Source organism: Myxococcus virescens (genome assembly GCF_900101905.1).
Classification (GTDB): domain Bacteria; phylum Myxococcota; class Myxococcia; order Myxococcales; family Myxococcaceae; genus Myxococcus; species Myxococcus virescens.
In genome coordinates, this window is the sequence record NZ_FNAJ01000006.1 from 429,692 (window position 1) to 485,227 (window position 55,536).

Consider the following 55,536-nt stretch of genomic DNA (forward strand, 5'->3'; position numbering starts at 1 on the left):
CGCCCGCTCCGGCCTCCAGGGAGGTGCGCCTGTCCACCCGGTGCCCCCAGGCCTCCCGCAGCGTGACGATGGTGTTGTTCGCCCCGGTGGAGAAGCGCGCGGAGTTGAAGGCCACGGAGGTGGTGATGGCGCTCAGGGGTGACAGCGCATGGCTGAGGGACACGTCCGCGCGCGGGCCATACTGCATGGGCACCGCTTCGCGGGCGGGCCCGTCCAGGCCGCCGCTGATGGAGAAGCCGCCGGAGCCGGTGAGGTTCCACCGCCGCCCCAGCCAGCCGGTGTCCGCCGTCAGCGTCGTCGCGGAGGAGAGGAAGTAGACGGTGTCCGCCTGGGGCAGGGGCTGCAGGGGCCCGCCGCTTCCGGGCGGAGGCAGCGGTCCGTCAGGGGTGCCCGGTGTGCCGCCGGGCAGGGAGCCCAGGTCCGTGGTGAGGAGGTTGACGCTGCCCAGCACCAGCTCCTCCGACAGGCGCAGGGACAAGCCGCGCTCGGGGCGCCACAGGCCGGCCAGGCGGCCCATGTGCTGGATTTCGGTGCGCGCGCGGGCGGTGACTTCGCGCAGGCTGATGCGCGGGGCGTACTCCACCTGGAGCGCGGTGTTGCCCTCGCGAATCTCCAGGCCCAGGAGCGGAGTGACGTCGGTGTCACCGGCGACACGGGGGGCCTCGGGGGCGGGGTCCTCGTTGGAGCGCAGGCGCGAGTCGACGCGCGCGGCCGTGGCGTAGCTGACGGAGGCGGAGGACACCTCCAGCAACGCGACGGTGAGGACCGTCCCCAGCACGGGTTATTCCACCACCACCACGTCACCGGGGCGCAGGCGGAAGGTGGGCGCGCGCCCCTCGGCGTGGATGAGGTCGTCGTAGCGGAAGCGGATGCGCTCGGGCGCGGCGCCCTCTTCCTGGCGCATGACGAAGATGCGGTCCTTGTGGGCGTACTCGGTGAAGCCGCCCGCGCCGGCCAGGGCCTGCAGCAGGCTGGCGCCCGGGTCGATTTCCAGCGGACCGATGCGGTTGACCTCACCCACCATGGTCACCTTGATGGGGCGCGCCATCTCCAGCGCGACGGTGACGACGGGGTGGTTGATGTAGTCCTTCAGCCGCGTCTGGATTTGCTGCGACAGCATGGCCGGCGTGTGGCCGGCGGCCTCCACGTCGTCCAGGAAGAGCAGGCTGATGCGGCCGTCCTCGCGCACGCGGGCCTGCGTGGTGAGCGACTCCTGGTTCCACACGCGGATGTTGAGCAGGTCGCCCGCGGCGATGCGGTACGCCGAGTCCACCGGGGGCGGCTTCTCCTGGTAGTCATCCACCCAGGTGTACTTGCCCAGGCCCCGGCAGGCGGGCGCCAGCAGCAGCAGCGCGGCGCAGGCGGCGAACGAGCGCCAGGGGTGGCGCGGGGCGGAAGGCAGCTGGCGGTGCGTGGACGGCATGAGCGGCGGAACTCTCCTCACGGGGTGGGCGCGGCCTCGGGCGCGGGGTTTCCACGGCGGCGGGCGATGCGCACCACCTGGAGCACCTCGCCGGGGCGCACCGCGCCGGTGGCCAGCACCGCGACGATGTACAGCACGGCCTCCACGGTGATGCGCACCCATGGGTTCAGGGATGCCAGCAGCGTCTGGTCCAGCACGGCGATGGCCGCGCAGATGACGGCCGTCTTGGCCATCATGGACACCAGGCGCGCGTCGAAGGCCGCCTTGCCCATGCGCCCCAGCAGGCTGATGGTGACGCAGATTTCCATGAGCAGCATGGACAGCGCCGTGCCCGCCGCGCCGCCGCCGTTGCCCAGCGCCGAAAGCATCAGCGGAATCAGCAGCAGGTTGAGGAGGGGGATCAGCACCACGCTGCCAATGACGCTGGTGATGGTCACCCACCACTCGCGGTTCGTCATGGTCAGCCACAGGCCGGCGTTCATCGTCACGAAGGCCAGCACGAACAGCGGCGACATCAGCCGCAGCGGCATGGCGGATTCGGAGAACGCGCCGCCCATCAGCCCCACCCACAGCGGAGCGCCCAGGACGATGAGCATCATCATGGGCACGGTGACGGCCAGCGTGCCCTCCAGCGAGCGGCGCGTCAGGTTCGTCAGCTCCGCCTCGGAGCGCTCGGCCGCGCGGGACGCCAGCGGCATCAGCACCCAGCCGAACACCGGGTTGAGGAAGAAGGTGAGGCCCGCGATGTTCCACGCCGCGCCGTACCAGCCCACCTCTTCGTGGCTGGAGACCATGCCCAGAATCATCACGTCCAGGCGCCCGTTGGCCGCCAGCGCCGCGCCGGTGATGAAGAAGGGCAGGCTGGCCTTGAGCACCTTCAGCGTGGCCGGCACGTCCACCTTGAAGGTGAGCCCCATGTGCTCGCGGGCCAGGTACCAGCCCACGCCCAGCTTCACGGCTTCCGACGCCACCAGCGGCACCGCCAGCCACGGCAGCGGCAGGCCCGCCACGGCGACGGCCAGCAGGCCGCCGCCCCACACCAGCTTGGTGACGATGTTGGAGACGGACAGCCCCGCCACCTTGCCCTTGGCGTGGAGCAGCGCGGCCACGGAGGCGTTGATGATGATGAGCGATTGGGCCAGCGCGAAGACGTAGACGAGCTGGCGCACCTCGGCCGGCTCATCGAAGTGGGCCATCACCAGCGCCATGGCGCCCATCAGCACCGCGGTGAGGCCCAGCCGCAGCAGCAGCGTGCTGCCGAAGAAGTCGCTGGCGTGCTCGGGCCGGCGCGACACCTCCTTGCGGATGTACATCTCCAGGCCCAGGTGGGTGGCGATGAAGAAGACGGCGGAGAAGCTGTCGGCGTAGTTGAAGCGCCCGAAGCTCTCCGGTCCCAGGTGGGCCGGCAGCAGGAAGCGCACGCCCATGGCGATGGCGTACGTGGCCAGCAGCGAGCCGCCGAGTTGGAGCCCGTTGCGCACCGCGCCCATCGCTTCATGCGAGCGCTCGCGCTCGCCCGCGTCCTGCGAAATGGAATGGCTGGGACTGTTCACGGTGGGAGCGTGCGGACCCGGCGCCGGCCAGGACTGCCCGGGTGCATAGAAAACGAGCGGGGGCGGCACGTCAATGCCGCCCCCGCAAAGGTTGGGTTGCCTGAAGGCTTGCTAGCTGGCGCCGCGGCCCGTGAGCACCACCGGCACCGTCTGCAGCAGCAGGCGCAGGTCGCTCGTCAGGCTCCAGTGGTCGATGTACTGCATGTCCAGGTACATCCACTCCTCGAAGGAGATCTGGTTCCGTCCTGACACCTGCCAGATGCAGGTGAGTCCAGGACGCACCGACAGGCGGCGGCGCTGCCACGTCTCGTACTTGGCCACCTCGGTGGGCACCGGCGGGCGCGGCCCGACGATGCTCATCTCCCCGCGCAGCACGTTGATGAACTGGGGCAGCTCATCGATGGAGAACTTGCGGATGAAGCGGCCGATGCCGGTGATGCGCGGGTCGTGCTTCATCTTGAAGACGGGGCCCGTCTGCTCGTTGAGCGCGGCCAGCTTCTCCTTCAGCTCCTCGGCGTTCACCACCATGGAGCGGAACTTCAGCATGTAGAAGGGCTTGCCGTTCTGCCCCACGCGCAGCTGCTTGAAGAAGATGGGGCCCTTGGAGGTGAACTTCACCGCCAGCGCCACCATGCCCAACAGCGGCAGCAGCGCCCACAGCGCCGCCGCGGACACGCAGATGTCGAACAGGCGCTTCATCGCCATCTGGTGCGGCTTGGGGCTCACCGCCGCGAAGTGCAGGAAGCCGTCCGCCACCGCGCGGCGCTCCACCGGGCGGGCGCGGTCCAGGCGGAAGCTGTGCGCGGGCAGCGCGAAGGGCACGCCGAAGCGCTCGGCCAGCTTGATGGCCGCCTGCATGGACTCGCCCTGCTTCAGCGTGTTGCCGGCGATGTACACCTCATCCACCGCGGTGTTGCGGAGGATGTGCTCCAGGTCGTCCACCGAACCCATGACCGGGCCGGGCAGCTCTCCCACGGAGCCGTTGTCGTCGTGGAAGCGCACGTAGCCCAGAATCTGCCGGCGGCCCCGGTTGGCCAGGTCCTCACCGGTGTAGCGGCCCATGGCGCCCGTGCCCACGATGAGCACCGCGTCCATGGGGCGCTCCTGCGAGGCCACCGGGCGGAAGACGAACAGGCGCAGGAGCAGCGTCACCGGCCAGAAGATGAACAGCAGCGGGCCCACCACCGGCGACGTCACCACCTCCGGCATCGCCACGCTGCCCAGCGTCAGCACCGTCACCACCGCCAGCGTCGTCACCGACACCAGCGCCACGTGGTCCAGCTTGCTGCGCTCGGCGAAGCGCGAGTCGTACAGGCACAGCGCGGTGCCCGTCACGATCCACACCACCCACGCCGCGAGCACCAGCCCAGACACCTTCCAACCGGACTCCGCCGACAGCTCGCCGCTCAGCCACGCCGAGCCCACCAGCACCGACGACAGCAGCACGAGGTCCACCGTGAGGTTCAGCTTCGCCGCGAACCCTGGGGCCAGCTTGGGCGGCCCCTGCACCTCTTCAATTGCTTGTCCCTGAGCGTTGGCCGACCCAGGAGCACCGACCACCGCCGCACTTGCCGTTGCGCCGCTCATCGTGTCCACCCCCCTCTGCTCACTTTCGTGCAGTTGAAGCAGAGGTCGCCGTTGAGGCTAGAAATGTTCAAGTCGGAAGGAAACCTGTTTTGCCTGATATCGCGGCGAGGTGCAACCCCTGCCGCGTCACTAAGACGTGACCGCATGTGAAATCTTGCGACCGCCCTACCCAGGTTCGAGTTCACCGAGCGTCACCAACACATCGTGATTCACCGCGGCTGCCCGCGTTTCCTTCGTCACGGTTTCTTTGCATTTACGGTGCCGCTCTGACGCGAAGGCACGGATGATGCCAGTCGCCGGGTGGTCCCTGGAAGGGCTCCAGGAGTTTCAAGGGGTTACACCTGCGACAGGCGTTCGAGCCCAGTGTAGACGTTGAAGCGCTCGTTCCGGGCGAACGCGGCCAGCGTCATGCCCGAACGCAGGGCCAGATCCACTGCGAGGGAGCTGGCGGCGGAGACGCCCGCGACGATGGGAATGCGGGCCATGGCGGCTTTCTGGACGATCTCAAAGCTGACGCGTCCACTGACGGCGAGCACCGCGGGCTGACGCGTCAGCGGGAGGCGGGGGGCCCGGGGACCCCGCACGGTGCCGGCCAGCACCAGCGTCCCGACCACCTTGTCCACGGCGTTGTGGCGGCCCACGTCCTCATGGGCGGCCAGGAGGTGGCCGTCGGCGTCGAGCACGGCGGCGGCGTGGACGCCTCCGGTGCGGGCGAAGTTGCGCTGCACGTCGCGCAGGCGCTCGGTGGCGCGGGCCACGGCGTCGGGGGGGAGCACCGGGCCGGGCGGCAGGGCCGGGCACACGGCGAGCAGGTCATCCACGCTGCGCCGGCCACACACGCCGCAGGCGGAGGTGGTGAGGGTGCCCCGGCGGGCGGTGCTCACGCGCTCCACGTCGAGGAAGGCGCCGGCGGCGGGGGTGACTTCGATGACGTTGCCGAAGCCCTCCTCGCCTGGCCGTCCGCAGTGTGCCAGCCCGCCCAGGTCGTCCACGCTCTGGAGGATGCCCTCGGCGAAGAGGAAGCCGGTGGCCAGCTCGCGGTCATGTCCTGGCGTGCGCATGGTGGTGGCCACCGAGTCTCCGCTGACGCGAATCTCCAGAGGCTCCTCCACCGCGATGTCGTCCTCCTGGGCCGGGAGCAGCGTGGCGCCGTTCCACCGCTGGACGAAGCGGCGCGTGACGCCGCGGGACTCCACGAGGGGCAGGGGGGGGGGGCGGCTCGGGCGCAGGTGGGCCAGGATGAGGTCCGCCACGGCGCGCACGTCGTCGGGGTGCAGCACGCGCAGGCCGGGTGGGAAGTCCGTGGGGAGTGCGGGCTCGAAGGAGAGCACCGCGAGGACCTCCGGGCGTGAGGGCGCCAGCGGCGGGCCCAGACCCTCCCGCCATACCTCCAGCTTGGGGAGGGGGCCGTCCTTCCAGCCTTCGACGAGCACCAGGTCCACGGCGCCCGCGGAGCGCTCGAGCAGCGATGGAAGCGCGTCGGAGAGCGCGGTGGCCGTCGTGAGCTGGACGCCCGTGGGCGTGGCGAAGCCGGTGAGCACGGCGCCCGCGTCCTGGTAGCGGGCGGTGTCGCTGCCGGGCCGGTGCAGCGGATGGGCGTCGGAGGAGTGCTTCACCACGGCCACGCGCAGGCCTCGCGCGGCGAGCTCGGGAACGAGCCGGGTGAGCAGCGTCGTCTTGCCGGCGCCGGACCAGCTCACCACGCTGAGCGCGGGCACGCGGCTCATGCCAGTGCGCCCACGGGGGTGAAGGTGGGCCGGTCGAAGAGCTCGACGTCGACGAGGTCGTCTTCGGCGAAGTCCGCGCGGCCGGGTGGGAGGAGGGCCCAGCCCTCGCCGTGGACGTTCTGGAGGATCTGCCCGGCGCCCTGGGGGCGGAGCACGGCGCGCGGCGCGAGGCCGTCCCGGGCTTCCAGGGTGGTGGTGATGAGGTAGGTGAGGCCCGCCTGCTTGCGGCGTGCTTCGGAGAGGTGGGCGCGGACGCGGCGGCGCGTCTCCAACACACCTTGGTGCTTGAGAAGGAGCGGGCGCGCGAACTGGTCGAACGCCACGGTGGCCGCGCCGGGATTGCCGGGCAGCACGACGACGGAGGTGTCACCCAGCCGGGCCACAGCCACGGGCTTGCCGGGCTTGAGCGCGACGCCGTCCACGAAGAAGCGGGCGCCGAGCGCGGCGAGCACGCGTTTCACCAGGTCCTTGTCACCCACGGAGGCGCCTCCGGTGGTGATGAGGACATCCACCTGCGGGGCCAGTCGGGTGAGCGCATCGCGCAGGGCGCCCTCGTCATCGCGGGCGCGGGCGAGCTGGCGGACCTCCGCGCCGGCCTCGCGGGCGAGTGCGGCCACGAGGACGAGGTTGCTCTCGTACACCTGGTGGGGCAGGGCCGGCGTGCCAGGAGGGACGAGCTCATCACCGGTGGCGAGCACGGCGATGCGCGGCGCGGGGCGCACCCAGACGTCCGTGGTGCCCATGGACGCGAGCACGCCGAGCACGGCGGCGCCCACGCGCTGGCCCGCGTCGAAGAGGGGGGTGCCGGTGAGGACTTCCTCTCCGGTGCGGCGGATGTCGTTGCCGGGCGGCACGGTGATGAAGACGTCCACGCAGGCGCCGTCCTCGGTGGCGCGAGTGGCCTCCTGTCGGACGACGGCGTCGGCGCCGGGGGGCAGGGGCGCGCCGGTGAAGACGCGCGCGGCTTCTCCGGGCCGGAGGGGCGTGGAGGGGAGGGTGCCGGCGAAGACCGTGCTGGTGACGCGCAGGCGCGCGGGCCGGTCGCGGGAGGCGCCCTGGGTCTCCTCGGCGTGCACGGCCCAGCCGTCCATGGCGGAGTTGTCACAGCCGGGCAGCGAGCGGGAGGCCGTGACGGGGGTGGCGAGGAACCGGCCCTGGGCATCGAGGAGCGGCACGCGCTCAGGCGCCGCCGGGGCGATGGCGTCGAGCGCGGCCTTCCGGGCGGAGTCGAGGGGCGTGAGGGGCATGGAAACGCCGCAGCCTATGTCGTGGAGCGCCCGCTGTGTCCACGAGGGCAAGGGCCACTTCGTCTGGGGGCGTGCGTGGGCGGACAGATAGAGTGGCCGCGGCAGGCGCGCGAACGGGGCACGAGCATGGAGCGGATCCGCACGGAGTTCCCGGAGGTGACGCTGGCCATCCTCGCGGGAGGGCAGAGCCGGCGCCTGTCGGGTGTGCCCAAGGGGCTGTTGGAAGTGGAGGGGCGCACGGTGCTGGAGCGGCTCCTGGCGCTGGCCCCGTGCTTCGAGGACGTCTTGCTGGTGGCGAACGTGCCCGGGCCCTACGCGCGCTTCGGGTTGCGCACGGTGGCGGACGTGGTGCCAGGCAAGGGTGCGCCTGGCGGTGTCCATGCGGCGCTGGTGGCCGCGCGCACCCCCTGGGTGGTGGCGGTGGCGTGCGACATGCCGTTCATCACGACGGAGGTCCTGCGGGTGATGCTGGGCGCGCGGGATGACGGCGTGGACGCGGTGTGCTTCGAGGCGCGGGGCAGGCTGGAGCCGTTGCTCGCGGCGTACCGGTCGGCGTTGGCACCAGCGTGGGGGACGACACTGGCGACGGATCCGTCGATGCGGGAGTTGGTGTCCGGAGTGCGCACGCGGCTGTTGTCCGAGGCCGTGCTGCGCGCGGTGGATCCGTCACTCCGGTCCCTGGCGAACGTGAACACCCCCGAGGACCTGGCGCGCTACGGTGTGGCGCTGCCGTCGTGGCGGGGGTGAGGGTTCAAGGCATGTGGGGGTAGCGCTCCACGCGTCCCTCTGGGGAGACGGCATACAGCTCGAACCAGTCGTATTCCAGCGTCACACCTGGGCCGAACTCCGGGCACTTGTCGACCCGGCGGTTGACCCGGACGAAGTACCACCCGGACTGGTAGCCCACGACGAACTCCAGGGCGCGAGGTGAGAAGGCACACGATTTCGTGGAGGTCTTCGGAAAGCGCTTCATGACCTCTTGAAGCGCTGCGTGAGCGGCCAGGACCGCCGGACCATCCAACGTTCCAAGAGGCTCCAGCTCCGTTTCAGGCCAGGGGATGGCGGTCGGCTGGGTGGGCACAGTGCCTGCGTCGGCGCGCGATGGAGCGAGATGGGGACGGGGTGAAGTCGTCCCCACGTCCGCTCCTGCATCACCGGCGAGTCCGGGAAGGGCTCCCCCGTCCGCGAGCAATGAGACGAGTACGATGAGGTAGTGGGGGTTCAGCATGTGGCACCTTGGGCCCTGCTATTGGCGTAGCGCTGGAGTGCAGTCAGGCGGGACTCCTTGGGGCCGGAACGTGCTGGGCCGCCCAGGTTGGCAGTTCGCATGAAACCGCCAGTGCTTTCCTCCCTCATCCCATTGGTAGACCTGCCCCTGCTGATTCCATTTGTAGAAGAGAGGCGCGTCGCGCTGCCCCGTGGCGAGCCAACCCCACGCTGGAATCAGCTGGCCTCTCGAGTCACGAGCCAGCTTCCCCGAGGGCGTGGTTCCATATGCGACCATGATCCAAACACCCTCGCCGGATTTCGCAAGAGGCCAGACCGAGAGATCCTGACTACTGATTCCGGAGCCACAGGGATGGTTGTGCGCGTACCCAAAGATGGGCAGTTCTCGTCCGAAATCCGCATCATCGACCCCACCCCACGGTGGCTGGCAGGTCCCGGATGCGTTCGCCACGTTTCGAAGCGGCCAGGACACCCTCCAGTCCTCCGGCGTTCGGTAGAGGGCAACGCAATACTCTGCGGCATCCGGACGAGGGCGGCCCGTGCTTGCATCGCATGCGCCGGCGCTGCCAGGGAGCGCCATCAACGCAGTGAGGGTGGGGATGACCAGGTCGTCTGGAACGTTGGCCGAATCCGAGAACACCGCAGGCACCTGAGGCCAGGGCCCTGGCGCCACGGGAAACGCGTCCTCGCCTCCGAGCTTGGGCACCTCCTCATGCGTGTAGTGGCTGCGCCCGCTCGAACACGCGATGCCTAGCGCCATCAGGAGCAGGCAGCCCTCGCGGTAGCCGTGCTTCATGGTGCCTCCCCCAGCAATGCCCTTCGACGTCGAATCGCGCCAACGTACTACGCTCCGAGAGCAAGCAACCAGGCAGCCCCCCTGCGTCACCATGACTCATGGACCACGGCGTCCGGGAGTGGGAAACAGGCGGGGGAGAACCTCATGCTGAAGACCCCTCTTGGACGTTTCCGTGCCGTGGCCCTCGCGGAGGGCCTGTCCGTCATCGCGCTCTTCTTCATCGCCATGCCCTTGAAGTACGCGGCGGGCATGCCGCAGGCCGTGAAGTTCACCGGCTGGGTCCACGGCCTGCTCTTCGTGCTCTACCTCTTCGCGCTCATGGAGGCGGCCATCACCTACCGCTGGTCCTTCGTGCGCGTGGTGGGCGGCGTCTTCGCGTCGCTGCTCCCCTTCGGCACCTTCGTCTTCGAAGCGCGCCTGCGCCGTGAAGCGGCCGAGCCGGCCGCCGAGCCCGCGCCCTGAGCCACGTCGCGCACCGGACGTGACAGGTGGGGCGCTCCGCTCCGAGGCCGCCCGGAGTTCGCGCGGGCGGCCAAGCTGTGCCAGCATCCCGCGCGTTCTCCGACGGGAGGTCAGCATGGAGCGCGGCAAGTGGGACACGCCAGAGGATGTGGAGCGCGAGCTGAGCTCGCGGCTCGCGCTCGTGGAAGCGTCCGAGGGCATTCGTGGCATGCACTTCGCGGCCGTCCTCGACACCGTGCGCTTCCTCGGCGGTGAGCAGGCGGTGGCTCCCATCCAGCAGGGCGGTGACTACCCCGCCGACCTGGACACCACCGAGCTCTACCCCGTCCCGCCGTTCATGCGCGTGTTCTTCTCCGCGGCCCGGCTGCTGGCACCGCAGCTCGGCGGTGTCGAGGAGGCCATGCGGCAGCTCGGCGTCCAGGGCACGCTGGCCTTCATCAACTCCATGTTCGGTGCCGAGGTCCGGCAGCAGGTGGGCGGCGAGCCCAAGCGCCTCGTGGAGATGCTCCCCGAGGCCTACCGCATGGCCATCAACTTCGGAGAGCTGCAGGTGGCGTGGACGGGCCCGCGCTCGGGCCGCATCCACATGCGCCGCATCTTCACCCCCGTGGCCTACAACGAGGGCATGCTCGAAGGCGCGCTGCTGGCCGTGGGCGCCCAGGACATCCAGGTGCGCGGCGGACAGACGTCCCTGCTGGACAGCGAGTACACGCTGTCCTGGGACTCGTGACCTGCTGCGTGTCGCGGATGCGGCGGGCCGCGGTGCGGGCCGCGGTTTCTCGCCTCGCGAGAATGGGCCGCTGCCAGTGCTGGCCCGTACACATCTGCTGGACGAATCGTGGTGAGCCCTCTGTCACGCGGCTGATCCACGCATGACATCGACGCGACTGTTCACAACCATGACGAAATAAATGATGTTCCGCCGCGCCCATTGGCTAGAAGTGGGCGCCGAGCGCCCGGACATGTGCGCCGGGCCTACGCAACGGAGGGACGTCTCATGAAGGCAAACAACTGGAAGAACCTGGCCGCAGTGGCGGGCGTCATGGTGTCGGTGAGCGCCGGCGCTCAGGAGTCGTCGGGGAGCTTCGGTTCGGAGGGGCAGTTCGTCATCAGCACGGATGCCTCCGCGAGCCTGGGTTACTCCACGCAGGGCAGCGGCGTCGGCTACATCTTCCTGGAGCCCGGCGCGGACTACTTCCTCAAGAAGAACCTGTCCGTCGGTAGCGGCCTCCAGGTCCGCGCGCTCTTCGGCAGCGGTGACACGATTGCCGCCTTCGGCCTGAACGCGCGCGTCGGTTACAACATCCCGCTCTCCGACCGCATCTCCGTGTGGCCCAAGGGCCAGGTGTCGCTGTACATCGGCGACGACATCCTGCCCTTCGCCAACTCGGCGCTCCCCGCCGACGTGACGGTCATCCTGGAAGGCTACGCGCCCTTCCTCTTCCACGTGACGCCGCACTTCTTCGTGGGCGGTGGCCCGCGCCTGGCTTTCGGCCTGGGCAATGACGTGGAGGTGAACTTCAGCGTCGCCTCCACCATCGGCGGCTACTTCTAGTCTCCGCTCCGCCGCGTCCCTCGAGGACGTGGACGTGCGTGGGGTGCATCACGGGCCTCGGACGAGGTGGGACGCTGCGCCCACCGCGTGCCGGGGCCCGCTTCATTTCCAGCCAAGGGCCCGGGCCGTCGCCGCCGTCAGTGGCTCCGCTGCTGAACGGGGCCGCCCTCTCGCGACAGGTTCAGCGCGGTGCCCACCAGCGCGAGGTGGCTGAAGGCCTGCGGGAAGTTGCCCACCATCTTGTGGGCCACCGGGTCGTATTCCTCGGACAGCAGGCCCACGTCGTTGCACAGGCCCAGCAGGCGCTCGAACAGCGCGCGCGCCTCGTCCTTGCGGCCCATCAGCGCCAGCGCGTCCGCCAGCCAGAAGCTGCACGCCAGGAAGACGCCTTCGCCCGGAGGGAGGCCGTCCCGCGTCTCGTGCGTGTGGTAGCGGCGCACCAGCCCGTCGTGGCACAGCTCGCGGCGGACGGCCTCCACGGTGCCGCGCACGCGGACGTCGTCGGGCGGGAGGAAGCCCACCATGGGAATCAACAGCAGGCTGGCGTCCAGGGCCTGGCTGCCAAAGGCCTGGGTGAAGGTGTTGCGGCGCGCGTCGTAGCCCCGCGCGCAGATGTCCGCGTGCATCTGCGCCCGCAGCGCCTTCCAGTGCTCCACCTGCGCGCCGCGCATGCCGCGCAGGTCCGCCGTCTTCACCATCCGGTCCATGGCCACCCAGGCCATGACCTTGGAGTGGGTGAACTGCTGTCGCCCGCCGCGCACCTCCCAGATGCCCTCGTCGGGCTGGTCCCAGTGGCGCTCCACGAAGCGCAGCAGGTGCACGCTCACGTCCCAGGCCTCGGCGTCCGAGCAGACGCCGTGACGGAGCGCGTGGTAGAGGCAGTCGGCAATCTCGCCGAAGACGTCCAACTGGAACTGGCCCACGGCGGCGTTGCCGATGCGCACCGGGCGCGAGCTCGCGAAGCCCGGCAGCCACGGCAGCTCCAGCTCGGTGACGCGGCGCTCTCCGGCCACGCCGTAGAGGATTTGGAGCTCGTCGGGCTCTCCAGCCACCGCGCGCAGCAGCCAGTCCCGCCAGGCCTGGGCTTCCTGGGTGTAGCCGGCGTCCAGCAGGGTCAGCAGCGTCAGCGTGGCATCCCGCAGCCAGCAGTAACGGTAGTCCCAGTTGCGCACGCCGCCCATCCGCTCCGGCAGGGACGTGGTGGGCGCGGCGACCACGCCGCCGGTGGGGGAGTAGGTGAGCGCCTTGAGGGTGATGAGCGAGCGCAGCACCTGCGCGCGCCAGGGGCTCTCATGGATGCAGCGGCGCGCCCAGGCGCGCCACCACCGCTCCGTGTCCGCGCGCGTGAGGAAGGGGTCCGGCGGCTGCCGGGGCGGAGGCAGGTGCGAAGGGTGCCAGGACAGGACGAAGGCCAGGCGCTGCCCTTCCGGCACGGCGAAGTCCGCGAGCACATGGCTGTGCTCCAGACGCAGCGGCAGCTCCGTGGACAGGTAGAGCGCATCCGGGCCGGCCTTGGTGCTGACGCCTCCCGGAATCAGGCGGGCCCAGGGCGTGCGGTCGCCGTAGCCGAAGCAGGGGGCGAACTCCAGGTGGAGCGGCACCTGTCCGGTGCGGGCCTCCACGATGCGAATCAACTGCGGCGTGTCCGCGCGCAGCGGCATGAAGTCGCACAGGCGCACGGTGCCAGCGTCGGTGTGGAACTCCGTCTCCAGGACCAGCGTGTCGCGCACGTAGCGGCGGTGGACGCGCCGCACGGGCACGGTGGGGGTGATGCGCCAGAAGCCATGCCGCGGCTCACCCAGCAGCGCCGCGAAGCACGCGTCTGAGTCGAAGCGCGGCCAGCACAGCCAGTCGATGGCGCCGTCATTCGCCACCAGCGCGGCGCTGTGCGTGTCTCCAATGAGGGCATGGGCTTCGATGGGCAGCGCCATGCGGGAAAGCTAGGGACGCCTCCCGCGGCGTGTCCCTCCAGGAGCACCCGGAGCGGCGGGCCGTCCACGGGCCCCGCGGATGGCGGAGGAGGGGGCAGCCGCCCGCTCGCGACGCATCCACGCCATGCGACAAGACATGGGGCATGAACAGGGAATGCCGCGGCGCGCGAACCGCCCTCGGTATGGGGTTGCCCGGACATGACTGTCCATGCGGGCCGGCCATTCTCGGTTGGCGTTGGTCCTCCGCGCGGGGTTCCCCAGGGTGTGCGCGGTCTGGTGTTTCATCCGCATGTTTCACCCGCATGCGGGCCTCGCGGCGGCCCCGCACCTCCGGCGGGGAGGCGCGTACTGCTTCCTACCCACGTGCCAGGTTGCGCAGAAGGAAGGCCAGGTTGGCGGGGCGCTCGGCCAGTCGGCGCATGAAGTACGGGTACCAGTGCCGTCCGTACGGCACGTAGATGCGTACCGGGTGACCCTCCCTCACGAGTCGCTCCTGCAAGTCCCTGCGGATGCCGTACAGCATCTGGAACTCGAAGGCGCCGCGCGGCAGTCCGCGCTTCGCCGCGTGGTCCAGTGCCGCTTCAATCATCCGTTCATCGTGCGTGGCGATGCCATGATACATGCCGCTGTCCAGCAGCACCCGCATGGTGCGAACGAAGCTGGCATCCACGTCCCGCTTGTCTGGGAAGGCCACGTCGGGCTTCTCCAGATAGGCACCCTTGCAGAGACGGATGCGGATGCGCTGTGCGCACAGTTCCTTCGCGTCCTGCTCCGTGCGCCGCAAGGCGCTTTGCAACACGGCGCCGACATGGGGCTCGCCGAACTCCGCGCGCAGCTGTCGCACGATGTCCAGCGTCACCTGCGTCACCGAGCTGTCCTCCATGTCGATGCGCACGAAGGAGTCGTGGGCCGCGGCCTCGGCCACCACCGTGCGCGCGTTCTCCAGGGCCAGGGCTTCATCGAACAGCAGCCCGCACTGGGTGAGCTTCAGCGACACGTTGGCCCGCACGCCCACCACGTCGATGCGGGCCAGCAGCCGCTGGTACTGGCGCACCTCCTCCCGCGTCTCCTCGGGCGTCTGGACGGCCTCGTTGAGGTGGTCGAACGACGCCATGAGCCCGCGCGCGGACAGCGCCTTCACGGCGTCCACGGCCTCCTCCAGCGTCTCTCCGGCGATGAAGCGCGAGGCCAGCCGCCGGAAGGGGCGCAGGCGCATGGCGGCGCTCTCCAGTCCAGGGCGTCGGGCCAGGAACAGCAGGGCGGAGCGGGGCAGGTGGGTGGCGTCGGTGGTCATGGTGTGGGTGGCGGCTCAGTGCAGGTGCTGCCGGAGGAAGTCCCCGGCCAGCGTGTTGAAGGCATCGGGGTGGCTCATGTAGGGCAGGTGGCTGGCGCCCCGGATGAGCGCCAGCCGGGCTCCGGGGATGTGCCGGGCCACGTCGCGGGCGGCGCGCGGCGGCACCAGCACGTCCTGGCCGCCCTGGATGACGAGCGTGGGCACCTGGAGCTCATGGAGCCGGGGCATCAGGTCCGTGGCCAGGATGTCCCGCAGCCGGCGCAGCAGCTCCACCGGGGACAAGCGCCGGGCCTCGCGCACGATTTCGGCCCGGCCCTCCGGCGGCAACCGCTGGCCTCCCAGCACCCGGGCCACGGTGGGCGCCAGCAGGTACGCCAGGGGCCGGGGGGCGCGCACCAGGGTGGACAGCGTCAGGGCCAGCCGGCGGATGCGGTGCACGCTGGCCACCGGTGACACCAGCACCAGCGCCTTCACCCGCTCCGGGTGGGCCAGGGCATAGGCCATGGCCAGCAGGCTGCCGTAGGACGACCCCAGCAGGGCGAAGCGCCCCGGCAGCAGGGCCTCCGCGTGGTCCAGCACCGCCAGGTTCCACAAGAGCGGGGTGTGGGTGGCGGGGGTGCGCAGGGGCGGCGTCCAGAGCAGCAGCCTCAGCGCGCCCGTCAGTGGCTCCATGGGCGCGAAGGAACGGCCACTGGCCCCCAGCCCCGGAAGACACACCACGGTGCGTGACGCGTCCGTGTTGCCCTCTGGAAAGGTGAACAGGCGTACCGGTGTGCCTCGCACGGGACGGCGTTCACAAGACAGGTGGGCATAGCCCTGCTGGATGTCGTCCACCTTCGGGACGAGCGGCGGGCCGTGGGGATGTCCCCCCGGGCGGGATGACAGGGCTTCACGCATGGGAATGCCTCGTCAGGAGCCCCCGCACGCTGGCGGCCACGGTGTCCCGGAAGGCCCGGAGGCGGGATTCACTGGCATCCGGAGGCGGCGGGGCGTGAGGCGTCCCCAGGTGGAAGGTGAGCCGCACGGGCCAGGGCAGGGGCCCCATGCCCATCACCAACGGCATCCGGTATTTGTCATCGTTCGTCAGGCGCACGCGCAGGCGTTCCTCGCCCGGGGGCCACCGGAAGGTGTCATCCACCCCCTGGCCGGCGAAGGGCACCACCGGCACGCCGGCGCGGGCCGCCAGCCGCGCGAAGCCCAGCGACTGCTCCCAGCGCAGCCGGTAGCGCCCGTGGCTGTGCTTGAAGGTCTCCCACGCGCCCCCCGGATAGCAGACGACCAGTGAGCCCGCCCGAAGCGCCGTCATGGCGTTCTCCCGCGTCCCCTCCACGCCGCCCAGCCATGGCAACACCGTGCGGATCAACGGGATGCGGAAGAATCCCCGTTCCGTCAGGCCCAATGGATAGCGGCCGGTGCCCTGGTGGATCAGATGAAAGAAGGCAGGTGTCTCGTAACCCCAGACGCCGTGGTTCCCCACCAGCAGCACCGGGCCTTTCAATGGCAGGTGCTCGCAGCCCAGCAGCCGCGCCCGGTGGTACAGGGCCGACAGCGCCGCGCCCTGCTCGGCGAGGCGGAAGACGGCCCGGCGCAGGCTGGCGAGCGGGGCATCCATGATGGAAAAACATGGGGATGCGTGGCGGCCCCAGCAGGCGGCGCCCCCCTCCTGGCCGCCGGGCAGCCGGGCGCTCTTGAGGCGGCGGTGGCCCCGACAGTGGGGGTTCGTAGGAGTTTGAGTAATGCCAGCTCGCAGGCATGCTCAGGTTGTCTGCTTCCAGGTGCATGCCGAACGTTCCGGCATGGGCAGCCCGTTCGACATCCTCATCGACCAGCATCGGGAACTGGAAGAGCGTCTCGAGCGTCTGGCATCGGGTGGGGAACCCGATGAGCTGAGGGGATTGACGGCGGAGCTGCTGGCATTGCTGAGGCTTCACTCACGACTGGAGGAGCGTTGCCTCTACCCGGTGATGGCAGGGGTGGAGGGCCGCGAGTCTTGTCGTGAGCAGACGGAAGACCATCTCACGATGCGTGAGCTGATGGCTGAGCTGGAAGAGCTGCCCTCGGGCCATTCCGAGTGGCAGGCGCGTCTGTTGACACTGGAAGACCTGGCGGTGGCTCATTTCCAAGAAGAGGAGAATGCACGACTGCCCCAGCTCATGACTGCCCTGGATTCCCTGTCGTTGGACGACCTGCGGCGTGATTTATCGGCCACTTGGGACGAGCTGCTGTCACGCCCCCAGGTGTCCCAGGTGGCGGGGGAGGCCCCCCTGCTGGAGTCCCTGCACTGGGACGGCTAGGCCACGGCTGCCGCCGGGAAACAGGTGAGACCTGCGACAACGGGGCGAATGGTCCGTTGCTCAGTCACAACTTTTATCTCTTCCTTTAGACAAAACCATTTTTGGAAGGTAAGGGTATGGGCAGCATCACAAGCATCGAGCATCAGCCCCCCCTAGTACTGCATTACTCTTGTCGTTCCCCAGGTGAGGATTCAACGAATGTCCGTGGATAAAGCGTTTCGCGACATGATCCGCAATGAAATCGAGGTCCAGCTCAAGCCGCTGCGTGACGTGGTCGCGCGGCTGGAGGAGGGCACGGCGGACTTGGACGCGCTCCGCAACGTGGCCGAGCGCCTGGCCCCGCTGGCCGAGGTCGTCGGGCCCCTGTTCGGCGCCCAGATTCCCGCGGCCGCCAAGGCCGGCCGTCGCGGCCCGGGTCGCCCTCCCGCGGCGCGCAGCTCCGTGACGGCGGCCCCCGCGGCCGTGGGTGGCAAGCGTCGTGGCCGCAAGCCGGCGGCGGCGGGTGCTGACGGCTCGCGCGCGTGCGCCATCATCGGCTGCGGCAAGCCCAGCCGCACCAAGGGCTACTGCGCGGCCCACTACCAGAAGCTCCGCATGCTGGAGAAGACCAACCGCCGCCCGAGCGACTGGAAGGACTACGCCGACCCGGACAGCGTGGACGACATCAAGCTGCCGCGTGGACGCGCCGCGTCCAAGGCGTTGGCGGCTGCCGCTCAGGCTGGGCACGCAGGCTAGCCAGCGGCACGCTGCCCCGGCCCGGGCAGAGAGTGACCGCGCCCCCGTCGTTCCGCTCTGTTGCTGGGAGAGGAATCGGGGTCCGCCCATGCGGGAGAGACTTGCCCGTGGGGGCTTGCACGAGCATGAATGCCCGGGCCCATGAACAAACGCGATTTGGAGCCTGGAATCATCACCGACCTGGCCGGAAGGACCACGTACGGTGATTATCTGCAGCTCGACCGGCTCTTGTCGGCGCAGGTGACGCGCTCGCAGCCGCCTCACCACGACGAGCTGTTGTTCATCATCCAGCATCAGACGAGCGAGCTGTGGATGAAGCTGCTCATCCACGAGCTGGGCGCCTGCATCCGTTACGTGCAGGCGGACCGGCTGGAGCCGTCGTTCAAGATTTTCGCGCGCGTGGCGCACATCCAACGGATGCTCTTCGAACAGTGGAGCGTGTTGGAGACGCTCACGCCGAACGAGTACCTGGAGTTCCGCGACACGCTGGGCAGCTCCTCTGGCTTCCAGAGCTTCCAGTACCGTGCGGTGGAGTTCCTGCTGGGCAACAAGGACGCGCAGGCGTTGATGCCCTTCCGCCACGTCCCCGCCATCCACGGCGAGTTGGAGCGGCTGTTCGAATCCCCCAGCCTGTATGACGAGTTCCTGCGCCACCTGTCGCGCATGGGACATCCGGTGCCGCAGAGCCACGTGCAGCGTGACTGGCGCAAGCCCTACGAGAAGAGCCCGGAGGTGGTGGAGGTGTTCCGGCGCATCTACCAGGACGCCGAGGCGCACTGGGATGCGTATGAGATGTGCGAGAAGCTGGTGGACACCGAGGAGCGTTTCCAGCTCTGGCGCTACCGCCACATGATGACGGTGATGCGCATCATCGGCTTCAAGCAGGGCACGGGCGGCTCCTCGGGCGTGGGCTTCCTGCGCAAGGCGTTGGACCTGCGCTTCTTCCCGGAGCTGTGGGACGTGCGCACGGAGCTGACGCCGCCGCCTCCGCGCCACCGGCCCTGAACGTTCGCTCGGCTGAAGACAGTCCAGCGCCTCCCGGGGCCGTCCATTCCGGTACGGCGCCGCGGAGGGAATGACGACTGTCTGGCATGCCAGGGTGGCCGGCCACGGATTGTCATGGGCGCGGGTTAGGCTTCACGCACCATGGACGCTGCCGAACCGCTGCTCTTCGACAAGGCGTACGTCCTCTGCTACCGCACCTTCGACATCGCGGAGGAGCTGGACCTGGAGCGCGCGCGCCGGGTGCTCACGGAGGACTCGCGCCGGCTCAAGCTGTCACGGGAGAACAGTCAGTACATCCAGCTGCCCAACCCACCGCTGGCCTATGAGCTGGGCCGCCGGCCCCTGGCACTGCGGGACGGTCCCGTCACGGTGGATGTCACCGCGCGCCTGTTCGACCATGGCGCCGTGTCCATCATCCTCCAGGTGCCGGTCGTTCCGGGCACCTCGTTGAAAGCGCTCACGCGCATGGCGGACGAGCTCTATGACAGCCAGGCGCTGGAGGACCTGGCGTTGGAGTTGGTGGAAGGTGTGCGCCGCACCATCGCCCCCGCCGCGCAGGCGCCGCACCTGTGGGAGCAGAACGAGAGCTACACCGTCATCTTCGCCGAGCACATCCGTGGCAATCCCACCGCGGATGAGCTGGTGACGCGCGCGGACCTGGCCCGGCTGCTCCTGGGCGAAAGCGGCACGGTGCCGCTGTCTCCGCGTGAGAGCGAATCCGTGCTCCAGTCGCGCTTCAGCTACACCATCCAAGACCTGGTCGTCATCGACTGGAACAGTGCCTTCGTCTACGAGCCGTCCGGCTCGCGAGACATCCCCGACCTGCTGGAAATCGCCAACGCGCAGTTGTTGGAGTTCCGCTACTACGACGAGCGGTTGGACGCGCACATCACCCGCATCCACGAGAAGGTGCAGGCCGCGCGGCATGGGTGGGCCACGTTGTTCCGCAGCCCCTACCGCAGCCTGGCCCGGCAGACGCTCTCCACGCTGGTGGACCTCAACGAGTTCATCGAGCGCGTGGAGAACAGCCTCAAAATCATCGGCGACTTCTACCTGGCCAAGGTCTACGAGAGCGCCGTGCGCCGCATGCGCATCCCGGCGTGGCAGGCCGCCGTCACCCGCAAGCAGCAGTTGCTGGCCCAGACGTATGGCCTGCTCAAGGGCGACGTGGACATCGACCGCTCCCACACGTTGGAGGCCGTCATCGTCCTGCTCATCGTGCTGGAAATCTTCTTCGCCTTCTTCCGCGTCTTCGAGCACTGAGGCACCCGAGGGGAATCCCGTACTTCAGGGCAACGCGCTGTGCGGTATCCACGCTTCGTCTGGCATGGGAGAATGAGGTTTCGAGGCAGGGAGCCATGCGTCCGTGCCGGGGGGAGTGGGGCATGAATGTGCCCGGAAAAAACGTGGGAGCCGCGGTGGACCGCATGTCGCGGGCCCTGGAGCGGCTGTCCGCAGCACCGCCGGTGGTGGCGGTGCTGGAGGAATTGCTTTGCCAGGCGTCCGCCACGCTGGGGGCTTCAGGTGCCTTCCTGTGCTGGTGGGGCGGGACGGGCGACTTGAGCACGCTCACCACGCACGGCGTGGACGCGGAGGCGGCCACCCTCTGCGCGCAGCGGCTGCTGGCCCAGGCGCCGGGGCCGGGTGAGCCGCGCCTGCCCCGGGTGGTGGAGGACGTGTCGCGAGACGCGCTGCTGGCCTCCGAGCCGGATGCCCTGCTGCGCCTGGGGGCCACGGCCTTGCTGTCCCAGCCGCTCTTCTTCGCCTCCGGCCTGGGCGCCGCCGGTGTGCTGGGCGTGCTCTTCCGCGAGGCGTGGCGGCCACGGGAGGAGGACCTGCGGCGCTTCGGCCTCTCGGTGAAGCTGGCGGCGCTGGCGCTGGAGCGCGAGCGCATGGCGGAGACGCTGCGCCAGTCCGTGCTGTCCGCGCGAGCGGAGGTGGAGGAGTCGGAGGTGCTGCGGCTGCGCCGCTTCCAGGCGGTGACGGAGGCCTTGGGTGGCGCGCTGTCCTCGGACGAGGTGGCGCGCGTGGTGCTGGAGCAGGGGCTCCCCGCGGTGGGCGCGGGCGTGGGCCTGGTGCACCTGGTGGAGCCGGACGGGACGCTGGCGTTGAAGGCCGGGCTGGGGGTGTCCCACGCGCAGCGGGAGGCGCTCCGGGTGCCGCCCTGGCGAAGCGGTGGTGTGCCGGGGCACGGCGCGGGGGCACCCGTGCGGCTGGAGACGCCCGCCGCTGCGCGAGACGGGGTGTCCGTGCAGGGGGCGCCGGTGTGGCTGGAGACGCCCGCCGAGGTGCGGGACGTGGTGCCCACGTTGGGGGCACTGCGCGCGCTGGTGCTGCTGCCCTTGCAGGTGGAAGGGCATGCCTTTGGCACGTTGTGCCTCGGCTTCTCGGAGGCGCGGCGCTTCTCGGTGCTGGAGCGGGCGTCCATCACCGGCCTGGGGCACGCGTGTGGCCAGGCGCTGGAGCGCGCGCGGCTGTACGCGCGGGAGCGCACCGCGCGGCTTCAGGCGGAGGCGGCGGGACAGCGCTTGCGGCTCCTGGCGGACGCGAGCGCGCTCGTGTCGGCGTCGCTGGACTGGGAGGAGACGGTGGCGGGCGTGGCGCGGCTGGCGCTGGGGCACTTCGCGGATGGCTGCGCGGTGGATTCGTACGAGGACGGCGTGGTGCGGCGGCTGGCCGTGCTCTATGAGAATCCGCAATCGGCGCCGCGCGGGTTGGAGCTCCTGCGCTTCGCTCCGCAGGAAGGCAGCCCCACGTTGCTGGCGGAGGTGCTCGCCTCGGGGCGTCCGTGGATGATGGCGCGCCCCACCGCGGAGCCCGGGGACACCCGTACGGCGGCGGCGCGGCTGTACGCGGCCGCGCGCGAGCTGGGCGTGGGCTCGCTCATCCTGACGCCGCTGGTGGCGCGGCAGCGCACGCTGGGGGTGCTCACCTTCATGCGGAGCGAGACATCCGCGCCCTTCGACATCCCGGACCTGTCCCTGGCCGAGGAGCTGGCGGGGCGCGCGGCGCTGGCCATCGACAACGCGGACCTGTTCCGCAAGGCGCGCGCGGCGGAGGAGGAGAGCCGGCGCGGGGCGGCGCGGCTCCACGTCCTGGTGCAGGTCAGCCACCTCATCGCGGAGGCGGGGTTGGACCTGTCCATGGTGCTGGAGGTGCTGGTGCGCAAGGTGTCGGAGGCGCTCGGTGACGCGTGCGTGCTCCAACTGCTCTCCGAGGACACGACGCGCTTGGAGCTGGTGACGGTGCACCATCCCAACGCGGAGGCCCGCGCGGTGCTGGACGCATCCATGCGGCGCTGCCCGGGGCGGGTGGGAGAAGGGCTGTCGGGCCGGGTGGCGGCGACGGGGAAGCCGCTCTTCGTCCCGCGCCTTCAGGCCGAAGACCTGCGCGATGAGCGCGTGCCGGAGGGCATGCCCTTCCTCCAGCACTACGGGCCCCACAGCGTCATCGTCGTCCCGCTGGGCGTGCGCGGCCGGGTGCTGGGCACGCTGGGGGTGATGCGCGAGGCGCAGGGCCGCGAGTATTCGGTGGAGGAGCGCGCGCTGCTGGAGAGCCTGGCGGCGCGCGCGGCGTTGGCCATTGAAGACGCGCGGCGATACGGCGCGGCCACGCAGGCGGTGAAGGCGCGGGACGAGCTGCTGTCGGTGGCGGGGCACGAGCTGAAGTCGCCGCTGAACGCGCTCCAGCTCCAGATTCACCTGCTGGCGCGCATGGCCCGCGAGGCCATGGCCGTGGACGGGCTGGCGGAGCGCGCGGAGCGGGCGGCGAAGGCGGGCCAGCGGCTGGGGCTGCTCATCGATGACCTGCTGGATGTCTCGCGCCTCAGCTCGGGGCGGCTGGGGCTGAAGCGTGAAGAGGTGGACCTGGCGGCGCTGACGCGCGAGCTGGTGGGCCGCATGTCCGAGGAGCTGGCGCTGGCGGGCAACGAGGTGCGGCTGCTGCTGGACAGGCCGGTGTCGGGGCACTGGGACCGGCTGCGGCTGGAGCAGGTGCTGGTGAACCTGCTCACCAACGCGGCGAAGTACGGCGCGGGCCGGCCGGTGACGGTGGAGGTGGAGGCCGTGGGCCCGGTGGCGCGGCTGTCCGTGCGCGACGAGGGCATCGGCGTGTCGCCGGAGGAGCAGGAGCGCATCTTCGAGCAGTTCGAGCGCTCCGCGTCGGTGCAGCACTTCAAGGGACTGGGCCTGGGCCTGTGGATTACCAAGCGCATCGTCGAGGCCCACGGCGGCAGCATCCGTCTGGCGAGCGAGCCGGGCAAGGGCTCCACCTTCACCGTGGAGCTGCCCTTGCCGGCTTGAGCGCCTGGACAGCTCGCACTCGCTGCGCTCTGGTGACGCGGATGATGAAGACGCGCGCACTCCACCGCCGGGCCTTGCTCGCCGCCGCCGTGCTGGCCGTGGCCGCCCCGGGCTGCCGGCACGCGCCCCCGCTCGACCCAGGGCTGGACGCGGATGGCGACGGCGTCCTCAATGGGGAGGATGCCTGCCCCACCGTGCGCGGGCTCGCGCGGCTCCAGGGCTGCCCCGCGAAGGACACGGACGGCGACGGCGTGGAGGACGCGCTGGACAAGTGCCCGCGTCACGCCGGGCCCGCGTCGCGGGACGGCTGCCCCATCCGCGACTCGGACGAGGACGGCGTGGAGGACGCGAAGGACGCCTGCCCGCGGGTGTTCGGCCCGCTGGAGCGGCAGGGCTGCCCCGTCGACGACCCGGACCGCGACGGGGTGGAGGGCGCGGCGGACAAGTGCCCGGACGAGCCCGGGCCCGCCTCGCGCGAGGGGTGCCCCATCCGCGACGCGGACGGGGATGGCGTGCCGGATGAAGAGGACGCCTGTCCCGACGAGGAGGGACTGCCCTCGCTGCGCGGCTGCCCGGAGCGGGACGTGGATGGCGACGGCGTGGCGGACCACCGGGACAATTGTCCGCGAGAGCGGGGCGTGGCGGACAACCAGGGTTGCCCGGCGGCGCGCAAGCAGCGCGTCGTCATCCGCCCGGACCGGCTGGAGCTGTTGGAGCGCATCACCTTCGCGCCCGGCACCGCCGCCCTCCAGCCGCGCGTCCAGCCGGTGCTCGACAACGTGGCCGAAGTCCTGCTGGTGCACCCGCGGCTGGGTGTCATCGCCATCGAAGGCCACACGGACAACCGCGGGGACCCGGACGCGCAGCGGGAGGTGACGCTGGCGCGCGCGGAGGCGGTGCGGGACTACCTGGTGGAGCGAGGTGTCCCGCTGGAGCGGCTGGAGGCGTGGGGATTCGGCCCGGACAAGCCCGTCGAGTCGAATGAGACTGCCCAGGGACGCGAGGCCAACCGCCGTCTGGACCTCCGGGTGGTGGCGCCGCGCGGGCGGCCGTAGGTCCCGGACTCCCCGTGGGTGGGGGGTGTGAGGTACACTCACCCACCATGAGTGCTTCCAGCCCCCTGTTTGGTGATTTGCTGCTCAAGTTGGGGATTGTCTCGCCCGGCCAGGTGCAGGAGGCGCTCGCCCTCCAGGCCCTCACCGGGCAGCGCGTGGGGGAAGCCCTCATCTCCCTGGGCTACGTCACGCGGGAGCAGATTCAGGACGCGCTGGGAGAGGCGCTCGGGCTTCATCAGGACAAGAGCCCCCTGCAGCCCGCGCTGGGCGAGCTGCTGGTGGGGCTCAAGTACGTGACGCTGGCGCAGCTCGACGAGGCGCTCGCGCGCCAGCGCCGCGACGGCCGCAAGCTGGGCGAAATCCTGGTGGAGCTGGGCCACTGCACCTACAAGCAAATCTACGAGGCGCTGGGGCTGCAGAACCGCATCGCCGGGCGGCAGGATTTGCCGCGCCCCTCCTCTGATGGCCGTCGCCGCGTGGTGGTGGTGGACGACAGCCCGCTGGCCTGCGCCTTCGTGCAGGAGGGCCTGGTGGCGTTGGGTTACGAAGTTCTCTGCTTCCAGGACCCGTTCGAGGCCCTGGAGAGCATGGGCCGTCTCCAGCCCGTCATCGTCCTCAGTGATTTGGAGATGCCCGGCCTGGACGGCGTGGAGCTGTGCCGCCGCCTGAAGGAAGGCCCCAGCCACGCGGTGCCCGCCATCATCCTCACCGCCAACGACGTGGAGGCCGAGCGCGTGCGCGGCCTGCGCGCCGGCGCGGATGACTACGTCAACAAGTCCGCGTCCATGGACGAGCTGGCCGCGCGCATCGAAAGCGTGGTGCGCCGCACCGGCGAAACGGAGCGCATGCGCAAGCTGTTCGCGCGCTACACGTCCGACGCGGTGGTGGAGGAAATCCTCAAGAGCGCGGACGCGGTGGTGCTCACCGGCGAGAAGCGCGAGGTGACGTTGCTGTTCGCGGACATCCGCAACTTCACCGGCCTGGCGGAGAGCCTGCCTCCGGAGCAGGTGGTGGGGGTGCTCAACCAGGTGCTCGGGCGGATGTCGGACGCGGTGCTCACCTGCGGCGGCACGCTGGACAAGTTCCTGGGTGACGGGCTGATGGCCGTCTTCGGCGCGCCGGTGGCCCGTCCGGATGACGCGCTGCGTGCGCTCCAGTCCGCGAAGATGATGATGGATGCGCTGACGGACCTGCGCATCGAGGCGGAGGCGGAGTGGGCGGCGGGCGGGCGCGAGGGCCAGCCGCTGGTGCTGGAGCTGGGCATCGGAATCAACTCGGGCGTGGTGGTGGCGGGCAACATCGGCAGCACGGTGCGCGCCGAGTACACCTGCATTGGTGACGCGGTGAACGTGGCCGCGCGGCTGTGCGCGCTGGCGGGCCCGGGGGAAATCCTGGTGGGGGAGCGCACCCGCGAGCTGGTGGATGCCAACGAGACGGCCTTCGAGGACCTGCCTCCCGTGCGGCTGAAGGGCAAGCAGCAGCCCGTTCCACTGTTCCGCGCCCTGTAAGAGGTGAAGTCCACGCGCGCCTCGCGACCGGAAAGCGGCTATAGGAAGGGGTCATGAACGCCTCGTCTGACGAGCCCCCTCCGTCCCGCCGCTCCCCCGTGTTGTTCGTGGGGCTCGTCTTCGGACTCGGGTTGGTGGTCGCCGTCCTGGTGGGCGCGCTGAGCGGCTCCAAGGCCGTGCACGCCGACCGAATCCATCAGGACCTCGCCCTGCTGGAGGAGGCCCTGGGCCGCTACCGCGCGGACAAGGGCACCCTGCCGGAAGACGCGGACGTGGAGGAACTGCTGGTGCCCGCGTACCTGCCCTCCGTGCCGTTGGACCCGTGGGGCCGGCCGTACCGCTACACGAGCAACGGCGAGGAGGTGTTCCTGTCCACCTTCGGCAAGAGCGGAGACCGGGGTGGCTCGGGCGAGGAGCAGGACCACACCAACCACGACGGGCACGCCGTGCCCAAGGTTGCGCCCGAGCGCACGTGACGTGCGGGCGGGCAGGCGCTGGGGCGTGCCCAGGCCCCGCGAGCCCGCGAGTGCGGTGTGCGCCGGGCCCTGGAGCGAGCCAGCGTAGGGCGGGTGCCCGCTTCCTGGCGTCGCCATGGCCACTGTTTCCTTCACGGGGAAGGGTCTTCCCGAACCTGGAGGGCAGCCATGGCCATCGTGTGCGTCACCAACCTGTCCCCTGAGTCCCTCGCGGCTGCCCACGTGGCGGCGGCCGTGGCGGGGCGGCTGCAAGAGCCGCTGCTGCTCCTGGGCGTCGCGGAGGGCGACGCATTCCTCGACGACGGCACCGGCGCGCTGGCCCTCACCCAGCAGCGGTTGGAGGCGGAGGCCGCGCGGCTCGAAACGCTCGCGAGGGCGGTGCGCTACCGGCTGCAGGCGGGCACCTCCGCGGATGAAGTGCTCAGTGACGAGGAGTGTCGGCACGCGCGGTGGATTGTGGTGGCCGCGTCCGGCTGGCGCACCCCGGCGTGGCGGCGGGCCACGGTGCCCGAACGCCTGTCTCGCTACGGCTGCGCGCCGGTGCTGGCCGTGCGCAGCGACACCGCGCTGACCGACTGGGCGCGGGGCCGCAGGCGGCTGTTGGTGCTGGTGGGCGTGGACCCCGGCTCCTCCACGACGGGCGCCGCGGTGTCCTTCCTGCGCGAGCTGCGCCGGGTGGGGCCGTGTGACGTGCTGGCCACCTACGTGTGCTCGCCCATGGATGAACGGGAACGGCTGGGCATCCACAGCCCCGTGCACGTGGAGCTGCTGGAGCCGGCGCTGCAGGGCATGGAGGCGCTGGACCCCATCGTGGAGCGCGTGCTGCAACGCGAGGTGCGCGAGCAGGTGGGGGACCTGGTGGGCGAGGGCCGCGTGGAGGTGGTGCTGGAGCCCGGCTTCGGCCGTCCGGCGGACCACCTGATGCACGTGGCGCACACGCGCGGCGCGGACCTGATGGTGGTGGGCACGCACCAGCGCAGCGGGGTGAAGCGGCTGTGGCATGGCTCGGTGTCCGCGGGGGTGCTGCGGCACGCGGCGCAGTCCGTGGTGTGTGTGCCCCCCCTGGTGCAGGCCCGGCGCGCGGACCGCCCACCGCGAAGCGTGCTGGTGCCCGTGGACTTCTCCGAGGCCTGCACCAAGGCCATCTCCCATGCGCGCACGCTGGTGGGGCCCGGGGGCCGGGTGCACCTGCTGCACGTCCACCGCCGCAAGCTGGAGGACCGCGGCTTCGCGGACCACTACGGCGTGCTGCCCGAGCCCGCCAGGGACAGGGACCAGGTGCTCCAGCGGCTGTGGGAGCTGGTGCCGCGCGACGAAACCGCCCAGACGGTGCGCTGGAGCGTGGAGGGTGTGACGGGCGAGGACGTGACGCTGGCCATCTGCCAGGCCACGGAGCGCGAAGGGGTGGACCTGGTGTGCGTGGGGACGTCCCTGGAGCCCTCGCGCCTGCGGGACGCCCTGGAGGGCGAGGTGGCCCATGAGCTGGTGACGCGTTGCCGCCGGCCCGTCATGGTGGTGCCCTCCGCCTGAGGCAGGTGTTTCAGACGGGGGCTACCTGTCATCACATGAAAGGACTGTCAGGTGGTGCCGGCTCCGACGTGCCCGGTAGGGCACGTCTGCATTAGAATCTAGAAATCACGCATTTCCAGACGCAGGGGGGCCGCCGGTGACACCGCAGGGTTATCGTGAAGTGGAGCTCGTCTGTAACCGTTCCTCGCTGCTCCTCCATGGCGGTACGGAAGAGGAGCGGCGCTGCTGGGCGCAGGAAGCCGCGCGCAACTTCAACGTGGAGCTGGTGGAGGTGCGGCAGGCGGCCGAGCTGCCGCAAGCGCTCCGGCATCCCAACGGGGTGGTGTTCATCCCGGACGTGGCGAAGCTGGGGCGGGACGCGCAGTTCGTCCTGCTGCAGTGCCTGCGGACGCAAGAGGAGCGGCCGAAGCTGGTGCTGGGCGTCTCTGGCTCGGCGGACGCGGCGCTGGCGCGCGGCACGCTGCGCGAGGACCTGCACTACCGTCTGCACAAGGCCCAGGTGGACCTGCAGAAGGACGGGCTGCGGGACGTGTTGAAGCGCCGCTGGGCGCAGCAGGCCGAACAGCTCGCGCTGAAGGCCGCCGCGGCCCGCGCCGCCGAGGAAGCGGCCCGCGAGGCGGCCATGGCCCGGCGCCCGGGCACGGTGACGCGCATCGCTCCCAAGCAGAAGAAGGTGAGCGGAGGCGCTCGAGCGAAGGCCGTGTCCAGGAACGCCGCCCGCTGAAGCCGTGCCTCAGTGCCGGTGCTTCTGCCCGCGCTTCGCCTTGGTGGCGGGGCGCGGTGTCTTCGCGGTGCCGCGCCTGGCGGCTGCGGCCTGGCCGGGCACGGACTTGCGGCCCACCTGATTGTTCGCGCCCGCCGCGGAGGCCGTCTTGATGGACGGTGACTTACGGCGCGCCGGGGCCTTCGCGGGCTTGCCACTCTCGATGACGCCGCGGGCCGCCTTGGCCGTGCGCCGCGTCCCCTCCGCCGCCGTCTTCACGCGGCCGCGGGCCGGGGCGCCCCGAATCTTGGACTGGAGGTTTGCCACTCCCCGGGCCGTCACCACCGCGGTGCCCAGGAGGACCCGCGCGCCGCGCGTGCCGGCCTGGACGGCCACCTCCTTCACCCTGTCCACCAGCCCCCGCTTGGAAATCGCCATGGCGCGCCTCGTCTCCGTGACTGTCCTTCGCTGGCGCCAAAGGTAGTCACGGGCACACGGGCGTGAAGCCGTCCCCCTCCCTCTCCCGCATGCGGGTTCCGGCCATTCCAAGGTGGGCGGGAATGTGTGAAGTGGGGAAACTGGGCTAGAGTCCGGCGCACTGTCCCATTTCCTTCTCGGAGCAAGAGCATGTCCCAGGAAAACACCGGAAAGCCGAAGCGCGGCCTGAAGCGACCCATCGAGGTCGTTCGCGCGGAGCTGCTCAAGGATCCGGAGACGAAGAAGATCGCCGAGGCCGTGAGCATGAAGCTCGAGGACTACGTGGAGCTGGTCCTCAAGTACGCTCAGGACAAGGACAAGGAGGCGGAGGTCGCCGTCATCTCCGACGAGGAGCTGCGCCGCAACGGCTTCAACCCCCTCTCCACCGAAGAGGCCGCCAACATCCTCATCAAGGGCATGAAGGGCGAGCTTCCCGGCTCACCCCCGGACTTCGAGGCCTCCAAGTTCACCCAGGACAAGGCCTCCACCGCCGGCAAGCCGTCCCTCACCTCGCCTCCCGTGGGCGGCGCTGCCCCCACCGGTCCGCAAGATCCTGCCGCCCACAAGGAGCTGATGGATCAGCTCAAGAAGGGCAGCAGCGGCGGTAACCGCCCGTAATCCCTGAGACCACGGGCGGGGGCCGGTGGGGAAAATTCGACGAAAAAGGTGAGAGGAAACAATTCCCCACACGCACCGAGAATCCTCTCGAGTTTTCCTTCCGGTACAAATCTCCGCCTTCCAGGCATCTAGAATCCAAGGGGTACGATCATGGGCGCACTCAAGTCCGTTACGAACGTCATCAGCAAGGTCGCCAGCACGGTCAGCAAGATTGCCGGTGGCATTGCGAACATCGGCGGCAAGGCCATGGAGTTCCTCCAGAAGCCCCTGAGCTCGCTGGTGGACCCCATCGCCAAGTTCATCGGTGAGAAGGTCGGCAAGCTGCCCCTGGTCGGCAAGTTCCTGGGCCCCACGGCGGAGAACCTGGTGAAGCAGGGCGCCGCGTCCTTCCTGGGTGAGGGCACGCTGGGCAGCCTGGGCTTCCTGTCCAAGATCGCCCCCAAGGTGCAGGACATCACCAACATCGCGCAGGCGGTCAAGGGCGCGGCGGACAAGGTCGGCGCCTTCGCGGAGAACCCGCTGGGTCTGCAGAACTTCCAGAACATCATCGCGCAGAACCACGCCCGCTTCGTGGAGTGATGATCCGCGCCTCTGGCGCGAACTGGTAGCAAGCCCCAGGGCCGGTCTCCCGCGAAGCTGCGGGGCCGGCCCTTCGGCTTTGCGGGCGACGCGGCCCCCCGCGCGGCGGCGCTCAGTGCCCGGTCTGGGCCAGGCGCCGGGTGTCGCGGATGAGGCGCTCCGTGGAGTCGCTGTCCGCGCTGTCGTAGTAGCCGCGAATCTGCCCGGCGTCGTCCACGAGCACGAAGTGCGTCCCGTGGAAGATGGAGAGCAGGTCGTCCTCGGGCGCGCCGGGCTCTCGGCCCATGCTGACCTTGAAGCCCTGGACGATGGTCTCCTTCAGCTGCTCGTAGTCGCCGGTGAGGAAGCTCCAGCGGGAGAAGTCCGCGCCGTGGCGCTCGCCATACTCGGTGAGCCGCTCCGGGGTGTCGTACTTCGGATCCACGGAGAACGACACCAACTGGAGCCCGGCGCCATGGGACGCGGTGGCGTCCTGCACGCCCACCATCTTCCGCGTGAAGGCCGGGCAGACAGTGGGGCAGCGCGTGAAGATGAAGTTGGCCACGAAGGGCTTGCCCCGGAGCTGCGTGCTCCCGAAGGGCTGGCCGTCATGCCGGGTGAAGGTGAAGTCTGGCAGCGCGCCCAGCTGGGGCAGGGGCCCACCGCTCTGGCCGCGGATCAGCATGGCCCCCAGGGTGGCGGTGACGCCAAGCGCGGCCACGGCGACACCCGCCCAGAAGCCCGGGCGCTGCGTGAGACGGGCCCGAGGGGCCGGAAGGACGGAGTCAGCGGACATGGCCCCGGAGGTAACGGAACCCTTGGAGTCACACAAGCGTGGCCGCTGGGGTGCGACATCCTGGCTACTTGGGGGGATGATGTCACGAGTCTGTAACGACCCATCCTCGTGTCACAATTTCGTGATTTCAGTGGTTTTACATAAGTTTATGCATAAATAACTGCTCTTCCGGGGAAACATCCTCTCAGTCGTTACGAAAATGTGGGTACGTCGCCTCTCTGTTTCCAGGAGTCTGCCCCCCGTGACGATCTACTCCGTTCGCCGTGGCGATAGCCTCAGTGCGCTGGCCCAGCGCTTCAACACCTCGGTGTCGTCGCTCGCGAAGAGCAACGGCATCTCCAACCCGGACCTCATCTACGCGGGGCAGAAGCTCCGCATCCCGGACGGCTTCGACGCGCCTCGTGCTTCGGGTGGCGGTTCGTACACCGTGAAGTCGGGCGACACGCTCAGCGGCATCGCGGGCCGGCACGGCACGTCGGTGGGCGCGCTGGCCAAGGCCAACAACATCTCCAACCCGGACCTCATCTACGCGGGCCAGCGGCTCACGATTCCGGGTGGGGGCGGTGCGTCGCCTTCCTCGGGCGGCGGTTCCTACACCGTGAAGTCGGGCGACACGCTCAGCGGCATCGCGGGCCGGTACGGCACGTCGGTGGGCGCGCTGGCCAGGGCCAACAACATCTCCAACCCCAACCTCATCTACGCGGGCCAGCGGCTCACGATTCCGGGTGGGGGCGGTGCGTCGCCCACCCGGCCGGCGCCGAACCAGCCGCCGGTGGGGGGCGTGGGGGGCCCGAAGCCGCCGACCGGTGGATCCGCCGGCGTGACGGTGCAGCAGCTCCGGGCGGTGATGCCCAACCTGTCCCAGGCGAAGGCGGAGCAGTACCTGCCCCACCTGAACCGGGCCATGGCGGAGGCGAACATCACCACGCCCATGCGCAAGGCGGCCTTCCTGGCGCAGCTCGCGCACGAGAGCGGCCAGCTCCGCTACATGGAGGAGATTGCCTCCGGCGCCGCCTACGAGGGCCGCAGGGACCTGGGCAACACCCAGCCGGGCGACGGCGTCCGCTACAAGGGCCGTGGCCCCATCCAGCTGACGGGCCGCGCCAACTACCGCGCCGCGGGCCAGGCGCTGGGCATCGACCTGGAGGGCAACCCCCAGCGCGCCAAGGACCCGGACGTCGCGTTCCGCATCGCCGGCTGGTACTGGTCGTCGCGCAACCTCAACACCTACGCGGACGCGGGCAACTTCCGCGAGGTCACCCGCCGCATCAACGGTGGCTACAACGGCATGGCGGACCGCGAGATGTACTACCGCCGCGCGCAGAACGTCTTCTGAGCCCGCGCTCCCAACGCGCGGTGCGGTGAAGCGGGGACCGTGGCCATGGAGGCCCCGGTCCCCGTCGCGTTTCGGGCGAGTCCCATTGCGGAGATGCCGCGTCCAGCCTGGGCGACCGCCGAACGCGCGTGGCCCTGGGAGGCGCCCTGGTGTGCCGGCTGCATCGGACGGGCCGTTCCCACCCGGAGCGCGTCCCATGCCTCGTATCGATTCGTCCGGCAGTTCCTCGTTGTCCTCCATCGACACCCCCACGGAGGCCGGAGCGGCGCCCCCGTCTCCGTCACGCGCCGCTGAGCCCCGCGCGCAGGCATCGCCTCAGCGTAACGAGGTGCGCGCCTTCGACGGATCCGCCGCGAAGACGCCGGAGCCCTCGTCTCACGGATCCACGCCTGCTGGGGCGGGCCCCGCCCGGTCCGCGGGGGAGATGGCCGTGCTGGGAGGCTGGTCGCGCCCGGAGGGCTCGAAGGAGGCGCCCACGGACGTGCTCGAAGGCATCCGCGCGCGCCTGACGCGGAGCCTGGAGAACTGGACCGTCGGCGCCGATGACGTGCGGGCGGTGCACACCGCGCTGGGACGTCTCCCGGCGGGCACGTACAGGGTCGCGCTGGAGCGCTTGCAGCAAGAGGGGCTGCTGGGCGCATACGTGAAGGCGCAGGACGCGGGCTCGCGGCTCGCGTTCCTGGAGCAGGCGGAGTCGAAGGGCGTGCTCCATCGGCGCAACGGGGAGTCGGGCCCGGTGGGCCCCCTGGGCTACCCGGCGGTGCCGGACGTCTTCGTCAATGACCGGCGGCTGCCGGGGGCGATGCGTGACGCGGTGAACGCACACGCCATCGACGTGGGCGCGGGCTTCTATCGGGCGCACACCGAATACCTCGGCCGGTATGCCCGCGCGGTGGATGGGGCCCAGAGCCTCCAGGAACTGGGAGCGCTGGGACCGCCCCGTGCCGCGCACCTGCCCGAGTCCCTCCTGGGCCTCGAGTGGAAGGACCCGTCGCGGCGGGACTACGAGGCGGCCTGGAAGGCGGGCATCGGCCAGCCGAAGACGCTCAACCTGACGCTGCAACACGTCAGCGCCCGGCAGCGGGAGCTCTCTGGGGAGCGCGCCGGGGGCACGGTGCAGCTTCACGGCAAGGTGGGTGTCAGCAACGAGAGCGCTCAGTGGAGCGCGAAGGCGGCGCTCGACACCCGGGGACACGGGGAGCTGAAGGGGGACGTGGGCGTCTCCGCGCGCGCGGGCCCCGTGGGTGTCGAGCTGTCACACGACAGCTCGGGCGAGACGGAGCGGAAGGTCAAGGTGAACCTGGGGCTCGTGGAGCTCAGCCTGGCATCGGACGGCGAGCAGCGCGTCGCGGTGGGGGTCGGCTCGCTGTTCCAGGTGCACGCGACACTCAACGCGAAGAAAGCGGAGCTCGGGGGCGGCGTGTCAGCGAAGCTCAAGGCGGATGGGAGCCAGGCCAGCGCCGAGGCGGGCTTCTCCATGAAGGGCCTGACGGCGGAGCGAGCCCAGCAAGCCGTCGCCCCCGGGCATCGGAACGTCTTCCAGCCGCCCGCCGAGCTGGCATCCCGCACGGCCTGGGACGCGCTGCCTGAGTCCACGCGAGCGGCCTATGCGAAGGAGGGGTGGAATCGGGAGGCGTGGACCCGGGCCTTGCCGCGCTGAGGACCCGGACCTGGGCTACGAGCCCAACTTTCAGGAATCCGCCTCGGGGGGCGGCAGGGGGCGAGGCCACACCAGGTAGCAGGCGATGAAGGGGAGGTACCAGGGGGCGGCCACCCACAGCCACGGCACTTTCGACGCCATCCGTGTCAGCATGAAGACGCCGCCGAACCAGACCAGGCCCTGGATCCCCAGGCCCAGGCTTCCGAGGTACTGGAGCGGGCGCGTCTTCGTCCAGGTTCCGAGGATGGCCAGCAGCGCGGGCGCGACGACGGGCAGCAGGTAGGGCGTCAGCAACGCCCCCATATCGTCGAGCGAGCGGACGTCTGGGAGGGCCATCAGGACGAGCTGCAACACCAGGCAGAGGAGCGTGGCGGTTGTCGCCAGGACGGGCGAGCGGAGGATGCGCGACGGGGGAGCCTCCGTCGTCGGCAGCCTCCGCTCACGCCGGGCCCGCTCCAGGGCGTCCGGGGGGACCTCCAGCGCATACGGGTAGCCCAGCTCCAGCAGGGCCTCCACCGCCGCGGTGCGCACCGTGATGCCGGCGCTCCCCGTCAGGACACTGGCATCCCCCGGCAGCGTCATCAGGGACAGCAGGTAGTCCGTTCGCTCGCGCAGGGCCTCCGGGTCCTCTGCGGGACGCTGGGCAATCGCCGCGATGAGCGCGTCCACCTCCAAGGGGATGACGCCGGGCGAGCTCAGGGCGTCCCGCAGCGCGGCCAGCGAAGGAGGGGCAGGCAGCGGCGCCAGGGACTCCACAAGGGAATCGCTCGTCGGCTCGGCGGGGCGGGTATGCGTGGAGGTCATGGCCGCGGAGACGTGAGTCTACCACCGGGCCCCGCGGCGAGTCCCCCGCGCGGCCGTCCGGAGGGCGAGGGGCCGGGCCCTTCGGAGGGACATGTCCTCGAGGCGTGCGCACCCTTCCCCTGGGTGACTCTTTCACGAGGAGCGAGGCAGCGCATGGCGACGGAGCGAGCGCAGCGGTTCGTGGATGCACTGGCGAAGCTGGAGAAGGAGGGGGACCTGGAGACCCTCGTCTCCCTCTTCAGTGACGACGCACAGGTGAGCAACGTGGCCTCGCCGCAGGTCTTCTCTGGCCAGGAGGGCGCCCGGCGGTTCTGGCGTGAGTACAAGGGCACCCTCCAGCGCGTGGAGTCCACCTTCCGCAACATGATTGAGGCGGGCTCCCGCGTCGCGCTCGAATGGGAGACGCAGGGCACCGCCCACAACGGCGCGGCGGTGGCCTATGAAGGCGTGTCCATCATCGAGTGGGATGGCGACCGGATCCGCCGCTTCTACGCGTACTTTGATCCGCACGCGCTCGGCCTGGAGCTGACCTCCGGCAGCGCGCCGCGCTCGGAAGTCCCCGCCACCGCCCCCGCGTGAGGCGTGAGGCCGCCCCACGTTGGGGCGTCAGGTTGTTCCCTGTGAAGTGAGCCGCCGGGCTCGCCAGCCCGGACGCGCCCTTCACCCCTGGCCGGTGCTCGACACTGAGCCGTGACCTTCAGACACCTCCCGATTCCCAAGTGCGGACGCTACCGTCAGCCGCCGCGTCCCCGGATTGCCGACGCTGTCCGGACAGGGGGCCGCGGAAAATGATGCCGGTCCGCCGAGTTTTGGGCGGTACCGTTCGACGCGGTGCGTTTTCCGGAAAGCCCGGACGCGATAGCGTTTGCTCCGTCCTCGGAGAAGGTGGGTTGGTGATGGTGTGGCGGAGGACACGAGCTCGGATGACCGGTCCTGACCCGGCAGTTTGCTTTGCGTCTACACGGAAAAGCCTGATGACTCGCTTTGCTGCCTTCTTCGTCGTCCTGTCGTTGATTGCCGCCCCCCACACCGCCTGGGCCCAGCAGCGCCAGACCGAGTCCGCGAAAAAGACCCGGGCGGTGAAGTCCTCCTCGAAGACGAAGGCCACGAAGACGAAGGCCGCGAAGCCGGTCAAGGCCACGTCGAAGCGCAAGCCCGCGAAGAAGGGCAAGAAGGCCACGCCGGCCGTGGATTCGCGGGGCGTGAACGCCCCGGAGCTTCAGGCCCAACCCATGATGCAGGTGGAGCCCGCCAAGCCCCTGTCTCCAACGGACGACGCGCCCACCGCCCAGAAGAAGTCCGGGGAGGCCCCGGCGGAAGGGGGGGACTCGCTGGACTTCGACCTGCTGGAGCCCGCCGAAGCCGCGGCCGCGGCGCAGGTGGACCCGGACCTGGAGAAGCGCATTGGCCGGCGCCGCACCATGCTCAAGCTGCACCAGGGCCTGGGCTTCGCGATGGCCGCCGGTCTGGTCGGCACCACGGTGGTGGGCCAGCTCCAGTTCAACGACTCGTTCCGCGGCGGCGGGGATGACCGCAACCTGCTGGGCCTGCACCGGGGGCTCGCCATCGGCACGTCGGCGCTGTTCGCCACCGTGGGCATGCTGGGGGTGCTGGCGCCGGAGCCCTTCGAGAAGGAGAAGCTCCAGTGGGACACCATCACCGTCCACAAGATGTTCATGGCGCTCGCCACCGTTGGCATGGTGGCGCAGATCGTCCTCGGCATCATGGCCACGGACCGTTTTGGCCGGCTGTCCGAGACGGACTTGGCCACCGCGCACCAGATCTCCGGCTACGTGACGTTGGGCGCGGTGTCGGCCGGCGTCTTCACACTGTTCTTCTGAAGCGCATGCCTTTCGTAGTGGTTTCCTGGAGGTTGACGTGATTGCTCGACGAATCGCCCTGATCGCCACCCTGGTGCTCGCGCTGCCCGCAGTCGCGCAGTCGCAGGCCCGCACGTATAGCGTCAAGAAGGACGCCAGTTCGCTCACCTACAAGCTCAAGCACAAGCTGCATGAGGTGGTGGGCAAGGCGCCGCCCAGCGACGGCAAGGCCCGCCTGCTGCCGGACGGCACGCTCCAGGTGGCGGTGCGCGCCAACGTGAAGGACTTCGATTCGGGCAACGCCAACCGCGACGCGCACATGCTGGAGACGACGGACGCGGCCAGGTTTCCCATCATCGACTTCAAGGGCGTGGCCACCGGCGTGAAGCCGCCCACCAGCTTCCCGGCGAAGGTGCCGGTGAAGGTGAAGGGCCAGCTGACGTTCCACGGCGTGAAGAAGACCGTGGAGATTCCGATGACGGTGCTGTTCAAGTCGGAGAAGGAGGCGGTGGCCGAGGGCAGCTTCGACATCAGCCTGGATGCCTACAACGTCAACCGCCCGTCGCTGTTGATGGTGAAGGTGGACGACGTCCTGGTGCTGGAGCCCAAGCTGGTATTCGAGGTGGAGGGTACGTGAGTTCGACGCGACGAGGATTCCTCAAGGGCATTCTGGGAACAGGCGCGGCGAGCGCGGCGGCGACGACGCTGCCGGGCTGCGCGCCGGACATCAACCCCGCTCCGGTGACGGACGTCACGGCCAGCGAGCAGGGGACCGTGGACATCCTGGTGTCGCGCTATCCGGATTTGGAGCCCGTGGGCGGCGCGTTGACGGTGCGCGTCCCGGGTGAGCAGGTGCCGCTGCTGGTGGTGCACTCCAAGGACGACGGCGCGCCGAACGACTTCTCCGTGCTGTCGTCGCTGTGCACCCACGTGGGGTGCCCGCTGGGCTTCGACGGCAAGGACGTCATCTGCCCCTGTCACCTGTCGCGCTTCAGCGCCACGGATGGCGCGGTGCTCCAGCGTCCGGCCACCGTGCCGCTGCAGACGTTCGCGGCGGAGTACAACCCGAACACGGGCGTGCTGCGCATCAACCTGCGCGCGGGCCAGAGCGACTTCCCGGCCGCGGTGAACGGGCAGGTGGTGTTCCCGCTCAGCCAGTTTCCCCAGCTGCGTGACGTGGGCGGCTCGGTGACGGGGGTGCCGTCCGGGTACGGCAAGCGCATCTTCGTGTTCCGCTTGCAGGACGGCTCGCTGTCGGCGGTGGACTCCGTGTGCACCCACGCCTTCTGCGAGGTGAACTACCGGGAGCAGGAGGCGGACCTGTTCTGCGCCTGCCACGCGTCCATCTTCACACGTGAAGGCGCGGTGACGCAGGGCCCGGCCACCCTCCCCCTCAAGAAGTTCACGGTGTCTGAGACGGGCGACTCCGTGGTGCTAACCGGCGTGGCGTGAGCCGTGCGCCGGGCGCGGGTGGGCCAGACGCAGGGCCCGCCCGCACCCGAAGGGAACGCGGCATCACTCAGCCGAGCCGGCTCCAGAAGGAGCGCTTGGAGGAGATGCGCTCCAGGGCTTGTTGCAGCTCCTCGTCGTGGTCGGCGCGCAGGGCGATGTCGCCCAGGGAGATGATGCCCACGATGCTGTCGTCGCGCTCCACCACGGGGATGCGGCGCAGCTGACGGCGGCCCATCAGCCCGATGACGTCATGGAGCGTGTCGTCTGGCGTGACGGCCTCCACGTCATCCGTCATCACGTCGGACGCGCGGAGTTGCTCCGGCGAGCGGCCCCCGGTGAAGGCGCGGACCACCAGGTCCCGGTCCGTGACGATTCCCACCAGCCGGCTCCGCTCGTCCACGATGGGGACGACGCCGCAGGACTCGTCCTTCATGATTCGCGCGATGTCCCGCAGCGGACTCTCCGGGCGCGCCGTGCGCACGTTGCGCGTCATCACCTCGCGGGCCAGCAGGGCCTCGTGACGCCAGCGGCCGTTGCGGGCGCGGCCGTCCCAGCGGGAGGTGCTCGCCTCGGGGCGGCCCGCGACGGCGGTGTAAACCTGGGTGCTCGCTCCGTCACGCCGTGCGCTGGTGGCTGTTCCTGCCCAGCGGTGGGTGCTCGCCTCGTCACGGGCCCAAGCGGACGCCGCGCCTTCTCCGCGGTGGGTGCTCGCCTCGTCACGGCCCGCGCCGGGGGAGGCGCTCCGGTCCATCCGGTAGCGGGGGCGCGCGTCGCCATGGCGCTCTTCGCCATGCGCGCCGCGTTCACGGCCGTGGAAGCGCACGTCGCGGTAGGCCTCCCCCTGGGGAGGCTGGGGGCGGGAGGGCTCGCCGCCACCGCCGCCGTAGCCGGAGCGGTCCCAGGGCCGGTAGTCGGCGCGTTGGCGAGAGAGCTCGACGTCCTGTTCCCCGGTGTCGTGCCGGGGGCCCCAGCCGGTGGCATAGCGGCTGTCCCGGTCATCCCGGCCGTAGGGGCCGCTGTCCTCCGGGGGCGTGCCGTACACGTCCTCGCGAGGCCCGTCGTCCACCTGGGTGCGCGGCAGGGCCATGCGCATCGTCGCCGCGCGGTAGTAGCGGCCCTGCCGGGTGGAGGACTCCTCGTCGCGGGCGGGGTTCCAGCCGGTGAGGTCGGACTCGGCGCGCTCACGCGAGCCTGGAGGCGCCACGTCCGCCTCGCGGTGGGTTTCGTCCCTGCCGTTGTCCATGCTTCTGTGGGCCATGACGCTCCTCGGGCGAAGTCGGGTTCAAACTGCAACGCTGGTGGTGAGGCCGCGTGCCTCCAAGGTGCGGGCGTCCAGGCGAGCGGGTGCCCGTCCCTCCCTGGCGTTCCTCACCCCGCGGCCAGCGCGTCACCCAGGCGCACCAGTCCGCTGAATTCCTCCAGCTCCGCGCCCGCGTCCGGCGCGGCCACCGCGAGCGTCCCCGAGGGCAGGTGCCGGGTGAGGCGGTCGAGCACGTCGCGGTGGGCCTGGGCCCGCTCCTGCTCCACCGCGGCCAGGCGGGCCAGCGCCGCCACCGCGTGCTCCGCGTGACGGTCGCCTCCCGTGTGCTCCAGCAGCGCCTCCGGCGCCGCGAGCACGTCGTCATGGGCCCAGCTCCGGTTCAGCACGTAGCCCGCGAAGGGCAGGCCCCGCGCGGCCAGCGTCTCGCGGAACCAGGTGGCCTCGCGCAGGGAGGCGGGTTCGGGGGACGTCACCAGCAGGAAGGCCGCGTCCGGCGACGCCAACCGCTGGTGCAGCCGCTCCGTGTGCAGCCGCATGCCGGAGAAGAGGCCGCCGAAGGCGCCGATGAAGCCGCGCATCTCCTGGGTGAAGCCCGCGCCGAAGATGCCCGCCAGGACGCGGTCCACCACCGCCTGCGCGCCGTGCCACAGCCGCCCGCCGCGCGTCCCCTTCTTCGGGCCGAACAGCGACACGATGCGTTCGTCCAGGAATCGCGCCAGCCGGCCGGGCGCGTCCAGGAAGTCCAGCGCGTGCCGGCTGGGGGGCGTGTCCAGCAGGATGAGCTCGTAACGGCCGTCCGTGAGGAAGGCGTCCAGGGCCTCGGCGGCGGCGTACTCCTGCACGCCCGCCACCAGCTCCGACAGGAAGCGGTAGAGGCGGTGGTCGACAATCGCCCGCGCCGCCTCGGGCGTGGGCGCCAGCTGGTGCACCATGCGCTCGAAGATGGCGCGCGGGTCCAGCATCCACACGTCGAGGAGGCCCGTGCCCCGGGGGCCGTCGGCGAAGAGGCGCTCGGGGGGAATCGACGTGGGCTCGGAGCCGCTCTCTTGGAGCCCCATGGTCTCCGCGAGCCTGCGCGCCGGGTCGATGGTGAGCACCAGCACCCGCCGTCCCGCGCGCGCGGCGGCCACGCCCAGGGCCGCCGCCGTCGTCGTCTTGCCCACGCCGCCCGCGCCGCACAAGACGACGATGCGCTTGTCACGCAGCAGCCGGCGCAGGTCGCCCGCGCTCACGGCGTGCGCCCCTGTGACACGCGCCGGGGCCCACCGCCATGCGGTCCGTGGCTCACGGCAGGGACTCCTGCCAGGGCGCGTGCTCCGGGGGAGGAGCGAAGCCCTCCGCCAGCGCCTCGACCAGCGCGGGGCCCGTGGCGTGGAGTTCCGGCAGGGTGAGCAGCGGCGCGCGCAGCGTGCGTGACAGCCGGACGGAGGCGGCCCGGGCCCTCTCCAGCCGCTCCAGCTCACGCCACCCCTGGTGCGGCCCGTGCGCGGCGAGCATCCGGCGCAGGGCGGCGCGGGACTCGGGCGTGAAGGGGTCCTCCGGCATCCGGTTGAGGACGGCCGTGGACAGCGGCAGCTCCAGCCGGCGCAGCTCGGCGGCCACGGTGAGCGCCTCGCTGACGGGCAGCGGCTCCGGCAGGCTGGTGAGGACCACCGCGGTGCGCGTCGCATCTTGGAGGAAGTCGAGCCCCTCCCGCACGTCGCGTCCGATGGGGCCCCCGGGCATCAGGGACAGCACGCGCTGGGGAAGGGCGGCCAGCGCCAGCGCGTGTCCCGTGGCGGGCAGGTCGACGACGGCCAGCGGGTGGACGAAGCGACCATCCGGCCGGGTGCGCCGGAGCAGGGCCAGCAACTGGTACATCAGCCCCATCTCCCGGAGCGCGGGCCCTGCTTCCAGGAAGCGGCGCAGGGCGCGGGTGCGCAGCGCGGCGTCGGCCAGCCAGCGCGCGGGCAGGGCGCGCTCCAGGAAGTGTCGGTGCCCTTCCGATGCGGACAGCCGCACGAAGTGGAGCCCGGGACGCACCCACGTCACCTGAGGCCCCGCCTGGCGCGCCCCCACGCGCGCCGCCAGCGGCGAAGGCCCGTCCTCCTCTGGCGCCAGCTCCGCCAGCAGCACGGTGCGGCCCGCGCGCGCGGCGGCCACGGCCAGCGCCGCCGCCAGCGTCGTCTTCCCCACGCCGCCCTTGCCCGATACGAGCAGCGCACGCCTGTCCCAGAGGGCTTCGAGCACCGGCCACCGTCCTGTCGCAGCGCTCCAGGCCGCGCGCTGTTCCCAACACGGTGTGGAAGGCGATACGCCAGGGCAACCGAGGCCCCGGTGCGGCTGTCCCAGGCACGCGGTCGCTCGCGTGCCCGGGTGGCGCTGGGACTACAGCGCCTCGATGACCTTCTTGATGCGCTCGAAGGCCCAGTCCAGCTCGGCCTGGGTGACGATGAGCGGCGGCGTGAGGCGGATGACGGAGTCATGCGTCTCCTTGCAGAGCACGCCTTCCTTCATCAACGCCTCGCAGGCGGGCCGCGCGGAGATGTCCAGCGCCACGCCAATCATCAGCCCCCGTCCGCGCACCTCCACGATGTGGCGGTTCTTCAGCGTCTTCAGCATGGCCAGGAACGACGTGCCCAGCTCGGCGGAGCGCTCCACCAGGCGCTCGTCGCGCAGCACGTCCAGGGCGGTGCGCGCCACGGCGCAGCCCAGCGGATTGCCGCCGTAGGTGCTGCCGTGCTCGCCGGGACGGAGCACGCCCATGACCTCGTCATCCGCCATGACAGCGGACACCGGGTAGAAGCCGCCCGACAGCGCCTTGCCCACCACGATGACGTCCGGCCGCACGTCCTCGTGCTGGAAGGCGAACGTCTTCCCGGTGCGCCCCAGGCCCGTCTGGATTTCATCCACCATGAACAGCACGCGGTGCTGCTTGCAGAGCTCGGCCACCTGCTTCAGGTAGCCGTCGCGCGGAATCAGCACGCCGGCCTCCGCCTGGATGGGCTCCATCAGGATGGCGCAGGTGTTGGGGGTGATGGCGCGCCGCACCGCCTCCACGTCGTCGTAGGGCACCACGGTGAAGCCGGGCGTGAAGGGGCCGAAGCCCTGCCGGTAGCTCCGCACGGTGGAGAAGCTGATGAGGCTGATGGTGCGCCCGTGGAAGTTGTTCGCGAAGACGATGACCTCCGCCTTGTCCTCGGGGATGCCCTTGACGGTGTAGCCCCACTTGCGCGCCAGCTTGATGGCCGTCTCGCACGCCTCCGCGCCGGAGTTCATCGGCAGCGCGCGGCTCAATCCAGACAGCTCGCGCAGCGCCTTGTAGAGGTGGGGAAGCTGGTCGTTGCGGAAGGCCCGTGACGTCAGCGTCACCTTCGCGGCCTGCTCGCGCAGCGTCTCCAGGATGCGCGGGTGACAGTGCCCCTGGTTCACCGCGGAGTACGCGCTCAGGCAGTCCAGGTACTTGCGGCCCTCCACGTCATGAACCCAGCAGCCCTCGCCCCGTTCGATGACGAGGTCCAGCGGGTGGTAGTTGTGCGCGCCATACCGCTCCTCCAGGTCGATGAAGTCTCGCGTGGAGAGGGTGGGGGCGGCGTGCTCGGTGCTCATGGAACTCCCTGGGGAATCGGGTGGCGCGAAGCAGGACCATCGATTTCGATGAAGTCCTTCGACGTGTCCACCCTCACGTTGTCCCAGGCGGTTGCTTCGTTGAGCACTGCACCCGAGCCCATGGCTCGCCGCGTCAGTGGACGGACCAGCGCTCCGCGATTTCCTCGCAGGCGAGCACCACGTCGCTCAGCCGCCGGATGTGGGCCCGCGGCGCGGTGAAGACCGTCCCCGCGAAGACGTCCACCACCTGGATGAGGCGGTGGTCACACGGGCCCAGCGGGCACAGGTGCTGCTCGGTGAAGCGCTGGAGCAGCGTGCCGATGTACTGCCCTGAGCGCTCATCCAGCGGCTGGTGCTTGGAGAAGTACAGCTTCATCAGGCCCACGCGCGCGTTGCCATGTCTGTCCATGCGCTGGAGCACGACCTCCGGCCGCACGCTGATGGTGACGCCCGCCACCTCCAGCACGGGAGGCTCCGCGCCCACCGCGCTGATGAGCGTCTCCTCCAAATCCAACCAGGGCACCAGGTCCGCGAAGCGCTCGAGCGCCTCCGAGCACAATTGCAGCCGCTGCGCCTCGAACTCCGTCTGGGGCACGCTGCACGCGAAGCGGCGCTGGTGCTCACGGAGGATGGACAGGTCCATGCCCCGGCAGAGGAAGTCCGTAATCGCATGCGACGCCTCCGGATAGCGCAGGTACTGCTGCTCCGGCGGGTGCTTCTGGTCGTGGATGATGCGCTTGCGACGCGCGGGCGTGGCGACGAGGTACTCGCCCAACTTGTTCACGGACACACGCGGCAGTTCACGGATTTCCGCCATGGAATCGCTCCCCCTGGGTGCTGGCGAATGAGCACACAGTACAGAGGGGGGCTGACATTCATTGGACGGCGTGAGTGCTCACTCCCTCTGGGGTTCGCCGTCGGGGTAGGCGCTCCAGTAGGTGTCGGGCAAGGGGTTGGTGCCGGCGTCGCTGCGCGGACCATCCCCGTCCCCAATCTCATCCAGGATGGCGCCGGGGGTGCGCTCCGTCGGGTCGATGGTGCGCATGCGATGCGTGTCTGCCGACGACTCGGCGGCGTCCGCCAGGTCGCGCTTCTCTTCGCTCTCTTCTGTCTCCGGAGCGTGTTGCCGCGGTTCCTCCGTACGGCCGTAGTAATCCTCGGGTGGCTGGATGCCCGGCTGTTGATGCTTGTCGCGCTGAGCCATGATGGATTCCCTCCGCCACACTATGTTCGTGACGGCGCGGGCTCGCGGCAACGGGCCAACGGGCGTGCACGCCGGGAGGATGCACGCCAGGAGGGCAGGCCGGCGGACGGAATGGACGTCCCGGGTCAGGTGCGCCAAGACTGGCGGATGGCCGAGCAATCCCAACAGACACCGTCCGCCGTGGCCGGACCGCTGCTCCACCTGGGGTGTCAGTCCTGCGGCGCGCGTCTGGTGCTGGAGCCCGCGCTGCGGACCACGCGCTGTCCCTACTGCGCCGCGCCCGCCGTGGTGGAGCGTCCCCCGGTGCCCGGTGTGCCCGAGCCCGTCTTCGCGTTGGGCTTCGCGCTCACGCACATGGCGGCGAAGGCGCATGTGGCGCGGTGGTTGCGTTCGCGCAGCCGCTTCACGCGCTCCGGCATCCGCTCCGCTGCGCCGGGCGAGGTGCGAGGTGTGTACGTGCCCGCGTACCTCTACAGCGTGCTGGCGCAGGCGCGCTACCGCGCCTCCATTGGGGAGAACTACCAGGAGACGGAGACGTACACGACGACGGAGAACGGGAAGCGGGTGACGCGCACGCGCACCGTGACGCGCACGGAGTGGCGTTCGCTGGAAGGCGAGCGGGTCAGCTACGTGGCGGACGTGCTCGTCACCGCGTCCAAGGGGCTGGACAACGCGGAGCTGGAGGCGCTGGAGCCCTTCGACCTGCGCGGCCTGGCTCGCTACACCCCGGCGCTCATCTCCGGCTGGGTGGCGGAGGAGCCCTCGCTCACGCTGGCGCAGTGTCAGGAGCTGGCCCGGAAGGAAGCGGTGGAGCGCGTGGGCGGGCTGTTGTCGCGCTTCATGCCAGGGGACTCGCACCGGGGCCTGGAGCATCAGTCCCGGCTGGACTGGGAGGCGCTCGACGTGTGCCTGCTGCCCGTCTGGGTGCTGGCGGTGAAGTACGCGGAGGACGCGCCGCCGCTGCGGGTGCTCGTCAACGGGCAGACGGGGGCCGTCCATGGCGAGGCGCCCATCTCTTCGTGGAAGGTGCTGTCCGCCTTGGTGGCGCTGCTGGCGGTGCTGGCCTTGGGCTGGCTGCTCACGGGAGGTGGGCGATGAGCGCCGAAGCGGTGAGGGTGGCGCCCTGCCAGCGCTGTGACTCCGCGCTGGAGGCGGAGGACCTGCGTTGCCCCATCTGCGGGCTGACGGCGCCGCCTCCGCCGCGTGCCGCGGTGGAGCGCGCGCGGGCCCGCGTGGTGCGGTGTGACAGCTGCGGCGCGGCGGTGGAGTACTCCGTGGAGGCGAAGGCGCCCCGGTGTGACTACTGCGGCTCCGTCACCCATGTGGAGACGACGGCGGACCCGGTGGAGCAGGCGCAGCACTGGCTCCCCTTCACCGTGGACACCGAGGCCGCGCGCGGCGCGCTGATGGGCTTCCTGGGGCGGGGCGGCTTCTTCCGGCCGTCCGGGCTGGCACAGGAGGCCTCGCTGGAGTCGCTGCGTCCGGTGTGGTGGCCGGCGTGGATGTTCGACGCGGGCGTGGACGTGAGCTGGACGGCGGACTCGAACGCGGGCTCGCGGCGGTCGGACTGGGCGCCGCACGCGGGCCGGACGCGCTTCGACTTCGAGGGCATCCCGGTGCCGGCCTCGCGCGGGTTGAAGGTGCGGGAGTGCGAGGCGTTGGCGCCCCACTACCAGCGAGGCTCCGGCCAGGACACGCCCCAGGGGCCGGAGGGCGCGCACGTCGAGCGCTTCGAGGCCACGCGCTCGGGCGCCCGGCGGAGCGTGCTGGAGGCGGTGGAGCGCCTGGCCATCGAGCGACTCCAGCAGGGCGTCATTCCGGGCAGCCGCTTCCGGAACATCCACGTCGCCGTGGCGCTGTTCAGCCTGCGCACCCAGCGGCTGGCCCTGCCCGTGTACGTGCTGGCCTACCGCTACCGCGACAAGCCGTACCGGGTGCTGGTGCACGGGCAGGACGCGCAGGTGGTGCTGGGCGAGGCGCCCATCTCCCCGTTGCGCGTGGCGGCGGTCATCCTGGCGACGCTGCTGGTGCTGGCGGCCGTGTTGTACGGCATGGGCGTGCTGTGAGTCCGCCGTGACGCCACGCGCGTCACGGTGTGTCGGGCTCCTCGGGCTTCGTGGCCTCTGGGGCCGTGTCAGAGGGCTCCGGTGCCTCGGGGCGTGCCTCGTCCGGTGCCTCGGTGGCGGCGTGCCGCGCGCCCGCCGCGGGCTCCGCCGCCTGGGTGATGCGTGCCTCCAGCGTCAGCTCGGCCACCTGTGACAATCGGACCGCGGACCCCGCGGCTTCGCCCAGGGGCGTCTCGGACGAGGGCTCTCCGGCCAGGGCGGCTTCCTCCACGGTCAGCCCTTCCGGATGCAGCCCGCCCTCGAGCAGCTCCGCCTGGTTGCGCCGGACCGTCGCCTCCACGGCGGCCTGCTCCACCTCCTGCGCGATGGCCTGACGACCCCGGTGGCCTCCCTGCGAATCCAGCCACGCGCGCAGCGCCTCCGCCATCTCCGCGCCCGTCTGGAACCGCTCCGAGGGCTCCTGCCGCAGCGCCCGCAGCAGAATGCGCCGCAGGGGCTCGGCGACCCCCGCCGCCAATCGCTCCACCTGCTCCGGGCCCACCTGGGCCATCCGCGCCGCCACCTCCTTCACGGGCATCCACGTAGGCCCTTGCGCGTGAAGCTCCAGCGGCTCCGGTTCCAGTACGGGCGCCAGGTCATCCACCAGCAACGGGTGCCGGCCCGTCAGCAGCTCCAGCAGCACCAGCCCCAGTGAGAACAGGTCCGACCGGGCATCCACCTTCCGTCGCCGCAGTGCCTCGGGCGAGGCGTAGGCGATGTCACCTTTCACCAGCTCCTGGCTCGTCACCTCGCGCCCGGAGAGCGACGAGGCCGCCACCGTGAAGTGGGTCAGCTTCACCTCGCCATGGACGCCCACGCGGATGTTCCGAGGGCTCACGTCCCGGTGGACGATGTGCAGCGGCCGGCTCCACTCATCCGTGAGGCCGTGCGCGTAGCTCAGCGCCTCCGCCACCTCCGCCGTCACGTGCGCCGCGAACTCCGCGGACAGGGGCCGCCGCCGCATGGCCGCCAGGTTCAGCACCGTGTCCAGCGAACGCCCTTCCACGTACTCCATCACCACGTGAGGCGCGCCGCGGTAGAGCTTCAGCAGCATCACCTTGGCGATGGCGGGATGGTTGAGCCGGAACGTGAGGTCCACCTCCTCCACCAGCCGTCGCCGCTCCACGAACGTGGCGGGGTTGCGCAGACGCTTCACCACCACCGGGCCGCTCAGGCCATTGCGGTAGCGGCGCTGCGCCAGCATCAGCAGTTCCCCCGTGGAGCGCATCTCCAGCTTGCGGACGAACTCGAACACCGTGCCGGCCACGGTGAACAGCACGCGTGGCCTGTGTGGACCTCCAGGAAGCTCCTCTGTCGTCGTGTCAGGCGTCATCATGGGCTCATGGACCTCTGAGGTTGAGTGAAAGTGAGTGGATTTCCCGGAGGGCCAGGCGCGCAGGCCCCTCCCGATGAATGGCGGGCCGGCTCAGCGCCACGAGCGCAGCGTGACCCAGAGCCGCTTCAGCGCGTCCCGCCACCGCCGCCACCCGGTGCTCGCGCGGACCTCCGTCCAAGCCCAGGGTGAGGTGGGCTCGGTGGGAGGCGCGAAGGACGCTGGCGGGCGCGCTCGCTCCGGGACGCGCATCCAGTGGCGCAGCTCGCGCGCTTCCTCGTCCCCGTCGAAGAACTCCAGCGCCTCCTCGGTGATGGCCTCCTCGGGAGCGAGGGGAGGAAACAGGGGCTCATCCCAGGCCGAGTCCGCGCCCGCCAGCGCCGCGTCCAGCGCATCGAACAGGGCCGCTCCCGAAGGAGGCCGCCCCGCCGCGGAGGGCGACAGCAAGCGCGCCACGATGGCGTCCAACGCCTTCGGGACGAGCGGGTTGCGGACAGAGGGCAGGGGAAAGCCACCGGACTCGATGCTGGCCAGCAGCCCGGCGGGCGGCAGCTGGGTCGGATAGGGAAAGCTCCCGGTGAGCACCTCGTAGAGCACCAGCCCCAGCGAGTAGAGATCATCCGTGGGCGCGAACGCGTAACGCGAGCCCGCGGGCCGAGGCTGCGCCCAGAAGCGCAGGGCCTCCGGGCTGCGATAGCTGGGGGTGCCCGGCGGCAGGGTGTCCTCGGTCAGCACGGGCGAGCAGGCATGGTCCCCCGAGCCGAAGTCCACCAGCACCGGCTGCCCGTCCGACGCGCGGATGATGATGTTGTTGCCCTTGATGTCGCGGTGGAGCACGCCCGCGCGGTGGATGGCATCCAGCGTGAGCGCCAGCTGCTGGAACACCTGCACCGCGCGCCGGGGCGTGGGCTGCGCGGCCAGGGCCCACTCGGACAGGGTGGGACCCTCCACGTACCCCATGATGAGGACCAGGTAGCCATCGCGCGCATCCGGCCACCGCCGGTAGCCCAGCAGCTCCACGACGTTGGGGTGCTCCAGGCGCATGAGGACGTGGACCTCCTTCCAGGTCCGCGCGTCCGCCGCGGGCGAGTCCACCTCCGAGGGGCCCTGGAGCGCGAACTTCAGCGCCACCTGCCGGCGCGTCTCGGATTCGGCCAGGAAGATGGCGCCAAAGCCCCCGGTGGCCAGCCGCCGGACGATGCGGAAGGCCCCCACCTCCTCCGACTCCTGGAGCATCAGCGGGTGCAGGTCCTCTCCCGGCATCACGGATGAACTCCCATGGGACCTTGGAGGTCCAATTCAGACGTGGTTCCAGCGGCTGTCATTGTGAGCGGCGTCATGATTCAACCTTGGAGGTCCATAGCATGACGTTTGCCCTTTGAGGTAGTGTCCTGACTTGGGAGGTAGGTTTCGGGGGAGGGGATGCACCAGGGTGGCGGATGGAAACTTGCAGGACCCGGCGGGCGTGCCACCCTCGGCCGTCATGCGTGAGCCCGTCGACCACAAGCTGGCAGCCGTGCTGGGGCGCGCCGCGCGCGACGCCCGCCTGCGTCTGGGCCTCACCCAGAGCGACGTCGCCGAACGCATGGGCATGGCCATGGAGGTCTACAGCCGCCTGGAGCGCGGGAAGATGCTGCCCCGGACCCAGACGCTGCGCCGGCTCTGCGACGTGCTCGAGGTCTCCGCGGACACGCTGCTGGGCGTGGGCCGTCCCGACGGCGCGCCCGTCACGCCCCGCAAGACGGTGAAGGAAGACCCGGTGGAGCTGCGCCGCATGACGCGCAAGCTGCGGGAGCTCGAGCCCGGTCAGCTCCGCGCGGTGTCCCGGGTGGTGAACGCCGTCGTCACCGTGCTGCCTCAGCCGGCGGCTCCGGCGCCCGCCGCCCCAGCGAAGCCCGCCGCGCGTGCGGCACGTAAGCGCCGGGCAACGGGCTAGCGCTAGCGCTCAGCGCCGCCGCGTAGCGCGTCCTCCACGGCCTGGGAGCGCGTCATGACGCCTTTTCCCGCGCCGCGTTCACGCGGGACACCTGGCAGGGCAGGCGCACCGTGAAGGTGGCGCCCTGGCCCAGCGTGCTCCGCGCGGCGATGGTTCCACCCATGGCCTGCACGTTCTGCCGCGTGACGTACAGCCCCAGTCCCAGCCCGCCGTAGTGCCGCTCGGAGACGGCGCGCTCGAACTTCTCGAAGATGCGGCCCACCGCCTCAGGGGGGATGCCAATGCCTTCGTCACGGACGCTGAACCAGGCGTGCTCCGCCGTCCTGCCGACCTGGAGGTAGACGGGGTGACCCACGCCGTACTTGAGCGCGTTGGAGAGGAGGTTCGACACCGCCTGCTCCAGCCGTACCCGGTCCCACTGGCCCACCACCACCTCGTCCAGCTCCGCCTGGATGGGCGTCCCGGTGCGCTGTGACTCACTCTCAAAGCGCGCGGCCACCTCTTGGACCAGCGCTCCCAGGTCCACCGGCTCCAGCTCCAGGCGCAGCTGACCGCTGCTGATGAGCGTCACGTCCAGCAGCTCACCCACCAGCGTCGACAGCCGCTTCACCTGCCGCTGCATGACCTCCAGGTCCGCGGGCAGCCGCTCCAGCAGCTCCGGTCCGCGCCGCTCCTGGGTGGCCCGCGCCAGCGTCTGCAGCTTCAAGCTGAGCGGCGTCAGCGGCGTCTTGAGCTCGTGGCTGGCCACGGCGAGGAACTCGTCGCGCAGCCGGATGGCCTCGTCCATGGCGGCCAGCAGCCGCTCGCGCTCCTGTTCGGCCTGCTTCCGCTCGGAGATGTCGATGACGGAGCCGATGTAGCCCAGGAACTCGCCGTTCAGCCCGAAGCGGGGGCTGGCCGAGTCGATGGCCCACCGGTACTCACCATCCTTGCGTCGCAGCCGGTAGTCGAGCCGGAAGGGGCTGCGCCGCGCGTTGGCGCTGAGGAACACTGCCCCTGAACGCTCGGAGTCGTCGGGATGCACGGCCTGGAGCCAGCCGAAGCCCAGGCCTTCTGCCTCCGCCTGTCCGGTGAACTCGTACCATGTCCGGTTGAGATAGATGCAGCGGCCGGTGACGTCCGTCACCCACAGCATCACCGGCGCGTGGTCCGCCATGTTCCGGAAGCGGGCCTCGCTCTCCTGGCGGGCCCATTGGGACGCCTTCTGCGCGGAGACCTCCCGCAGGGTGACGAAGACCCGGTCGCTCCGCTCCCTCGAAGGCCGGGTCAGGGTCAGCATCACCTCGATGCGGCGGCCCCCCAGGGTCTGGAGCTCGGTCTCCAGTTCCAGCCGCGTGCCGCCTTCCCAGAACAGGAGGAGCTCGGCGGTGAAGGCCTTCGACGTCTCCGGAACGAAGACGCGGGACCGGGACAGGGACAAGGTGCGAAGCACCTCATCCCGGGTGCGCGCTTCGAGCAGGCGTACCGTGGCCTCGTTCACATCCACGACCTTCACCCACTCCGCGGCCTCCATCACGAACCCGGGATGCGCCGCGAGCCACGCACGCAGGTCCTGGACGCCGGAGGCGCGCAGGTCGTCGAGCGCGGCCGAAACGGCGGTGAAGTCCTCTTCCCAGAGGGAGACATCCGCTCCGTTGAACAGCTCCTGGTAGCGCGCGTCTCCGGCTGTCTCAGCCCCACCCAAATGTGTCTCCTCCGTACCCCGGCCCGGGTGGATTGAGTCGACAGCGCGGATGCGTCCACCGCGTCACAAGGATTCTGGAGCCGCCAGGAGTCAACGAACAGGCGTCTTTCTGGCGGCTCACGGTCGAACGCCTTCCTGGGGGGCCGCTACGTCCGCCCGTCCGCCCGCCCGCTCGCTCGCCTTCCGCGCTGGACCCGCCAAGGTGCGCAGGGGCGCTCCCGTTCGTCGTCTTGGCTGTTCCGCGGGTGGCGCTCCGGGTTGAGCGCCTTTGAACAACCGTTCAGGCTGGGGCGTGGCAATCCAACGCACCCGGCAACCTTCGATTGGAGACGCGGCATCTTCTGGCGAGGATGTGGGGCTGGGGCCGACGACACAGATGGGGATGCGGATGCGCAAGCTGGCGTTGCTGTTGTTCGTGGGGTTGTGGCTGGGCTGCCGTGCGGATGGGACTGACTCCACGGAAGGCACACTGCCCCTGCATCCCCAGGAGACGTACACGTATCCCGGGTGCGCCAACGAGGACTACAACTGCCCGCGCCTGAAGACGGTGCACTGCGCGCTGGAGAGCCTGCGCACGGAGCGCGACAGCTGCCAGCAGGACAGTGACTGCGTGGCCGTCACCGTCAACGGCCGGTGCACGGGCTATGGGGAGTGCCCCCCGGCGATGGTGAACACCGCCAGCCGCGCGGAGTTCGCGACGCGGGCCGCCGAGGAGGTGCTGCGCTACTGCACGGAGTCTCCCATCTGCGTCAGCACCGGCCAGTGTGCCTACCCATCCTTCGTGCCCCGCTGCAAGCAGGGCCACTGCGTGGCGGAGCCAGGCGACGCCGGTTCCTAGGCGCTTCGTCCCCGGCCCCCACGGAGCTCGGGGGGGCGGGGGCAGGCTGCATTCCTGCTCACCGGGTAATGACAGACGCATGCGCGCCGTCGGTGCGGGCTCCACGGGTGGTGGGTCGGGGGGGAGTCACTTGTCACGCGGACAGGGGCTCACCTAGAAGGCCGCCCATGCTTCGCAAGTCTTTGCTCTCCTTGCTGCTCAGCGCGTCTGTCCTTTCCACCGCGTGCTCCGACTCCGACGATGAACAGAAGCCGGCCCCGGCCGTGCTCATCATCGACCGGGAGGCGGTCGACTTCGGTGAGCTGGAGGTGGGCCAGACCTCCCCCGAGCACCTCTTCACCGTGCGCAATGCGTCTCCGTCGGCGGTGGAGTCCGTGTCCGTCAAGGTGGAGGGCAGCGGGTTCACCATCGTCGCCAACACCTGCGAGCGCTTCCTCGACGCGGGCATGGAGTGCGAGGTGCGGGTGCGGTTCTCGCCCCGGCTGGCGGGGCCGAGCGAGGCCCGCCTCAAGGTGGAGGGCGCTCCGGACGTGGACAGTGCGGTCCTCAAGGGCCTGGGCGTCGGCTATGTGGAGGTGCGGAGCCTGCCCGGTGCCGGAGTGCACGTGGTGGCCGAGGGGGAGGGCTGGTCCTGCGGCGAGCCGTGCAGGGTGGCGGTCCGCAAGGCGCAGGTGACCCTCCGGACCGCGCCGGCGGGGTTTCCGACCTGGGGCGGGGACTGCACCGTGGTGGCGGGCGGCGGCTGCTCGCTCGTCATCGACGGGACGAAGGTCGTCTCCCTGGAGGAGCTCGAGTCCTTCCTGCGGTGGGAGGTGCGGCGGAGCTCCCATCCCCTGAGTGTGGCGGTCTCGGCCGGCGGCGACATCCACGTCCTGGAGGTCGGGCAGTTGCTGCGGTTCAGCAGCACCGGGCAGCTGCGCTGGTCGGTCCCCCTGAGCGGCGGGGTGAAGATGGCCCAGGATGGCGCGGGCAACGCCTACGTGGTGGACTCCTTCGGGCGGGTGACCCGGTACAGCGCGAGCGGGCAGGCGCCGTGGACGTCTTCAGAGGCCGTCGAGAATCCCAGTTGGCACCAGCTCGCGGTGAGCGCCAACGGGCACGTCTACGTGCTGTTGAACCTGGGCAATCATGAACTCGCGAGTCAGCTCAAGCTCATCGCCCTCTCGCCGCAGGGTGTCGAGCGCTGGAGCCTGCTCTTCGACGAGGGCCAGTTCAACTACGCCTCCGGCCTGGCGGTGAATGCCCAGGGTGAGGTCTATCTGTCCGGCAGCGTGCACAACCGGGACGCGACGTCCGGGGAGTCGGTGTTCGTGAAGTCCTACGTCCGGAAGTACAGCGCCGAGGGCGCCATCGTGTGGGAGACGGAGGACAGCTGGAACCTCTTCGCCGTCAACGCCGAGGGCGCGGCGAGTATTCTCTTCCCCAACCACCAGTCCACCGGGGGCTTCACCCAGCGGTGGATTGGCGCGGACGGGGTGACGCGGTGGACCGCGACGGTCCCGTCTGGGCCGGGCTTGGTCACCCTGCAGACCTTCTCGCCCTCTGGCGCGCTGCTCATCGGCGGGCACGAGTTCTCTGCGGTCGGAACGGAGATTGGCCGGGGCTGGTTCTCTGCGATGAACCTCACGACCCGCGCTCCCGGCCCGGTGACCTACGTCGAGGGGAGCACGGGGTTGGGAGGCCCGACCCGTATCAGTGACCTCGCGCTCACCCCGACGGGCCATGTCGTGGTGACCGGTGGCTTCAGCGCCATCAGGGACCAGGACGGGGGCTTCATCCGGGTGTACGACGGGCGCGTGCTCACGGGCGTGCCGTAGCGCCCTCACGGCGCGAGGGGCCACGTCTCCATCCGCCGCTCCCGCGGTGCTCAGCCAGGGGGCAGATCAGAGGCACACCCCTCATGAACAGCAGGACGCTCCTGTTCCTGGAGGACGACAAGGATTTGCAGTCCCTGGTGGGTACCTTCCTGCGTGAGAAGGGCTACCCGGAGGAGCTGCTCGTCTGGGTGAACCAGCTCTTCCCCGCGCCCGCCCTGCCGCCCACGCCACCGCCCGAGGCGCTGGAGGAAGCGGAGGAAGTGAACGTGGAAGTGGACGACCTGGCCGCCAGCCTCGCGACGCTCAACGCGGAGGACGGCGCCCGGCTGAAGGAGAAGGTGGCGGCGCTGGAGGCGTTGCTCGTCCGCGGGCGCGGTGGTGACGCGGCGGCTCTTGCGCGCGAAGGAGAACGGCCGCAACCGCATCGAGGCGTGAGCCTCAGGGCTACGGCTCGTTGAAGATGAGCAGCCCGCGCGACGTGTCCACCACGTAGATGCGTCCGTCTCCGGGCACGCGGATGCCGATGGCGCCGTCGGTCAGCTTGTCTGTCCGGTTCGGGTCTGACTCGCGGAAGGTGTTGTAGTGCGCGATTTCGCGAGGCTGCGAGGGATTGGACACGTCCAGGACGCGCACGCCCTCATGGTAGTACGCGACGTACAGCCGCGTGCCCACGAGCAGCATGTTGTGGACGGAGGTGAGGCCCCGCAGGCGGTATTCACCAATCTTCACGATGTTCGCCGGGTCGGTGACATCCAGCACGCGGATATGGGAGCCCATCGTCTCGCCGCCCTCGAAGGCCACGGTGCGGCCATTGAAGGTCCCCACCGCGTTGGCGTGGCTGAAGGCATGGGGATAGGTGTAGCGGCCGAGCAACTCCGGTGTCTCGCCGTCCAGCCCTGCGATGAGGAAGCCATCGTCGAGGTGGTTGATGTAGAGGCGCCCCTCATACGCGAAGGCGTCATGCGGATAGCCCGCACTTCTGGGATACGTGAAGCGGGTGAGGAGCTGGGGCTCCAGCGGTTGGGTGATGTCGAAGATGATCGTCTGCTTGTGGGATGGCGACATGGCATAGAGCCGGTTTCCATCCACGAAGAGGGTGTGCACGTCGACGGGGCCGCCACCGCTGGGGTGGTTGCGCACGAAGGCGGGCAACCGCGGGTCGGCCAGGTCGAACACGAGCAGGCCGGAACTAGCGCTGCCGACGTAGAGCGCATTGTCTCGAGCCCACACGGCATTCCAGTAGTCGCTATGGCCGAATCGGATGACCGTCTGCTGGACGGGAATGGAGGGATTGCTCACGTTGAAGACGGCGAGGCCGCCGCCGAAGCCTCGTCGGTCGATGGCCACGACATAGGCGTGGCCATGGGTGACATACACGTCCACAGGCGTGTCCAGGCCCACGGGCATTTCGGACAGGAGCTGAAGGTTGGCGGACTCGGGCTCGCCCTCTCGCCACGTCATGCGCTCGGCGCGGAAGCTACCGCTATGGCGCAGGGTGCTGCCTCGGCACCAGAGAACGCAGCCGGTGAGGCTCCGGGGCCCCTGGGCGTGACAGCCGATGAACGTGTAGCGGTCCTGGAGACTGGTTTGGCTCGTGGGGCCGGAGGAGATGAAGAACCGCTCGCCATTCATGGTGGCTGTATGGGGCTTTCGCCCCATGACGGACGTGGGCTGGCCCGAGGCATCGAACTGGAAACCCCCGTTCGCCGGGAGGACTTGTACGGTGCCGGGCTGCACCTGGGTCTCGTACCGGATTTCCGCGCGGTAGATGGCGCCCTGCCGCTCCAGGCCCGCGAGCGAGCCGAAGTCACAGTCAGGCATCACCAGTGTCTCCGGCGCG

At 70.4% G+C, this 55,536-nt stretch carries 52 protein-coding genes (2 of these 52 only partly in view); 28 read left to right on the plus strand and 24 right to left on the minus strand.

Annotation, left to right across the window (positions count from 1 at the left end):
* The 6 genes from epsX to BLU09_RS20395 all read right to left on the minus strand — a co-directional run.
* On the minus strand, positions 1-778 hold the 5' portion of the coding sequence (gene epsX, locus BLU09_RS20370; RefSeq protein WP_090491207.1) for an exopolysaccharide export protein EpsX. The gene continues 470 nt to the left of window position 1, outside the view; 778 of the gene's 1,248 nt are visible here — the first part of the coding sequence; its start codon is at positions 776-778; its stop codon lies off the left edge, out of view.
* A gap of 3 nt (positions 779-781) precedes the next feature.
* Entirely contained in the window at positions 782-1,423 is a 642-nt protein-coding gene (gene epsY, locus BLU09_RS20375) for an exopolysaccharide export protein EpsY (protein ID WP_186817873.1), read from the minus strand.
* A 17-nt stretch (positions 1,424-1,440) separates the two neighbouring features.
* Positions 1,441-2,976 (minus strand): exopolysaccharide biosynthesis flippase, encoded by a 1,536-nt coding sequence (gene wzx, locus BLU09_RS20380; protein WP_090491209.1) that lies wholly within the window; start codon positions 2,974-2,976, stop codon positions 1,441-1,443.
* A 111-nt stretch (positions 2,977-3,087) separates the two neighbouring features.
* Positions 3,088-4,572, minus strand: coding sequence for an exopolysaccharide biosynthesis polyisoprenyl-phosphate hexose-1-phosphate transferase EpsZ (gene epsZ, locus BLU09_RS20385; protein ID WP_090491210.1), 1,485 nt, complete (start codon positions 4,570-4,572; stop codon positions 3,088-3,090).
* Between the two features lie 326 nt (positions 4,573-4,898).
* Positions 4,899-6,290, minus strand: coding sequence for a formate dehydrogenase accessory sulfurtransferase FdhD (gene fdhD, locus BLU09_RS20390; RefSeq protein ID WP_090491211.1), 1,392 nt, complete (start codon positions 6,288-6,290; stop codon positions 4,899-4,901).
* The gene (locus BLU09_RS20395; protein ID WP_090491212.1) at positions 6,287-7,537 is read right to left on the minus strand and encodes a molybdopterin molybdotransferase MoeA; all 1,251 of its coding nucleotides are present in this window, start codon (positions 7,535-7,537) and stop codon (positions 6,287-6,289) included. Before BLU09_RS20395 ends, fdhD begins: the two co-directional genes overlap by 4 nt.
* Positions 7,538-7,663: 126 nt before the next feature.
* On the opposite strand from BLU09_RS20395, the gene mobA reads away from it, so the two are divergent.
* Positions 7,664-8,284: a molybdenum cofactor guanylyltransferase gene (mobA, locus tag BLU09_RS20400; protein ID WP_090491213.1), complete on the plus strand. Its 621-nt coding sequence runs from the start codon at positions 7,664-7,666 to the stop codon at positions 8,282-8,284.
* Positions 8,285-8,288: 4 nt separating this feature from the next.
* Here mobA and BLU09_RS20405 read toward each other — a convergent pair whose 3' ends face one another.
* Complete coding sequence (locus BLU09_RS20405) at positions 8,289-8,510, minus strand: hypothetical protein (RefSeq protein ID WP_244171891.1); 222 nt, start codon at positions 8,508-8,510, stop codon at positions 8,289-8,291.
* 1,194 nt (positions 8,511-9,704) lie between these two features.
* Here BLU09_RS20405 and BLU09_RS20410 point away from each other — a divergent pair.
* The 3 genes from BLU09_RS20410 to BLU09_RS20420 all read left to right on the plus strand — a co-directional run bounded on the left by BLU09_RS20410 (position 9,705) and on the right by BLU09_RS20420 (position 11,577).
* The gene (locus BLU09_RS20410) at positions 9,705-10,022 is read left to right on the plus strand and encodes a DUF3817 domain-containing protein (protein ID WP_090491215.1); all 318 of its coding nucleotides are present in this window, start codon (positions 9,705-9,707) and stop codon (positions 10,020-10,022) included.
* 115 nt (positions 10,023-10,137) lie between these two features.
* Positions 10,138-10,752, plus strand: coding sequence for a DUF2378 family protein (locus BLU09_RS20415; RefSeq protein ID WP_216612114.1), 615 nt, complete (start codon positions 10,138-10,140; stop codon positions 10,750-10,752).
* 267 nt (positions 10,753-11,019) lie between these two features.
* Positions 11,020-11,577 (plus strand): hypothetical protein, encoded by a 558-nt coding sequence (locus BLU09_RS20420; protein ID WP_171445032.1) that lies wholly within the window; start codon positions 11,020-11,022, stop codon positions 11,575-11,577.
* Positions 11,578-11,714: 137 nt separating this feature from the next.
* Here the strand turns inward: BLU09_RS20420 and BLU09_RS20425 are convergent, their stop codons facing one another.
* From BLU09_RS20425 to BLU09_RS20440, 4 genes are all read right to left on the minus strand, one after another.
* The gene (locus BLU09_RS20425) at positions 11,715-13,508 is read right to left on the minus strand and encodes a glycoside hydrolase family 15 protein (protein ID WP_090491217.1); all 1,794 of its coding nucleotides are present in this window, start codon (positions 13,506-13,508) and stop codon (positions 11,715-11,717) included.
* Positions 13,509-13,863: 355 nt separating this feature from the next.
* Positions 13,864-14,802, minus strand: a complete 939-nt coding sequence (locus BLU09_RS20430; RefSeq protein WP_090491218.1) for a proline dehydrogenase family protein — start codon at positions 14,800-14,802, stop codon at positions 13,864-13,866.
* A 15-nt stretch (positions 14,803-14,817) separates the two neighbouring features.
* Positions 14,818-15,699, minus strand: coding sequence for an alpha/beta fold hydrolase (locus tag BLU09_RS20435; protein ID WP_167371121.1), 882 nt, complete (start codon positions 15,697-15,699; stop codon positions 14,818-14,820).
* Positions 15,692-16,414, minus strand: a complete 723-nt coding sequence (locus tag BLU09_RS20440; RefSeq protein WP_090491219.1) for a lysophospholipid acyltransferase family protein — start codon at positions 16,412-16,414, stop codon at positions 15,692-15,694. Before BLU09_RS20440 ends, BLU09_RS20435 begins: the two co-directional genes overlap by 8 nt.
* Positions 16,415-16,538: 124 nt before the next feature.
* On the opposite strand from BLU09_RS20440, the gene BLU09_RS20445 reads away from it, so the two are divergent.
* The 10 genes from BLU09_RS20445 to BLU09_RS20490 all read left to right on the plus strand — a co-directional run bounded on the left by BLU09_RS20445 (position 16,539) and on the right by BLU09_RS20490 (position 28,430).
* Positions 16,539-17,096: a hemerythrin domain-containing protein gene (locus tag BLU09_RS20445; RefSeq protein WP_090491220.1), complete on the plus strand. Its 558-nt coding sequence runs from the start codon at positions 16,539-16,541 to the stop codon at positions 17,094-17,096.
* Between the two features lie 198 nt (positions 17,097-17,294).
* Positions 17,295-17,831 (plus strand): cell wall protein, encoded by a 537-nt coding sequence (locus BLU09_RS20450; protein ID WP_090491221.1) that lies wholly within the window; start codon positions 17,295-17,297, stop codon positions 17,829-17,831.
* Positions 17,832-17,960: 129 nt separating this feature from the next.
* Complete coding sequence (locus BLU09_RS20455) at positions 17,961-18,836, plus strand: tryptophan 2,3-dioxygenase (RefSeq protein WP_011557312.1); 876 nt, start codon at positions 17,961-17,963, stop codon at positions 18,834-18,836.
* A 141-nt stretch (positions 18,837-18,977) separates the two neighbouring features.
* Positions 18,978-20,099 (plus strand): hypothetical protein, encoded by a 1,122-nt coding sequence (locus tag BLU09_RS20460; RefSeq protein ID WP_090491222.1) that lies wholly within the window; start codon positions 18,978-18,980, stop codon positions 20,097-20,099.
* 122 nt (positions 20,100-20,221) lie between these two features.
* Positions 20,222-23,137 carry a sensor histidine kinase gene (locus BLU09_RS20465; RefSeq protein WP_244171892.1) on the plus strand — a complete coding sequence of 972 codons (2,916 nt, stop codon included), beginning with the start codon at positions 20,222-20,224 and terminating at the stop codon, positions 23,135-23,137.
* 41 nt (positions 23,138-23,178) lie between these two features.
* A complete protein-coding gene (locus tag BLU09_RS20470) occupies positions 23,179-24,192 on the plus strand; it encodes an OmpA family protein (RefSeq protein WP_244171893.1) in 1,014 nt (337 codons plus the stop codon).
* A gap of 47 nt (positions 24,193-24,239) precedes the next feature.
* On the plus strand, positions 24,240-25,700 hold the full coding sequence (locus BLU09_RS20475) for an adenylate/guanylate cyclase domain-containing protein (protein ID WP_026114268.1): 1,461 nt from the start codon (positions 24,240-24,242) through the stop codon (positions 25,698-25,700).
* 53 nt (positions 25,701-25,753) lie between these two features.
* On the plus strand, positions 25,754-26,176 hold the full coding sequence (locus tag BLU09_RS20480; RefSeq protein ID WP_090491225.1) for a type II secretion system protein GspG: 423 nt from the start codon (positions 25,754-25,756) through the stop codon (positions 26,174-26,176).
* A 168-nt stretch (positions 26,177-26,344) separates the two neighbouring features.
* Positions 26,345-27,706: a universal stress protein gene (locus tag BLU09_RS20485; protein WP_090491226.1), complete on the plus strand. Its 1,362-nt coding sequence runs from the start codon at positions 26,345-26,347 to the stop codon at positions 27,704-27,706.
* Positions 27,707-27,842: 136 nt separating this feature from the next.
* Entirely contained in the window at positions 27,843-28,430 is a 588-nt protein-coding gene (locus tag BLU09_RS20490; protein ID WP_090491227.1) for a P-loop NTPase family protein, read from the plus strand.
* 9 nt (positions 28,431-28,439) lie between these two features.
* Here BLU09_RS20490 and BLU09_RS20495 read toward each other — a convergent pair whose 3' ends face one another.
* A complete protein-coding gene (locus BLU09_RS20495; RefSeq protein ID WP_244171894.1) occupies positions 28,440-28,847 on the minus strand; it encodes a TrbL/VirB6 family protein in 408 nt (135 codons plus the stop codon).
* Between the two features lie 189 nt (positions 28,848-29,036).
* Between BLU09_RS20495 and BLU09_RS20500 the strand changes: the two genes are divergently transcribed.
* On the plus strand, positions 29,037-29,504 hold the full coding sequence (locus BLU09_RS20500) for a hypothetical protein (protein ID WP_186817874.1): 468 nt from the start codon (positions 29,037-29,039) through the stop codon (positions 29,502-29,504).
* 150 nt (positions 29,505-29,654) lie between these two features.
* Positions 29,655-30,083 carry a hypothetical protein gene (locus BLU09_RS20505; protein WP_090491230.1) on the plus strand — a complete coding sequence of 143 codons (429 nt, stop codon included), beginning with the start codon at positions 29,655-29,657 and terminating at the stop codon, positions 30,081-30,083.
* A gap of 112 nt (positions 30,084-30,195) precedes the next feature.
* Here BLU09_RS20505 and BLU09_RS20510 read toward each other — a convergent pair whose 3' ends face one another.
* Positions 30,196-30,858, minus strand: coding sequence for an SCO family protein (locus tag BLU09_RS20510; RefSeq protein ID WP_244171895.1), 663 nt, complete (start codon positions 30,856-30,858; stop codon positions 30,196-30,198).
* Positions 30,859-31,099: 241 nt separating this feature from the next.
* On the opposite strand from BLU09_RS20510, the gene BLU09_RS20515 reads away from it, so the two are divergent.
* Together BLU09_RS20515 and BLU09_RS20520 are read left to right on the plus strand one after the other, a co-directional pair.
* Complete coding sequence (locus BLU09_RS20515; protein WP_090491231.1) at positions 31,100-32,194, plus strand: LysM peptidoglycan-binding domain-containing protein; 1,095 nt, start codon at positions 31,100-31,102, stop codon at positions 32,192-32,194.
* 196 nt (positions 32,195-32,390) lie between these two features.
* Positions 32,391-33,854, plus strand: coding sequence for a hypothetical protein (locus BLU09_RS20520; protein ID WP_244171896.1), 1,464 nt, complete (start codon positions 32,391-32,393; stop codon positions 33,852-33,854).
* Between the two features lie 30 nt (positions 33,855-33,884).
* On the opposite strand, the gene BLU09_RS20525 is transcribed toward BLU09_RS20520, so the two are convergent.
* Complete coding sequence (locus tag BLU09_RS20525; protein ID WP_090491233.1) at positions 33,885-34,658, minus strand: hypothetical protein; 774 nt, start codon at positions 34,656-34,658, stop codon at positions 33,885-33,887.
* 153 nt (positions 34,659-34,811) lie between these two features.
* Between BLU09_RS20525 and BLU09_RS20530 the strand changes: the two genes are divergently transcribed.
* The 4 genes from BLU09_RS20530 (at position 34,812) to BLU09_RS20545 (ending at position 37,930) form a co-directional block, all read left to right on the plus strand.
* Entirely contained in the window at positions 34,812-35,237 is a 426-nt protein-coding gene (locus tag BLU09_RS20530; RefSeq protein WP_186817875.1) for a nuclear transport factor 2 family protein, read from the plus strand.
* Positions 35,238-35,632: 395 nt separating this feature from the next.
* On the plus strand, positions 35,633-36,499 hold the full coding sequence (locus BLU09_RS20535) for a hypothetical protein (RefSeq protein WP_090491235.1): 867 nt from the start codon (positions 35,633-35,635) through the stop codon (positions 36,497-36,499).
* A 37-nt stretch (positions 36,500-36,536) separates the two neighbouring features.
* Positions 36,537-37,115, plus strand: coding sequence for a YceI family protein (locus BLU09_RS20540; protein WP_090491236.1), 579 nt, complete (start codon positions 36,537-36,539; stop codon positions 37,113-37,115).
* Positions 37,112-37,930 (plus strand): QcrA and Rieske domain-containing protein, encoded by an 819-nt coding sequence (locus BLU09_RS20545; protein WP_090491237.1) that lies wholly within the window; start codon positions 37,112-37,114, stop codon positions 37,928-37,930. The genes BLU09_RS20540 and BLU09_RS20545 overlap by 4 nt, the downstream gene beginning before the upstream one ends.
* Before the next feature lie 67 nt (positions 37,931-37,997).
* Here BLU09_RS20545 and BLU09_RS20550 read toward each other — a convergent pair whose 3' ends face one another.
* From BLU09_RS20550 to BLU09_RS20575, 6 genes are all read right to left on the minus strand, one after another.
* Complete coding sequence (locus BLU09_RS20550) at positions 37,998-39,188, minus strand: CBS domain-containing protein (protein WP_090491238.1); 1,191 nt, start codon at positions 39,186-39,188, stop codon at positions 37,998-38,000.
* A 110-nt stretch (positions 39,189-39,298) separates the two neighbouring features.
* Complete coding sequence (locus BLU09_RS20555; RefSeq protein WP_090491239.1) at positions 39,299-40,423, minus strand: ArsA family ATPase; 1,125 nt, start codon at positions 40,421-40,423, stop codon at positions 39,299-39,301.
* A 52-nt stretch (positions 40,424-40,475) separates the two neighbouring features.
* Positions 40,476-41,420 (minus strand): ArsA-related P-loop ATPase, encoded by a 945-nt coding sequence (locus BLU09_RS20560; RefSeq protein ID WP_090491240.1) that lies wholly within the window; start codon positions 41,418-41,420, stop codon positions 40,476-40,478.
* Between the two features lie 138 nt (positions 41,421-41,558).
* A complete protein-coding gene (rocD, locus tag BLU09_RS20565; RefSeq protein ID WP_090491241.1) occupies positions 41,559-42,779 on the minus strand; it encodes an ornithine--oxo-acid transaminase in 1,221 nt (406 codons plus the stop codon).
* A gap of 133 nt (positions 42,780-42,912) precedes the next feature.
* Complete coding sequence (locus BLU09_RS20570; RefSeq protein ID WP_090491242.1) at positions 42,913-43,596, minus strand: hypothetical protein; 684 nt, start codon at positions 43,594-43,596, stop codon at positions 42,913-42,915.
* A gap of 78 nt (positions 43,597-43,674) precedes the next feature.
* The gene (locus BLU09_RS20575; RefSeq protein ID WP_244171897.1) at positions 43,675-43,983 is read right to left on the minus strand and encodes a hypothetical protein; all 309 of its coding nucleotides are present in this window, start codon (positions 43,981-43,983) and stop codon (positions 43,675-43,677) included.
* A gap of 147 nt (positions 43,984-44,130) precedes the next feature.
* Between BLU09_RS20575 and BLU09_RS20580 the strand changes: the two genes are divergently transcribed.
* Positions 44,131-45,081: a TFIIB-type zinc ribbon-containing protein gene (locus BLU09_RS20580; protein WP_186817876.1), complete on the plus strand. Its 951-nt coding sequence runs from the start codon at positions 44,131-44,133 to the stop codon at positions 45,079-45,081.
* On the plus strand, positions 45,078-46,049 hold the full coding sequence (locus BLU09_RS20585; protein WP_090491243.1) for a TFIIB-type zinc ribbon-containing protein: 972 nt from the start codon (positions 45,078-45,080) through the stop codon (positions 46,047-46,049). The genes BLU09_RS20580 and BLU09_RS20585 overlap by 4 nt, the downstream gene beginning before the upstream one ends.
* 22 nt (positions 46,050-46,071) lie before the next feature.
* Here BLU09_RS20585 and BLU09_RS20590 read toward each other — a convergent pair whose 3' ends face one another.
* The gene (locus BLU09_RS20590) at positions 46,072-47,424 is read right to left on the minus strand and encodes a serine/threonine protein kinase (protein WP_186817877.1); all 1,353 of its coding nucleotides are present in this window, start codon (positions 47,422-47,424) and stop codon (positions 46,072-46,074) included.
* Between the two features lie 90 nt (positions 47,425-47,514).
* Positions 47,515-48,684, minus strand: a complete 1,170-nt coding sequence (locus BLU09_RS20595; protein WP_090491245.1) for a serine/threonine-protein kinase — start codon at positions 48,682-48,684, stop codon at positions 47,515-47,517.
* 220 nt (positions 48,685-48,904) lie between these two features.
* Here BLU09_RS20595 and BLU09_RS20600 point away from each other — a divergent pair, with 220 nt between their 5' ends.
* Positions 48,905-49,357 carry a helix-turn-helix domain-containing protein gene (locus tag BLU09_RS20600; protein WP_186817881.1) on the plus strand — a complete coding sequence of 151 codons (453 nt, stop codon included), beginning with the start codon at positions 48,905-48,907 and terminating at the stop codon, positions 49,355-49,357.
* Positions 49,358-49,409: 52 nt separating this feature from the next.
* Here BLU09_RS20600 and BLU09_RS20605 read toward each other — a convergent pair whose 3' ends face one another.
* Entirely contained in the window at positions 49,410-51,041 is a 1,632-nt protein-coding gene (locus BLU09_RS20605; protein ID WP_090491247.1) for a sensor histidine kinase, read from the minus strand.
* Positions 51,042-51,333: 292 nt separating this feature from the next.
* On the opposite strand from BLU09_RS20605, the gene BLU09_RS20610 reads away from it, so the two are divergent.
* From BLU09_RS20610 to BLU09_RS20620, 3 genes are all read left to right on the plus strand, one after another.
* Positions 51,334-51,879: a hypothetical protein gene (locus tag BLU09_RS20610; RefSeq protein WP_244171898.1), complete on the plus strand. Its 546-nt coding sequence runs from the start codon at positions 51,334-51,336 to the stop codon at positions 51,877-51,879.
* Between the two features lie 167 nt (positions 51,880-52,046).
* On the plus strand, positions 52,047-53,696 hold the full coding sequence (locus tag BLU09_RS20615) for a PQQ-binding-like beta-propeller repeat protein (RefSeq protein WP_244171899.1): 1,650 nt from the start codon (positions 52,047-52,049) through the stop codon (positions 53,694-53,696).
* 83 nt (positions 53,697-53,779) lie between these two features.
* On the plus strand, positions 53,780-54,154 hold the full coding sequence (locus tag BLU09_RS20620) for a hypothetical protein (protein ID WP_244171900.1): 375 nt from the start codon (positions 53,780-53,782) through the stop codon (positions 54,152-54,154).
* On the opposite strand, the gene BLU09_RS20625 is transcribed toward BLU09_RS20620, so the two are convergent.
* Positions 54,141-55,536, minus strand: partial view of an LVIVD repeat-containing protein gene (locus BLU09_RS20625; protein WP_090491248.1) — the 3' portion only. The gene runs 242 nt beyond the window's last position; only the last 1,396 of its 1,638 coding nucleotides appear in the window; its start codon lies off the right edge, out of view; its stop codon occupies positions 54,141-54,143. The genes BLU09_RS20620 and BLU09_RS20625 overlap by 14 nt on opposite strands.

What these genes read in the sequence shown, in the direction of transcription:
- BLU09_RS20410 (WP_090491215.1), top strand. Translation starts at nt 9,705, where the DNA reads ATGCTGAAGACCCCTCTTGGACGTTTCCGTGCCGTGGCCCTCGCGGAG.
- BLU09_RS20530 (WP_186817875.1), top strand. Translation starts at nt 34,812, where the DNA reads ATGGCGACGGAGCGAGCGCAGCGGTTCGTGGATGCACTGGCGAAGCTG.
- BLU09_RS20470 (WP_244171893.1), top strand. Translation starts at nt 23,179, where the DNA reads ATGATGAAGACGCGCGCACTCCACCGCCGGGCCTTGCTCGCCGCCGCC.
- BLU09_RS20460 (WP_090491222.1), top strand. Translation starts at nt 18,978, where the DNA reads ATGGACGCTGCCGAACCGCTGCTCTTCGACAAGGCGTACGTCCTCTGC.
- BLU09_RS20575 (WP_244171897.1), bottom strand. Translation starts at nt 43,983, where the DNA reads ATGGCTCAGCGCGACAAGCATCAACAGCCGGGCATCCAGCCACCCGAG.
- BLU09_RS20405 (WP_244171891.1), bottom strand. Translation starts at nt 8,510, where the DNA reads ATGAAGCGCTTTCCGAAGACCTCCACGAAATCGTGTGCCTTCTCACCT.
- BLU09_RS20500 (WP_186817874.1), top strand. Translation starts at nt 29,037, where the DNA reads ATGTCCCAGGAAAACACCGGAAAGCCGAAGCGCGGCCTGAAGCGACCC.
- BLU09_RS20590 (WP_186817877.1), bottom strand. Translation starts at nt 47,424, where the DNA reads ATGATGACGCCTGACACGACGACAGAGGAGCTTCCTGGAGGTCCACAC.
- fdhD (WP_090491211.1), bottom strand. Translation starts at nt 6,290, where the DNA reads ATGAGCCGCGTGCCCGCGCTCAGCGTGGTGAGCTGGTCCGGCGCCGGC.
- BLU09_RS20615 (WP_244171899.1), top strand. Translation starts at nt 52,047, where the DNA reads ATGCTTCGCAAGTCTTTGCTCTCCTTGCTGCTCAGCGCGTCTGTCCTT.
- BLU09_RS20395 (WP_090491212.1), bottom strand. Translation starts at nt 7,537, where the DNA reads ATGCCCCTCACGCCCCTCGACTCCGCCCGGAAGGCCGCGCTCGACGCC.
- BLU09_RS20525 (WP_090491233.1), bottom strand. Translation starts at nt 34,658, where the DNA reads ATGACCTCCACGCATACCCGCCCCGCCGAGCCGACGAGCGATTCCCTT.
- mobA (WP_090491213.1), top strand. Translation starts at nt 7,664, where the DNA reads ATGGAGCGGATCCGCACGGAGTTCCCGGAGGTGACGCTGGCCATCCTC.
- BLU09_RS20550 (WP_090491238.1), bottom strand. Translation starts at nt 39,188, where the DNA reads ATGGCCCACAGAAGCATGGACAACGGCAGGGACGAAACCCACCGCGAG.
- BLU09_RS20480 (WP_090491225.1), top strand. Translation starts at nt 25,754, where the DNA reads ATGAACGCCTCGTCTGACGAGCCCCCTCCGTCCCGCCGCTCCCCCGTG.
- BLU09_RS20570 (WP_090491242.1), bottom strand. Translation starts at nt 43,596, where the DNA reads ATGGCGGAAATCCGTGAACTGCCGCGTGTGTCCGTGAACAAGTTGGGC.
- BLU09_RS20450 (WP_090491221.1), top strand. Translation starts at nt 17,295, where the DNA reads ATGTCCGTGGATAAAGCGTTTCGCGACATGATCCGCAATGAAATCGAG.
- BLU09_RS20535 (WP_090491235.1), top strand. Translation starts at nt 35,633, where the DNA reads ATGACTCGCTTTGCTGCCTTCTTCGTCGTCCTGTCGTTGATTGCCGCC.
- BLU09_RS20485 (WP_090491226.1), top strand. Translation starts at nt 26,345, where the DNA reads ATGGCCATCGTGTGCGTCACCAACCTGTCCCCTGAGTCCCTCGCGGCT.
- BLU09_RS20475 (WP_026114268.1), top strand. Translation starts at nt 24,240, where the DNA reads ATGAGTGCTTCCAGCCCCCTGTTTGGTGATTTGCTGCTCAAGTTGGGG.
- BLU09_RS20495 (WP_244171894.1), bottom strand. Translation starts at nt 28,847, where the DNA reads ATGGCGATTTCCAAGCGGGGGCTGGTGGACAGGGTGAAGGAGGTGGCC.
- BLU09_RS20415 (WP_216612114.1), top strand. Translation starts at nt 10,138, where the DNA reads ATGGAGCGCGGCAAGTGGGACACGCCAGAGGATGTGGAGCGCGAGCTG.
- BLU09_RS20455 (WP_011557312.1), top strand. Translation starts at nt 17,961, where the DNA reads ATGCCCGGGCCCATGAACAAACGCGATTTGGAGCCTGGAATCATCACC.
- epsY (WP_186817873.1), bottom strand. Translation starts at nt 1,423, where the DNA reads ATGCCGTCCACGCACCGCCAGCTGCCTTCCGCCCCGCGCCACCCCTGG.
- BLU09_RS20580 (WP_186817876.1), top strand. Translation starts at nt 44,131, where the DNA reads ATGGCCGAGCAATCCCAACAGACACCGTCCGCCGTGGCCGGACCGCTG.
- BLU09_RS20620 (WP_244171900.1), top strand. Translation starts at nt 53,780, where the DNA reads ATGAACAGCAGGACGCTCCTGTTCCTGGAGGACGACAAGGATTTGCAG.
- BLU09_RS20510 (WP_244171895.1), bottom strand. Translation starts at nt 30,858, where the DNA reads ATGTCCGCTGACTCCGTCCTTCCGGCCCCTCGGGCCCGTCTCACGCAG.
- BLU09_RS20420 (WP_171445032.1), top strand. Translation starts at nt 11,020, where the DNA reads ATGAAGGCAAACAACTGGAAGAACCTGGCCGCAGTGGCGGGCGTCATG.
- BLU09_RS20445 (WP_090491220.1), top strand. Translation starts at nt 16,539, where the DNA reads ATGCCAGCTCGCAGGCATGCTCAGGTTGTCTGCTTCCAGGTGCATGCC.
- BLU09_RS20430 (WP_090491218.1), bottom strand. Translation starts at nt 14,802, where the DNA reads ATGACCACCGACGCCACCCACCTGCCCCGCTCCGCCCTGCTGTTCCTG.
- BLU09_RS20505 (WP_090491230.1), top strand. Translation starts at nt 29,655, where the DNA reads ATGGGCGCACTCAAGTCCGTTACGAACGTCATCAGCAAGGTCGCCAGC.
- rocD (WP_090491241.1), bottom strand. Translation starts at nt 42,779, where the DNA reads ATGAGCACCGAGCACGCCGCCCCCACCCTCTCCACGCGAGACTTCATC.
- BLU09_RS20600 (WP_186817881.1), top strand. Translation starts at nt 48,905, where the DNA reads ATGCGTGAGCCCGTCGACCACAAGCTGGCAGCCGTGCTGGGGCGCGCC.
- BLU09_RS20435 (WP_167371121.1), bottom strand. Translation starts at nt 15,699, where the DNA reads ATGCGTGAAGCCCTGTCATCCCGCCCGGGGGGACATCCCCACGGCCCG.
- BLU09_RS20465 (WP_244171892.1), top strand. Translation starts at nt 20,222, where the DNA reads ATGAATGTGCCCGGAAAAAACGTGGGAGCCGCGGTGGACCGCATGTCG.
- BLU09_RS20595 (WP_090491245.1), bottom strand. Translation starts at nt 48,684, where the DNA reads ATGCCGGGAGAGGACCTGCACCCGCTGATGCTCCAGGAGTCGGAGGAG.
- BLU09_RS20440 (WP_090491219.1), bottom strand. Translation starts at nt 16,414, where the DNA reads ATGGATGCCCCGCTCGCCAGCCTGCGCCGGGCCGTCTTCCGCCTCGCC.
- BLU09_RS20520 (WP_244171896.1), top strand. Translation starts at nt 32,391, where the DNA reads ATGCCTCGTATCGATTCGTCCGGCAGTTCCTCGTTGTCCTCCATCGAC.
- BLU09_RS20425 (WP_090491217.1), bottom strand. Translation starts at nt 13,508, where the DNA reads ATGGCGCTGCCCATCGAAGCCCATGCCCTCATTGGAGACACGCACAGC.
- BLU09_RS20585 (WP_090491243.1), top strand. Translation starts at nt 45,078, where the DNA reads ATGAGCGCCGAAGCGGTGAGGGTGGCGCCCTGCCAGCGCTGTGACTCC.